Genomic DNA, 57,671 nt, shown 5'->3' with positions numbered 1-57,671 from the left:
TGGGTATCCGCCAATAGCTTTAAATATGGATCTGCATTTTTAAGCTGTCCTTGATCCATAGCCAAAGCCTGAGCAAATGCGGCCACACGATGATTTACTTTTGGCCACGGGGTATCGAGCATGGCATTGGACAAACCATAAACTCCTGGCTCTAACGTCTGCTGTGGAAAAACTTTGCGTGGACGAATACTTTGCCCCATCATCATACGATTGCTGACCCAATGCATTTCGGCATTGGCAGGGTCACTTAAATCCGCCATTAAAAGATTGAAGCCGTTGTATTGCTGAAAACGTTTTGCATTACCCTGAATAAATTCGGAGGGGCGCTCATTGCCGGTGAGGTACATCAAAGATAGTTCACCACGCGTTCTAGAATCGGGATTTTTCTCGCTAGGCGCCCTAACATTCGTTAAGGCTGCAAATTTGCCGGTCTTGGTAAATCCAAGCCAGGTGCCAGGACTCCCCAATACATCGGCGCGATCTCTGCCTGCTAAAACATGAGGATGTTCAGACCACCAAGAAACGCCATCGGTATTGCGTTCATAAAACTCATCACGGTTCGCTGCTACCACCAGCGAATATTCTGGGTGAGAATTCCAAGCGAAGAGAATAAGGCACATAAGGACTATTAAATTTCGAGCAAAGGGTAGGGCAATAAATCTATTTTTAACACAGGTCCTTCAGGGCTACCAAGATGAATTTCCCCATTTTCAAGCGCCTCTAACTTGCACTCGATCTGAAGGTCAATACGCTGCTTATCCTCTGGAGAATGTGCAGATAAAACTACCATTCCTGATGGCTGGGAGGGATCATTGGAGTGGAAAAGTTCAACGCCCGGCATTGCCAAGTTTTCATCTGAACTACTTTTATCTATATGGGCAATTTGTAGTCTACGTTTGATGGCGCCGCGATATTGACTACGAGCAACGATTTCTTGGCCTGGATAACACCCTTTTTTAAAATCTACCCCAGCTACAGATTCAAAATTAATCATTTGTGGTACAAATTGCTCCTGTGTTGCTTGAACAATTCTAGGGATGGCACTTAAGACCTCAAGCTCATTCCATGTTTGAAGCATTTCACTAGAATCGCGTGCACTTGCTTGCCTATCAACAGGTATTGCAAATAAAAGACGGGCAACCGATTGATTGTTTGCCAAAACATCTGGCATGCGTAAAGCTATAGCGCTGGGATCAAGCTTAAATTCGACAATCTGCTCCTCAGAACCATGTAGTCCAGAGATAATCCAATCCTCGGATACATCGATAATCTTAACCTTTGAGCGCAAAACAAACATGGATAAACGTTTTGCCGTACTTGCGGCAATATCTTTTGAAATAAATAAAGCAAAGCGATCATCAGTGTTCTCGCCAGATGGAAACAATCCAAGCCATGCGCTTGCTAGCAGTCTTCCTTTGGGGCTGCAATAACCTACTAGGCGGACACCCGAAAAATTTTGGGCTATTTGACTGGGTGGAGTCCGGTTAAGCCCCAATACTGAATTTGTTAATTGATTTTGTAAAAAACTTGCAGCGTCTGAGCCCTCAACCAGGACCAATCCCCACTGCGGCAAATTGCAGGGTAGGGAAGTGGGGTTATTTAGCCAGTTTTGCTCAATTTTGGGGTTATTTATCATGACCCTTTTATCATAGCCTGATGAGCAGAAAAATTCAGAGCAGATCCCTATTTATTAAGAAAAAGTCAAAAGATCGAGGTCTAAAGTATTGGTTGACCCTTCTGGTAATCTTTCTAGGTCTAATTTACGGTGTAATTTTTTTATTGCCAGTGGTGCCCAGTACCCCCAATGTCGATAGTGCACTTGTTTATAAAGTAAAGATTAATCCTAATTCCAGCCTTTCAAGCATTGCCGATCAGTTGGGTGAACAAGGCTTATCGATCAATAAATTCACTATGCAGGTAGGGGCTAGAAGTCTTTTCGTAGGATCAAAACTAAAGCCAGGCACGTATATGCTCCCAGCGGGAGGAAGTCTCGGCAAAGTGTTGCTACAAATTGCACGCGGCGATCGAGTGAGGGAGAATATTGCGATTATTCCAGGCATGACAATTTGGCAACTGCGGGGCATCATCGATATGCACCCAGCTCTTATCCATCAAACCAAGGGTATGAGCAATAAGGACTTGCTGCAATCCCTCAATTTTAGCTACCCCAGTGACGAAGGACTTTTTCTTCCTGATACCTACGTATTTGATCCAGATGAGCCGGATTTAAATATTTATCGCAAAGCGGCACAAGCCATGCAAAAGCAACTAAATCTGGCTTGGGACCAAAAAGAAGCTGGGCTTCCCCTCAAAACACCCTATGAGCTTCTGATTCTCTCTTCCATTATCGAAAAGGAAACTGGCCGCGCAAGCGATCGGGATATGATTTCTGCGGTATTTATAAATAGACTCAATAAAGGAATGCCTCTTCAAACCGATCCCACGGTTATCTACGGAATAGGCCCTAAATTTGATGGAAATTTACGGAAAGCGGATTTACGTAAAGACACTGCCTACAATACCTATATGCACAAAGGTTTACCTCCCAGCCCCATCGCAATGGCCAGTAAAGAGTCTATTTTGGCAGCTGCGCATCCCGCTAAAAGCGACGCCTTATTTTTTGTGGCAAAGGGCGATGGTAGTAGCCACTTTTCACAAAACCTAAAAGAGCATGAGTCAGCAGTAAATCGATATCAACGCAAAATTGCGCCCGGAAATAGCACCAACTAAATTTATTTGACTATGACATCAGCACAAAACGGATATTTCATTAGTTTCGAAGGCATTGACGGCGCAGGAAAGAGTACGCACGTCGATGCGTTTAGAAATTTAATGCAAGAGCGCTACCCAAAGAAAGAGGTGGTGATGACACGTGAACCCGGTGGAACTGGTTTGGGCGAGCAATTGCGCAATCTACTTTTAGATGCCCCCATGAATTTGGAGACCGAGGCCTTATTAATGTTTGCTGCACGTCGCGAGCATATTGCACAGGTCATTGAGCCAGCGCTGTCGGCAGGAAAGATTGTGATTTCAGACCGCTTTACAGATGCTAGCTTCGCCTACCAAGGTGGTGGTCGCGGCTTGAGCTTGGCAAAGTTAAATGATTTGGAGCGCTGGGTTCAGGGTCGCCCCGACGGCTCTCTTTTGCAACCCAACTTAACAATCCTATTTGACTTACCTGGTGAGGTTGCAGAGGCCCGTCGCTCCAAGGTTCGTGCTCCAGATAAATTTGAAAAGATGGATCTAGATTTTTTTGAAAGAGTTCGTCAGGAATACCTGCGAAGAGCCAAGGATGATTCATCACGCTTTCATCTAGTCGATGCTACGAAAACCCCTGAAGCTATTTGGGATGGTCTGAAACTTATTCAGATTGCAATTTAAGTGGAACAAGATAATCTGATGGCGCCTTGGCTTAAACCATTGTGGGAAAGCTTGGATTTTGCCAACTTTCCCAATGCGATTTTGCTGCATGGCCAGTCTGGTATCGGCAAGTTTGCGTTCTCTGTTGAGCTTGCTAAGGCACTTCTTTGCGAGAATTCAAATGCAGCAATAAAACCCTGCAATCAATGCGAGGCCTGCCACTGGTTTGATACGGGTAACCATCCGGACTTTATTGCTTTAGTTCCTGAAACGCATCGAAGGCTCCTACCTCACGCTGATTATGAGGGTGACGAAACACCTAAAAGAGGTAAAACGGCACGTGACGATGACAGTGATTCAAGCGAAAAAAAGGAAAAGAAAAATATCTCCATTGAAGAAACCCGTCATGCCATAGAAAACCTTTCAATTGGCTCGCATCGTGGCGGTAATCGAGTGATATTGATTTATCCATTAGAAATGTTACGCACGGACTCCGCTAACACTTTATTAAAATCTCTAGAAGAGCCTCCAGCCAACACCATCTTTATATTGTTAGCTGATCGTGTTGATCGCGTCTTACCTACGATTAGATCGCGCTGCCGACTTCTGACTGCACCACGCCCTGATCGCGAGCAAGGATTGGCTTGGCTAAAAACCCAATTGATTAATATTGATGGCCTAAAAGTAAATGATGGGGATGTCGAAACCATTTACGATGAGCAGGGCGGGGCGCCATTTTCAGTGTTGAGCTCTTTGATCGCAAGACACAATAAAGATGAGAAGGATGAGCTCACAATATCAATTCAGGCATCACGCTACTTATTGCAATCGATGGCTCAGGGTGCGGGAATGAATTGGCTAGATGCAGCTGAGAAGACATACAAGGCTCAATATGGCTTTCTTTTGGCAAGCATGCAACGCTGGGTTTCAGATTTGCAGTCAGTTGCCCAAGGTGGTGCACCACGCTATTACCCAAAGCACATATCAACGCTTCAGGGCCTTTCAAAAGCAGCGAACGTTCAAAGAATGCTCCAGCTATGGAAGTCTCTGGTACAGGCTCGTCGCCATGAAAATCATCCTCTAGCCAACCGCATCCAGTTAGAAGCATTGCTTTCCCAATACCAACAGATTTTTGGCTCATAGAATCAACCCAGGCAGTCTAAAATAACGAGTCATGTTCATAGACTCCCATTGCCACCTCGATTTCCCGGAATTTCAATCCCGTTTAACGGAAGTATTGAGCAATATGCAGTCGGCCAAAGTAAGTCACGCTTTGTGTGTATCGGTTGATTTGCCGGACTTTCCTAATGTACTTAAATTAGCACAAGATCATGCCAACCTCTTCGCTTCGGTTGGTGTTCACCCTGATTACGAAGACACTCCTGAACCTACCTTTGATTTTCTGGTTGAGACGGCTTTAAAGCACCCTAAAATCGTTGCAATTGGCGAAACAGGGCTCGATTACTTCCGCATGGGTGATCGCAGTTATGAGTCCATGGAATGGCAAAGAGCACGATTTAGAACCCATATCAGAGCTTCTATCGCATCTAAGAAGCCTCTTATCATCCATACAAGGGCCGCCTCCGAGGACACTATCAAAATCCTCAAAGAGGAGGGCGCCCAACAAATTGGTGGGGTAATGCATTGCTTTACCGAGTCCTACGAGGTTGCAAAGGCAGCCATGGAAATGGGGTTTTTCATCTCTTTTTCAGGCATTGTGACATTCAAAAGCGCTAAAGAACTACAAGAAACCTGTAAGCAGGTGCCCTTAAACAGAATGCTCATTGAGACAGATTCGCCTTATTTGGCTCCCATTCCATATCGTGGCAAAACAAATGAGCCTGCGTGGGTATCTAAGGTAGGTGAATTTATTGCCGATCTTAAGGGCATATCCGTTGAAGACATAGCAAAGCAAACTACAAATAATTTTTATGAATGCTTTCAAATAGATAGAAAGTTTTCATGAGAAATAAAATTAAGATAATGGCCTATATTTTAAGCTTTTTATTCGGCTTAAATAACTTCGCTTTAGCCCAATCAGACGGCGACATTGCAGATTTTGCAAAAGCCGCCAAATTTAATGATGTCTCGACCGTAAGATCACTGGTATCTAAAGGCGTTAACCCAAATTCACTCGATGCCAAGGGAGAATTAATGCTGAATCTAGCAATTAAGGACAAGTCCGAGGATGTCATCACGTTTCTGCTGACTAATAAGACTACTGATGTGGATATTTCCAATAAGTTTGGTGAAACTCCACTCATGATTGCATCCATTGAAGGCAATTTACCCCTTGTAAAGAGGCTTATACAGATACAAAAGGCTCAAATTAATCACATAGGCTGGACTCCTTTGCATTACGCATGCGCGAGAGGCCATCTAGAGGTCGCTCAATATTTACTCGCCAATGGAGCTATTGTTGACGCACTTAGCCCAAGCAATACAACGCCATTAATGATGGCGGTTCAGTCCGGTAATGAAGCATTGGTTAAGTTATTGCTTGATAAAGGAGCTGATCTGCAGGTGCGTAACTCGCAAGGATTTACTGCTATCGATATAGCACTGATTTATGAAAAACCATGGATTGCTGAGGGCTTGAGTTCACGTTGGCAGAAGCTTTATAAACAGCCTTATGTAGCGCCAAAAGTTCTTGGGCAACCTAAATCCTGATATGACTATCTGCGTATAATCATTATTATGTCAAATAAGATATATCTGTAATCCAATCCTCTAAAAAATACCATGCTTAGCCTTTTTCAAAATACTGACCTTCCTAGCTTTGGAACCCTATTTAATGAGATCAATACAGATATGGGCAATGGTCAGATCTGGGTGATTGTTGTAAGCGCATGCCTGATGCTGGCCGTTCATGCGGTTGCCGTTCTAGGTATTGCTGGTGCATTTCATGCAATCGATGAAGTCATGACCAGACGGCGCATTGTTGGGGCAAGCTTTCTGTCGTATTTCGTGGCCATACTCTTAGTTATTGCTATCCATTTAGCTGAAATCGTAGTCTGGGCCTATATTTGCGTAGCCTTAAAGGTGTTCCCGACCAACCCACAAACCTTTTACTTTGCCGGTGAAATGTATACCACTGTTGGATATGGTGATTACAAGCTATCAGAGCAGTGGCGCATTCTGCCCATCATCATCTCTTTTTCAGGGATTTTTGCAGTATCAATGTCAGGCGCTGCCTTGTACACAATGATGGGTGCACTGCTAGGTCACAATAATCAAAACCCAAGATCTGGATCTGGCTTTTAAAATTAAGGCGTAACTACAGTTGCAATAGGGTTCTTTTGCTTGAAAACCAGCTCAAGCACCCTTCCGTTCGACTCTTGAGAGCGAATACGCCCTGGTAGCCACTCAAGGTCTTTTGCAAGCCAGATGTCTACCTGGCGCTTGTAAGGGTCGTTTTCTCGTTGCATTAAGGCGTAATGACGGTTTACAGCCTTGCCTAGACTGGGAATATCCTCCGAAGTCGTTTCACCATAGCTTTTAAAGTTCCACATCTCCAGTGTGTTGTAGTCAACCACCGGTATTTGCCGAATTGACCCTGCCTCATCCAATTTGCTATCTCCATTTAATAGTGAGGCTAACTGGAACATTAAACTGAAGCGATCTTGGGTTCCAGGCAATATTTCAGGGGTGAACTCAGGTTTCTCAGAGAAGAACATCCGCCCTCGCCCACTTTCATTTCGATCGAAGCGCGAATAACGAGGGGGTTTTGAACCCCGTTGTGACCAATAGAGAATTGGGGCTATTCCATAGGAATCAACCGAGCCACGAGATTCAAAAACAAATGGGCCAACAAATGCATACGGGATATTGATATAGAGGCGATAGTTATTGCCATCGACCATCCAATCGATCTCACCGGTTTGGTACTTTTGACCATCCACATATGAGTCGTAATAAATGATGCCTGACTCGGGTAATTTAAAAGCTACGCCCGCCAGATTGGAGTCGCCACCCTGCTGACCGGTTGTAGTTAACTTTAAGCCTTCAGCCACGTTGGTCGATTCAGATTTCTTTGGAATCTTCTTTGGGGCTTTTGTAATTTGAATCTTCTTTGGAGGATCTACTTTTAGATCGGTCCTAATAATTAAGTCATCTGCGATTGGCGCAGGTTCAGAAAAAGAGATAAATGGAAGTCCAAAAAAAAGAATGAGATGCCCTAATACCGATAGCAGCAAAGCTGCAAGGATGATTCTGATGGAATGTATCTTGGGAAGATGAAAAAAATTACACCGCCCTATTCTTGGGCTCAGAGCAGACTCTCTAAAAGTCGGCTATTTTTAGGGAGATTAGCTGCAAGGAAGTCCATTTGATCGGCCAAAATGTTGCGCCCTTTTAGAATCATGTCTTCATAAAGACTGGGTAAATATGGCGTATACAACAAGGACATGCCCGCTTGCTCTGGTATGCGATTACCCTTGCGTTGATTACAAGGCCTGCACGAGATGACTAAGTTCATCCAGCTATATTTACCACCACGACTATTGGGTATGATGTGCTCGGCTTCAGCTTGGTTTTCGTGTATGGGGTCACCACAATAAGCACATAGTCCGCGATCACGCTTGAACAGTTTATGTTTTGTAATGACGGGAACCACATCAAAGAGATTAATCTTGGCACTGCCCTTTACCGCAATGATGGAGTGCAATTCGATAATGGACTGCTTGCCAGTAGATCTCGAAATGCCACCGCGCATTTGAAAAATGGGGTCACCTAAAGTCCACAAAACGCTTCTATCAGCATATTGTTTGGTGGCTTCTTCTGCATTAACCCAGCCCTGGGGAATTCCACCTGCGTCTAATTTCAAGATGCTCAGCACAAACTCTCCTTTCTAGGTAGCGCAAATGAGCTGCTGCCGTTTAGATCATCTTACAGAAGAAGCGAGCAGCAATCAATCCACTATCTAGAAATGAAATTCAGAACTTTGGGCAAATGAACTGGGTAATCTGAAATACCATGGTCACCCCCATCAAGCACCAAATGCTCTGAACCCTTGTAGAAATCAACCATTTCCTGCCAATCCAGGAGCTCGTCACCTTTTGCGGCGATCAGAAAGTAGCGCGACGGGTTGCTAATAGATTCAACCTGTAGCGCCTTTAGTTCATCAATATATTCTGGACGAAAATCGTAAGGCTCGTTGGTATCGTATGAGGTTAGCATTCCAACATGCGGCGCCAACTCTTTTGGCGCTCTGACTGCCGGGTTAAGAATGACAGCTTTACAGCCAAATTTTTCGGCCAAGTAGTTGGTGTAGTAGCCACCCAAAGAGGATCCGATAACCACTAAGTGATCATGAGTTGATGCTTCAATATGCTGTATCACCATATCCATGCTGGCCTTTGGTGAAGCTAACAACTGAGGGCAATACCACTCAATTTGATTCTCTAATGTGGATAATGCTTTTATTGCATCCCCCGTCAAGATCGCTTTACTCGATCTTGGGGAGGAGCGAAAACCATGCAAATAGACTACTAAAGTTGAAGGCATGTGAGTGCTTATGCCTTTTGCCCAATTTCAAAATTTGCAAGCTTCTCTAAAGCGCGCACCATTGCTGAGTGATCCCAGGATTTACCACCATGAGCTGCGCATGAATTAAATAATTCCTGTGCTGTTGCCGTATTTGGCAATGAGACACCCAGAGCTCTCGCACTATTGAGAGCGAGGTTCAAATCTTTTTGATGCAATTCAATTCTGAAACCAGGATCAAATGTGCGCTTAACCATTCTTTCGCCATGCACCTCTAGGATCTTGGAGCTAGCAAAACCGCCCATTAAAGCCTGACGCACCTTTGCAGGATCTGCGCCAGCCTTAGAAGCAAACAAGAGTGCTTCTGCTACAGCCTCAATATTCAAGGCAACAATGATTTGGTTGGCCACCTTAGCGGTTTGACCATCTCCATTTCCACCCACGAGATTAATATTTTTGCCCATCAACTCAAATACAGGCTTCACTTTCTCAAAGACATCCTCATCTCCGCCAACCATGATTGAGAGGGTCGCATTTTTTGCACCAAGCTCACCGCCAGAAACTGGGGCATCCAAGTAATCGCAACCTAATGCGTTAATTTTCTTAGCAAACTCTTTAGTAGAAATTGGTGATATGGAGCTCATATCAACAACAACCTTCCCTTTGGTAAGACCAGAAGCTATTCCGTTGTCACCAAATAGCACCTTCTCAACATCAGGAGTGTCTGGGACCATAGTAAAAATAATGTCGGCTTTGCTAGCAACTTCTTGAGGTGAGGAGCATTGGACCGCAGATGAAGACGCTAGTCCTTCCGGCACCTTGCTGCGAGTGTTGATAAAAACTTCGTGCCCTGCATTAACTAAATGGCCTGCCATGGGCGCACCCATTATTCCTAGACCAACAAATCCTAGCTTTAATTGCTTACTCATAATGTCTCCGTATTGTTATTTATTTAGACTTTTAATCCAACCTAATCCTGCTTCGGTATTAGATGCTGGCTTATATTCGCAACCAATCCAGCCACGATAACCAATGCTATCAATGAACTGAAATAGATGCGGGTAATTAATTTCTCCAGTACCTGGCTCATTTCTGCCGGGGTTATCCGCCAATTGAATGTGAGCGATTTTAGAAAGATTGGTTCCTATAGTTTTGCACAGCTCACCTTCCATGCGCTGGGCATGGTAGATGTCATACTGAATAAATAAATTATCTGAACCCACCTCATCGAGAATATCTAAGGCCTGCTGCGTTCTGAATAAATAAAATCCAGGAATATCGAATGTATTGATTGGCTCTATCAGAAGTTTGATATTGACATCTTTAAGGGCGCTGGCCGCATAACGTAAGTTTGAAATAAATGTTTTATGCAATAACTCTTTATCAGCACCGGCGGGAATTTTTCCAGCCAAACAATTTAACTGCTTAACATCAAGCGCTTTTGCATACTGAATAGCATTAGCAACGCCCTCCTGAAACTCTGCGACACGATCTGGCAAACAGGCAATGCCGCGTTCGCCTGCATCCCAATCACCAGCAGGTAAATTATGAAGAACTAATTTGAGTCTATTTTGCTCTAGATTTTGCTTGATATCTTCAGCAGAAAAAGCGTAAGGAAACAGAAATTCCACAGCCTGAAATCCAGACTTCGCTGCTTTTTCAAACCGCTCCATAAACGGCACTTCATTAAAAAGCATGGTGAGATTGGCAGCGAATTGTGGCATTTACATTCCTTGTAGACAAAATGAGGCAAAACAATGTGATGGGAGATATTAACAAAAGATAACTATTTAAGCCTCATCAACGAATATCTGACTTTAGGGGCCAATTTAGCTCTCAAAATAGACTAAGATTGAATTTAGTACCTTTTACATACAAGGAAAATAATGAATACTAAATTTGCCCCGGTCGCCTTGATTATTGCAACCCTTTTTATTGGATCCTCTTCGGCTTTTGCTCAATCTACGCCAGCAGCCAAGCCAACAGTGATCGATGCTGCTGTAACTGACAATCGTTACCAGCTATATGAAGGTGAAGTAGTGAAGATCGACAAGAAGACTCGCACCATTATCTTTAAAAACAAGGAGGGCGAATCCAAGTTTGTTGCCGGTCCTGACATCACCAACTTTGCACAGATCAAAAAAGGTGATCGAGTTAGCGTAAGTTATGAACTCGCTGTAGCTATTGAGTTAATTAAGACTAAAAGTGATGGTGTTCGCTCAAAGGTTGAAACCAATACAGTAACCAAATCTAAGGCTGATGAAAAGCCATCTGAGACGATCACCAATAAAACAACCATCATCGCTGATATTGTGGAAGTGAATCGCGAGAAAAAACTGGTTTCCGTTAAGGGCCCCAGCGGCAAGATCACCACTGTTACAGTAAAGAACCCTGCTCTATTGGCGGATATCAATGTGGGCGAGCAAGTGAAAGTAATTTACTTTGATGCGATGGCTGCATCAATTAGTACCCCTACGAAAAAGTAGTTTTATTTACTCCAGACTTGTAATTAACATCAATCTAAAATGATTGAAGTACAAGTTTATTTTTTTGATTGTTTCTCGGGCTTAGCAGTGGGAACCAAAACTGGCGCAGGTGGCTTGTTCGGTTGAGTGTTTGGCGACGGCTGAGTAACGGGGGGCGGCTTCTGAGCGGCTCCGCTTGGAGACGTCGGAGATAATGACTTTTGAAATGGATTAAAGCCTAACCCCGCACTAGATGCGGTGAAAGATAAGCCTAGCCCAAAAAGAGTAATTAATAATTTGATGTACATCCATCTGAGATTGTCACACAATTTAACGGTTTTTGATGCATGCACCGTCCTAGCCAGTTAAAAACAGCTAAATAGAGGTATTTTAGCTAGAATCGCGCTCTTTCTTGAGATAAACGCTAGCCTGACTGAGCATTTGAAAATTACTATTACTTACCCTGGAGATAAGGATGGCCCTATAGCGCTCTCTTTGTAGCCATTCAACAACCCCCACCGCTATAAAGGCGATAAGAATATAGGAAGCAAAAACAAACGAATCCTGGGCAGTCGGCGTTTCAAAAGAATCAAATGGCGGAACAAAGAAAAAGAACGCTAACGGAATGGAGATAGCAATTGTTAAAACGCTAGGTAGGTAACCATAAAATAGTGCAATAACGATAGTGTTTAGTATGAAAACTGTCATAGGCAAATTGCTTTGCAAAAAAGGATGCAGGGTATACCTAATTGCAAACGCAATACAAACTCCGCAAAAAGCTGCAAAATAGCCTTCGAGACCGGGCTTTGCCCAGCGCTTAGCGTTATTAATTTTCATGGTTAATAATATAACAACAAATCATTAAAACAGAATATTGTCGAATGACTGATCCAATACTAAATTCCGACCGCTGCCTTCTATTTCAGCAGGGAAGCAATGGGCATGCTGTTGTTCTGTTACCTGGGTTATGCGGGTCCGAACTAGAAATGGGCGCCATTCCTAGATTACTGAAGCAATCAGGATATAGCTACGCCATTCCCCGGATTAAGGGTTACTCTGCGCATACCGGCATTACATCCTATAAAAACTGGATTGATGATGTGGAGCAATTTGTTATTGATTTGATGCAAATGCATACATCAGTATCGCTAGTGGGGCTCAGTATGGGCGCAACCCTTTCCCTGGCTGTTGCAGAGCGCAATTCAAATATTCAAAGCTTGAGCTTACTTTCACCAGTGCTTATTTTTGATGGATGGTCAGTCCCCTGGTATTACCCTCTTCTTAAGGCTATATATTTTCTGGGTATTCGAAATTGGCATTACAAGGAAACAGCCCCGTACGGAGTAAAAAACCTCGAAATGCGAAAGCGCATCAAGAAAGCTGTGGAAGCCAACAGCGTCAGCGAGCTTGGGGCGGCACATTTACCTGCAAGGCATTTGATTGAGTCTTTAAAATTAATTAAAGAAACCAAAAAAGACCTACCTTCCATTAATTCAGATGTTTTGATTATTCATGCAGTTGACGATGAAACGGCTTCCCCCAAAAATCCTGACTTGATTCTTAATTCCATTTCATCCGAGACTAGACGTACGATTTGGCTGGGAAACTCATATCACATAATTACTGTTGATAATGAGCGCGAGATTGTAGCCAATGAAACCATTAACTTCATAGCGCAATCCATCAAAAAAGAAGAGATCTCAAGAGAAACGAATCTTAATACCTCTAGCTTAATAATTAGAAATCGTAATGAGAGTTAAGCAATGCAAATGCCCTCAAATTTTTTTACCTGTATTTTTTTAGCCTTACTCTATGACACACAAGCCGGGGCTCAATCACTTCCCGTCTTCCACTCAAGCAACACCCAATTCCGACCAATAGCGCTTTCTGCCTACATTGGCGAGGTGAATTTGGATAACCCAACCATCAAGATAAAAAATCTAAATTCTGATTCTGCGGCCTCAGTTGCAAAGCAAGCAGGTCGACCCTATATAAGCCCAATTTTGACCTATGTACGCGGCAGTATGTATACCCAAACGCCATACGTTGGATATACAAATCCCTCCTCAAATACTTACGGTGCCTCTATTACTGTTGAGGGTTGGGGTAAGCGCTCCGCCAGGGAAGCTCAAGCACAAGCTGACCTGAATCGCCAAATGGCCGAAGCCTTAACGGAAAGCAAGTCTGTTGAAACCCAGGCAATTTTTGCTTACATAGATGCCTTACGCACTAAATTACTGTGGCAGTCTTATCAAGCTGCAATTGATCGACTCAAGCCGTTTGCATCTGATGAGGCCTCAAGAAACAAGGCAGAGTTTCAGGTTGCTCAGGGCGTTCTTAGTAATGACCTTAAATATTATTCATACACTTTGGTGAGTTTTGTTGGCAATGCCGAGAAAGAATTGCCATTGCCTGTGGGCACATTAAATATGCCGCCAGAAAATTTTAATGTGAAGACGTTGGTTTCAGAAGGATTGGAAAAAAGAACTGATGTACGCCAAGGAAAGGCTTCAATAGATTCTGCAACTGCTAATTTAGAGACGATTAAAGCCAGTAAAGGGGTCGATCTAATGCCCGGTATTTACTATACTGAAACGCCCTCTTACTCTACAGGCGGACTTGATTATGGCGCTCAAAAATCGTTTAGTTTTTTATTATCCATACCTATAGGTAATGGCTTCATGATCGATTCTGATGTCATCGCGGGATCCAATTCGATTGCAGAACAGGAGGTTAACTTAGTGGCCACTAAAACTAGAGTGATCACAGAACTTAACCAAACTTATTTGCAATATGAAGCGGCTAAAGAGCGCCTAGAGAGAGCTAATTTAGCCTATAGCGTTACTAAAACTTCCAAGAAAGTTGGTATACAGGCCGTTTTACAGCTCAGAGAGGCGGAGTATGAGCTATTTGATGCGCGCACGGTTCACGCTAAAACGCTTATACTTTTGAAACGCCTTAGTGGTAATTTTGATGTCCCCAATCTGAATTGAGGTAACCATGCATTATTGCAAACTTTTCCAATACATAACTGCTGGTTACCTATGCATCCTCTCCCCTATTCTTGCTATAGCAGCAACAAGCTCCACCACCACTGATATTGCCGCTCAAAATGCTGCTGCACAAAAAGCTGCTGCCGCTGCCGCTGCTGCACAAAAAGCTGCTGCCGCTGCCGCTGCTGCACAAAAAACTACTGCAGCACAAAAAGCTGCTGCACAAAAAACTGCCACAGTTGAGACTGCTGCAGCTCAGAAGTCCGCAATAACTTCCTCAACCACTAAAACAACCGCCACCGCAAATACAGCTAATTCGATTAGCTCTACAGCAAAGCCTTCTACCAGTACGACGTCAGGTGCGAAGACCTCAACACAAACTAATCCCAGCAATAGCACTAGCGGCGCCAGCAGTACAGCCAATGCCCCTGCAAACCTAACATCAAAATCAATGCAATTTACCCCCACCTATCCATCGGTTAACGTAAATAGCTCTGTAGGAGCGGGAGCTAATTTTGGGGGTCCAACTGATTTAAATGCAAATTACATAACGCCTGCGCCTACTGCAACCAAATAAACATTCAGTAAAGAGGCGGAAAACGTATAAAGAATTATTTTTTATCAAGAAAAAGCCCCCGATTAAGGGGGCTTTTTATTTGTCTTGGCGGAACGGACGGGACTCGAACCCGCGACCCTCGGCGTGACAGGCCGATATTCTAACCAACTGAACTACCGCTCCAAATACATCGCGTAACACAACATCATACAGCTTTACTTCTGCCAGAAGAATCTGGCGTCCCCAGGGGGATTCGAACCCCCGTACTCACCGTGAAAGGGTGATGTCCTAGGCCTCTAGACGATGGGGACCTGGACTACAACAACAACTATTTTAAATGCTTGGTGGAGATAAGCGGGATCGAACCGCTGACCTCTTGCATGCCATGCAAGCGCTCTCCCAGCTGAGCTATACCCCCGAAATCTCGCGATAAAACTACAAGACACTCAAAACAATCCAAGATTTTATCCTATTTTTGTGCGGGTACGCAAGTTCTCTATTGGACTACCTTGGAAAGCCTTTTGACAGCCTCCTCCTTGCCCAACACAACCAGCACAGAATCAATGGCTGGGGTCTGTGTAGTGGCAAATAATGCGAATCTCACGGGCATTGCTAATGCTGGCATTTTAATTTGATACTTTGCCAATATTTGCTTAAAAACAGCCGCATAAGCTTCTTTAGTCGGCTCAGCTGATGAAATAGCTTCAACCAAATCCTTCAATGCAGGAATAACGGATTCGGCTATATTTTCTTTAATTTGATCTGCGCTTAAATTAGGCGCTGGTGAGTAAAACAGCTTTGCCCCTTCTGCAATTTCAATCAGGGTATTGGCGCGATCTTTTAACAAGCCAACTACTTGAACAAAGTTTGGGCCGGATTCTGTATCAATACCCATCTCATGAGCAAATGGCTTAGTTGCAGCTGCTAGTTTGGCTGGTTCTGAATTCTGAATATATTGATGGTTTAACCAAAGTAATTTTTCTGGATTATGTTGCGCTGGTGAGCGCCCCAAACTTTCCAAATCAAACCAGTCTACAAATTGCTCTTTAGTAAATATCTCAGCATCTCCATGAGACCAGCCTAAACGTGCCAGGTAATTCAGAATTGCATCAGGAAGATAACCTGCTTTTTGGTAATCCCTTACGCTCATCGCACCGTTACGCTTGCTCATTTTTTCACCAGCATCATTGAGGACGGTTGGCAGATGGGCGTAGACAGGCGGAGTTCCACACAGCGCCTTCATGATGTTGATTTGTCTAGGGGTGTTATTGACATGGTCATCACCCCGAATAACGTGGGTGATGTTCATATCCATGTCATCAATCACTACGCAAAAGTTATAGGTAGGCGTTCCGTCTGGTCTAGCAATAACCAAATCATCCAACTCATCATTGCTAATTTCTATTTGACCTTTGACAGCGTCATTCCAAATAACAGATCCGCCAATTGGATTCTTAAAGCGAATTACTGGGCTTACACCCTCGGGAACAGGTGGCAATGTCTTACCAGGTTCAGGTCTCCATAGGCCGTTATAGCGAGGCTTTTCTTTATTTGCCATTTGCTGATCACGGAGTTTATTGAGCTGCTCTTCGCTCATGTAGCAAGGATAGGCCAATCCAGAATCTAGCATTTGCTTTACTACTTCACGATATCGATCAATACGCTGCATCTGGTAGATCGGACCCTCATCCAAATCTAGGCCGAGCCACGCCATTCCTTCGATGATGACGTCTACAGCCTCCTGTGATGAGCGCTCAAGGTCAGTATCCTCAATACGAAGAATGAAGTCGCCTTTATTGTGGCGCGCAAAAGCCCACGGATATAGAGCGCTGCGAAGATTTCCCAGATGAATAAAGCCCGTGGGACTTGGGGCGAAACGTGTACGTATATGCATAAATCACATTATCTCAGGTCAGGCTTGCTGAGACTAAAACCGAAAAAAAGTGGATACTTTGAAATATGAATGAATTACTAGTCTTTATGTGTGATGGGGCCCCGGTTCGCGGGGAAATAGTATCTATTGGAAGCGCCTGGCAGGCCGTTCTAGAGCGTCGTAACGACCCCCCTGCCATCCGTACGATTCTGGGTGACTTTGTTGGCGCTGCCACCCTTTTAAGTGCCAGCCTCAAATTTGATGGAACCCTCATCATTCAAGCGCAAAGCAAGGGCCCCATTCAGCTTCTAGTGGTTGAATGTAAGTCTGATTTATCCATGAGGGCTACAGTCAAGCTTTCTGTTGACCCCTCTGAAATAGGGTCAGATGCAACTCTAGCCGATCTACTGGATGTTAGTGGAAGCGGAAGATTGGTTATTACCTTAGATCCAGCTGACCGTGAACCAGGACAGGCACCCTACCAAGGCATCGTAGCGCTTCAAGATCATCAAGGAGCAGTCATTAAACCGGTCACTAGCGCTGCAGAGGCTATAGCCCTGTATATGCAAAACTCCGAACAATTGGATACACGCATTTGGCTTGCATCAAGTGATACCCATGTTGGCGGCTTATTGTTACAACGATTGCCAAATTCTGGAGGCCATGCCCATCTGGATCCGCAGGTTGCGGCTGAAGGCTGGTCACGCATTCAAACGCTTGGTGAAACAATTACTAATGAAGAATTGTTAACGCTTCCGCCAGAGACTATTTTGAGGCGTTTATTTTTGGAGGAGTCCGCCGAAAATGGTGTACGCAGCTTCCCTACTCGCCCCATTCGTTTTGCTTGTAGATGCTCTCGCACTAAGGTTGCCGATATCTTGCGAATGCTTGGTGAAGAAGAGGTTCAAAGTATTCTTGCCGAGCAAGGTGCTGTAGAGACCGTTTGTGATTTTTGTGCAAAACCATACCGCTTTGATGCGGTTGATTGCCTTCAGGTTTTTAAAACAGATTTATTGAGTGACGCTACGAGGCTGCCATCTAGCGGTCATTAAATACTACTGTTTTGTAGCTTGGGTGTTGGATGCTTTATCGGTCGGTAAGATTTGCACGAAAAACTCACCTTCCTTAATTAACCCATGCTCAACACGGGCCCGTTCTTCGATGGCTCGAGTGCCATCTTTCAGATCTTTAACATCGCCAGATAGCTTGGCATTACGAAGGGCCAAGAGGCTATTTTTAGCGTCTTGGAGTTCGACTTGTCGCTCCATCTCGTAAACCTTTAGCCATCCACCCTTACCCAGCCAAAGCGGGTACTGAATTGCAATCAGCAATACCAGCATGGAGTAGATGACAATCCGCATAAGCTAATAAGTAATCAGACTTAGCGCTTGAGGTTATAGAAAACAGATTTGCCTGGATAAGTGGCCACATCACCCAGATCTTCTTCAATACGCAATAGCTGATTATATTTAGCGATGCGATCAGAGCGAGATAAAGAGCCAGTTTTAATTTGACCTGCGTTGGTACCAACGGCAATATCTGCAATGGTGCTATCTTCAGTCTCGCCTGAGCGATGAGAAATTACTGCAGTGTAGTTTGCGCGCTTAGCCATCTCAATTGCAGCAAATGTTTCTGTCAATGTACCAATTTGATTAATCTTAATCAAAATAGAGTTCGCAATACCTTTATCTATCCCCTCCTGGAGGATGCGGGTGTTCGTAACGAATAAATCATCGCCAACCAATTGGATTTTCTTGCCAAGCTTTTTAGTGATGTCAGCCCAACCATCCCAGTCACCTTCATGCATGCCATCCTCAATCGAAACAATTGGGAACTGATCCGTCAAGTTACCAAGGTAGTCAGAGAACTCGCTTGAGCTTAATTGGAGACCCTCGCCTGACAAGTGGTATTTGCCATCTTTATAGAACTCACTAGCAGCGCAATCTAGAGCCAATAGAACGTCTTCGCCTGCCGTATAGCCTGCACCTTCAATTGCTTTCATGATGGTTTGTAGGCATTCGTGATTACTCTTGAAGTTTGGTGCAAAGCCACCCTCGTCACCAACAGTAGTAGGCATACCTTGGGCACCTAAGATCTTTTTGAGCTCATGGAAAATCTCTGCACCACAACGGAGTGCGTCACGGAAGTTTTCGGCGCCAACTGGCATCACCATGAATTCTTGAATATCAAGGCTGTTATTAGCGTGAGCACCACCATTAACGATATTCATCATGGGTACCGGTAACTGCATGCCGCCAGAGCCGCCAAAATAACGATATAAAGGCAAGCCTGCTTCCTCAGCTGCTGCCCTAGCAACAGCCATAGAAACCGCAAGCGTTGCATTTGCACCTAAGCGTGCTTTGTTATGAGTGCCATCTAATTCAATTAGGGTGCGATCAAGGAAGGCTTGCTCACTTGCATCTAGTCCAAGAATGGATTCAGCAATCTCAATGTTGATATTTTGAACTGCCTTGAGTACGCCTTTGCCTAGGTAACGCGTCTTGTCACCATCGCGTAACTCAATCGCCTCACGGGATCCCGTGGATGCTCCAGAAGGCACAGCCGCACGACCCATAACACCTGACTCAAGCAAAACATCGCACTCAACTGTTGGGTTGCCGCGTGAATCCAAAACTTCTCTACCGATGATGTCAACAATGGCGCTCATGCACCTTCTCCTTAAAACAATATGAAATGGGTTGTAATAACTTACTTGAAGCTGTCTTCTAAAAAACTTCCCGTTGATTTAACAGCGCCGTCGATAGCCAATAGTGATTCAAGCAAATCTTTCATGCGATCCAACGGAACAGCATTTGGGCCATCAGATAGCGCTTTTGCGGGGTCTGGGTGTGTTTCCATAAATAGGCCACTAATGCCGACTGCAACAGCAGCACGAGCTAACACTGGTACGAATTCGCGCTGACCACCACTTGAGTTGCCGTGACCACCAGGCAATTGAACCGAATGAGTAGCATCAAAAACTACTGGCGCATTGGATTCCCGCAAAATTGCCAAGCTACGCATATCTGAAACTAGGTTGTTGTAGCCAAAAGAAGCTCCACGTTCGCACACCATAAATTGGTCTGGAAGATTTTTTTCAGCTGCGGCTACTCGAGCCTTCTCAATAACATTCAACATCTCGTGCGGAGAAAGAAACTGACCCTTCTTAAAATTAACGGGCTTGCCACTTTGAGCGCAGGCGCGAATGAAGTCAGTTTGTCTGCATAAAAAAGCTGGGGTCTGCAATACATCTACAACGCTAGCTACAGAAGCAATTTCGCTGATGTCATGAACATCTGTAAGCACCGGAACATGAACTTGCTTTTTAACCTTAGCCAAAATCTCTAAGCCCTTCTCCATACCTAGACCACGGAAAGACGTTCCTGATGAGCGATTGGCTTTATCAAACGATGACTTGTAAATAAACGGGATCTTTAGAGCGGAGGTAATTTCCTTTAGTTGACCCGCAATATCGATAGCCGATTGCTCTGACTCAATGACACAGGGGCCAGCAATTAAAAAGAAGCGATGATCTAGACCAACATCAAAACCACAAAGCTTGAATGCGCTCATATTCTTCCCTTATGCAGCCTGCTTTTCAGCGGCTGTTTGGTGCTCAAGTGCGGCACTGATAAAGGCTGAGAACAAAGGGTGCCCATCCCGCGGAGTTGAAGTAAATTCAGGGTGAAACTGCACACCAAAGAACCAAGGATGCATTGATGCTGGTAATTCCATCATCTCAGGCAACTCTTCATTGGGGGTTCTAGCTGAAATAATCAAACCAGATTGTTCTAGTTGCGGCACGTAGGTGTTATTTACCTCATAGCGATGACGATGACGCTCATTTACCTCTGGACCGTAAATGCGATGGGCTAAGGTTCCAGCTTTAACTGGACAGCGTTGCGACCCTAGACGCATAGTGCCGCCCAAATCAGAATCGTTAGTGCGTTTCTCTACTCGCCCTTCTCTGTCCAACCATTCGGTTATTAGAGCAACAACAGGCTGCTCTGACAGAGGATCAAATTCAGTGCTGTTCGCCTTCGTAAGGTTCGCTACATGGCGTGCAAATTCAATCACGGCTAATTGCATACCTAAACAAATTCCCAAGTAAGGGACATTGTTTTCGCGTGCATAACGAATGGCAGCAATTTTGCCTTCAGTACCACGCTTACCAAAGCCACCGGGAACCAAAATCGCGTCCAACTTTTGCAAGCAATCAATTCCATCTTTTTCAATGACTTCAGAATCGATGTAATTAATATTGACGCGAGTATGTGTATGAATGCCTGCGTGACGCAAAGCTTCAATAAGTGATTTGTATGACTCTGTTAGCTCCACATACTTGCCAACCATACCAATAGTCACTTCGTGTTGTGGGTTTGCCATTTCATAAACTAGGTTGGCCCATACGGAAAGATCTGCTGGCTTGGCTTTTAAATCTAGTTGACGGCAAATTAAATCATCCATGCCTTGGGCTTGGAGCATCTCAGGAATCTTATAAATCGTATCTACATCCCAAACTGAAATCACCGCTTCTTCACGTACGTTTGAGAATAAAGAAATCTTTGCGCGCTCATCTTCTGGAATCGGGCGATCAGCACGGCAGAGCAATACTGTCGGCATGATGCCAATCTCACGAAGCTTCTGAACAGAGTGTTGCGTTGGTTTAGTTTTTAACTCGCCAGCACTATGGATATAAGGCACGAGAGTCAAATGGACAAAGGCGCAATCATGCAAAGGCAGACGCAAGCTCATCTGTCTTGCAGCCTCTAGGAACGGTAGTGATTCAATATCGCCAACAGTGCCGCCGATTTCGCAGATAGCAACATCTGCTTTGCCGTCATGACTAGCTTTAGCTCCACGCTCTACAAAGGCTTGGATTTCATTTGTAATGTGCGGAATAACTTGGACAGTTTTTCCAAGATACTCACCTCGACGCTCTTTGCTAATGACTGACTCATAAATCTGGCCAGTAGTGAAGTTATTACTTTTGCGCATCTTTGCAGAAACAAAGCGCTCATAGTGACCCAAGTCCAAGTCGGTCTCAGCACCATCCTCGGTTACAAAAACCTCTCCGTGCTGGAGCGGGCTCATGGTACCCGGGTCAACGTTGATATAAGGGTCTAATTTTAGGAGGGTGACTTTCAAGCCGCGGGATTCAAGAATCGCGGCAAGCGAGGCAGCTGCGATTCCTTTCCCTAAAGAAGAAACCACACCACCAGTGACAAAAACGTATTTGGTCATCGCTTAAGCTCTGTTGGAAAAAGTAATTATAACGATAGCCATCAGGGGCGGGGAAATTTCAAAATCGTTAATATAGGATCTCGTCCACCCCAATCTAACGATTTAATACCTATGCGCCTTTTATTTGCGATATTAATCACCGTTCTCTCCCTATTTTATTTCCTCCCTTTTGCCATAGCATTTCACAAAAAAAGGGCAAATACAGGGGCTATTTTTGCCTTAAACCTGTTTTTAGGATGGTCCCTGATTGGCTGGGTAGTGGCACTAGTTTGGGCCCTCAAGGAAGAGCAAGTTGTGTAATTGCTCCATTTTCAAAGTCATGGGTCCAAATAAAGTCCTGATTTTGGCTAATTTGCCGATTTTTTAGGGTTTAAACTCTTATATAAGACTTGATTTAGCAACTATAATTTGGCAAAACGGGAGAGAATTCCCTTTTGGCCTTTCTATTGATCACTTTTACACCATAGGAAACATAATGTTAGAAGCCTATAACGCCCTCGTCGCTGAACGCGCAGCTCTCGGTATTCCAGCCCTGCCTTTAACCAAGGATCAAACCTCTGAATTGGTGAAATTGCTGAAAAACCCACCTGCCGGCAAAGAATCCGAGCTAGTTGAATTAATCACAAACCGCGTTCCTGCTGGTGTAGATGATGCAGCTAAAGTTAAAGCTGAGTTCTTAGATGCTGTTGCCAAAGGTACAGAAAAATCTCCATTAATTTCCCGTGTACGTGCTACTGAACTTTTGGGCACGATGTTAGGTGGTTACAACATCAAACCTTTAGTAGAGCTTTTATCTGACTCCGAGTGCGGTGTTGCTGCTGCAGAAGCGCTCAAGAAAACACTCTTGATGTTTGATTATTTCAACGACGTTCAAGAGCTTGCTGAAAAAGGCAATGCGAATGCTAAAGCGGTAATGCAAAGCTGGGCCAATGCAGACTGGTTTACTAGCCGTCCTGCAGTTCCAGAGAGCATGAAGTTAACTGTTTTCAAGGTAACGGGTGAAACTAATACCGATGACCTTTCTCCCGCGCCTGACGCATGGAGCCGCCCTGATATTCCACTGCATGCAACCATCATGCTCAAGAACCCCCGTCCTGGCATTGAGCCAGATGAGAGTGGAGTTCGCGGTCCGATGAAGCAAATCGCTGCTCTCCAGAAAAAAGGTAATCAAATTGCCTACGTTGGAGACGTAGTAGGTACAGGCTCATCACGTAAATCTGCAACAAACTCTGTTCTCTGGTGGACAGGTCAAGATATTCCATTCGTACCAAACAAGCGTTTTGGTGGTGTGTGCTTAGGTACCAATATTGCCCCGATCTTCTTCAACACAATGGAGGATTCCGGAGCATTACCAATCGAATTAGATGTTTCTCAAATGAATATGGGTGATGAGATTGAACTTCGGCCCTACGAAGGAAAAGTATTTAAAAACGGTCAGGAAATCACCACTTTTGCATTGAAGTCGCCTGTCATTCTGGATGAAGTACGCGCTGGCGGACGTATCCCTTTAATCGTTGGTCGTGGCTTAACTGCTAAAGCACGTGCTGCACTGGGCTTGCCTGCTTCTGCTGAATTCCGTTTGCCGGTTAATCCAGTCGACAACAAGAAGGGCTTTAGCTTGGCTCAAAAAATAGTTGGTCGCGCCTGTGGCTTACCAGAAGGACAAGGCGTACGCCCTGGTACTTATTGCGAGCCGCATATGACTACTGTTGGCTCACAAGACACAACAGGCCCAATGACGCGCGATGAATTGAAAGACTTGGCTTGCCTTGGTTTCTCTTCTGATCTCGTAATGCAGTCGTTCTGCCATACCTCGGCTTATCCAAAGCCTGTAGATATTCGCACCCAACATGAGCTTCCACCATTCATGACTAATCGTGGTGGTGTTGCCTTGCGCCCAGGTGATGGCGTGATCCATAGCTGGTTGAACCGCCTGCTCCTCCCAGATACTTGTGGAACTGGTGGCGATAGCCATACACGCTTCCCAATTGGTATTTCATTCCCCGCTGGTTCAGGCTTAGTTGCTTTCGCAGCAGCTACAGGTGTAATGCCATTGGATATGCCTGAGTCTGTTTTAGTTCGCTTCAAAGGCAAGATGCAACCTGGCATCACTTTGCGCGACTTGGTGAATGCAATTCCTTTATATGCAATCAAAAAGGGTTTGCTCACTGTTGAGAAACAAGGCAAGAAGAATATTTTCTCTGGCCGCATTCTTGAAATAGAAGGTCTACCCGACCTGAAAGTTGAGCAGGCATTTGAATTGTCTGACGCTTCTGCTGAGCGTTCTGCTGGCGGCTGTACTGTTCACTTGAACAAAGAGCCAATCATTGAATACATGACATCAAATATCACCTTGATGAAGTGGATGATTGCTAATGGTTATGAAGATAAGCGTACTCTTGGTCGCCGCATCAAAGCCATGGAAGCTTGGATTGCTAATCCACAACTACTCAAAGCCGATGCGGATGCTGACTACGCAGAGATCATCGAAATCAATATCGATGAAATCAAAGAACCTATCCTTGCCTGCCCTAACGACCCAGATGATGTAAAAGTATTATCTGAAGTAGCTGGCGACAAGATTGATGAAGTGTTTATTGGCTCATGCATGACCAATATTGGCCACTTCCGCGCAGCTGGTCAGGTTTTACAAGGCAAGAAAGATATGCCAACCCGCTTATGGGTAGCGCCTCCAACCAAGATGGATGCTATGGTCTTGATGGAAGAAGGCTACTACGGCATGTTAGGCGCCGCTGGTGCCCGCATGGAAAGCCCAGGCTGCTCACTTTGTATGGGTAACCAAGCGCAGATCCGCAAGGGCTCAACAGCTGTATCAACCTCTACACGTAACTTCCCAAACCGCTTAGGTATCGATACTCGTGTGTATTTGGCATCTGCTGAATTAGCTTCTGTCGCCGCCCTCTTGGGTCGCCTACCTACTCCTGCAGAGTATTTAGAGCAAGTGAAGGCGCTCGATGCTAAAGCTGGTGATGTATACAAATACATGAGTTTTGATAAGCTCAAGTCATTTAGCGATGTTGCAGATACTGTGACTGTGTAATATGTATCACCCTCAACCTGGCAATAGGTTGAGAAGCAAAAAAGGCGATCAAACGATCGCCTTTTTCTTTTTTTATCTCGAATAATTAAATCGAGAGCTTACTTTCTTGTCTGGCGTTCTCTCGACTAATGCCCGAGACCCATTTATTGGTTGGCAGGCCTGTTTTTTCAAGGATCAGTTTTGCCCGCTTTGAAACATCCTTCCACTCCGCTTCAAGCTTAGGGCCCTTAAATGCGATTGCGACGACATTGCAATCATGGGACTCTGGAAATAAGAGCACCCTGTTGTCAAAAGCTTCACAGATATTCTTAAGGTTTATATCAAAGCTTTTGTGTCGTGAGAATAAATTCACCGTCATGACACCAGGCCCCTTAAGAATCTCGTAGCAACCTTTATAGAAATCCAGAGAGCTTACTGAAGGACCATCGCAAATGGCATCATACAAATCCACCTGAACGGCATCAAACTGACCCTGATACTTCTTATTCTTTACAAAAAGCTTTGCATCAGTTTGTAGCGTTTCTAAGCGGCGATCATCGTCAGGCGTAAAAAACATCGATCTCGCAGAAACAATTACAGCGGGATTTAACTCCACAACAGTAGTTTTAACGGCTGGGCAATGTTGATGCTGAAACTTAGCTAAGGCCCCCGTGCCGAGCCCAAGTTGAGCAATTTGCATGCCAGGTTTGGTCTCTAAAAACAAAAGCCATGCCATCATTTGCTGGTTGTATTCGAGGTAAATCTCTTCAGGATCACGCAAGCGCATTGCCCCCTGAATAGATTCTGTTCCAAAATGCAGGTAACGCACGCCACCACTTTCGGAAAAGGTGACCGGCTCCATTAAGCTCTCAGAGGACAATTTAATTCGCCCAACGACGTGCGTTGCGGAATAGACGCAACCACGGGCTAGCGCCATCCGGAGTATCCAACCATTCGGGCGGACACCAACTCATCTGTACAGCCCTAAATACACGCTCTGGATGAGGCATCATGACCATAAAGCGGCCATCAGGTGTTGTAACCCCAGTTAATCCATTAGGTGATCCATTTGGATTCATTGGGTAAATTTCTGTTGGGTTGCCTTGATGATCCACAAAGCGGAATGAGGCTAAGCCCTGCTTTTGAATTTTCTCTAAGCTGCCTTGTTGGCTGAAGTTGGCGAATCCTTCACCGTGAGCGATAGCAATTGGTATCTGACTACCCTCCATGCCCTGGGTGAATATTGAAGGTGAAGTCATGACCTCCGCCATCACTAAGCGTGCTTCATATTGCTCTGATTGATTACGCGTAAATTTAGGCCATGCTTCTGCACCCGGAATGATTCCCGAGAGATTGCTCATCATTTGACAACCGTTGCAAACACCTAATGCAAAGCTGTCTTGACGCTCAAAGAACTTAGAAAACTGATCTCGGAGCTGCTGGTTAAATAGAATTGTTTTTGCCCAACCCTCACCGGCACCCAATACATCTCCGTAACTAAAGCCACCACAAGCGATTAAACCTCTAAAGTCTTCTAGCTTTGCCTTGCCACTAAGTAAATCAGACATGTGGACGTCATAGCTATCAAATCCGGCCCAATTAACGGAGTACGCCATTTCAACATGGGAGTTAACCCCTTGCTCACGCAAAATAGCAACTTTAGGACGTGCATTTTTACCAATAAATGGCGCCGCAATATCTTCAGAAGGATTGAATGTGAGTTTAGGATTCATGCCCGTGTCGGCAACATTGTCCAAGAGCGAGAATTCACTATCAGCACAGGCAGGATTATCGCGTAAACGCGCTATTTGATAGCTAGTGTTAGTCCAAATCTTTTGCAGCACTTCACGCGGCTCAGCAAAAATATTTTTAGCGTCACGCCAAATTTCAATACGACCGTTGGTATTGGGCTTGCCGATCACATGACTATGAGCACTTAAGCCCAACTTTCTCAATACGGCGAATACCGCATCCCGATCTTCTTTGCGAACTTGAATTACTGCGCCTAACTCTTCATTAAATAACGCGCGCATGGTTTGTTCATGGCGACGACCAGAAACCTGCTGCGCCCAATTCTTGGCATCACCATAATCAGGCTCTTGCCCAGCGTCCATGGCGATCATATCTACGTTAAGTGAAATTCCGCAATGGGAGGCAAAAGCCATTTCGGCAATGGTGGCAAACAACCCACCATCAGAACGGTCGTGATAAGCCAAAAGCTTATTCTCTTTACGTAGCTCAATTATGGCGGCAGCAAAAGACTTGAGATCTTCTGGATGATCAATATCAGGCGCTGATTTTCCGGACTGATCGAGCACTTGAGCCAAGATACTTCCCGCCATGCGATTCTTGCCACGCCCTAAATCGATCAAGATCAGCTCAGTCTCTTGTGGAGATCCGTCTTTACTCTTCAATTGAAGCAGAGGTGTCAATGTTTTACGGGCATCTAGTACGGATGCAAAAGCAGAAATAATTAAAGAAACTGGGGCGACTACTTTCTTAGCTTCATCACCATCTTGCCATGCGGTAGACATAGATAATGAATCTTTACCAACGGGAATCGATATTCCAAGCGCAGGGCACAGCTCCATGCCAATTGCTTCAACAGAGTCATAGAGCTTGGCGTCTTCACCAGGAGCACCACATGCCGCCATCCAGTTTGCAGAAAGCTTTACGCCTTCGAGGCTGACAATATCAGCAGCTAAAAGATTGGTAATGGCTTCACCTACTGCCATACGTGCAGCAGCTGGGGCATCTATCACTGCCAATGGAGTTCTTTCACCCATAGACATTGCTTCACCACGATAACCCTTGTAATCCATCAGAGTTACGGCGCAATCGGCTACAGGAACTTGCCATGGTCCAACAAACTGATCTCTAGCATTTAGACCACCAACAGTTCTGTCACCAATCGTAATCAAGAATGATTTACTAGCTACAGTGGGTTGTTGCAAGACCCACGCTATTGATTGCGCAAGATCGGCATCCGTTACGTCTAATTCTTTAAACTCCTGGGCAACTCTTGTAACGTTACGATGCATCTTTGGAGGCTTACCAAGCAAAACTTCCATGGGCATGTCAATTGGAAGAGCTGCATCATCAGATGATGGCTGCTTTGAGTCACTTAATTTCAGTTGACGTTCCGTAGTTGCTTCTCCAACTACTGCAAAGGGGCAGCGCTCACGTTCGCAAAATGATTTAAATAGATCTAAGTCCTGGGCGTCTATGGCTAAAACATAACGTTCCTGAGATTCATTGCACCAAATCTCCGCTGGACTCATACCACTCTCTTCTAGCGGTACGCTCCGAAGATTAAATGCAGCCCCTAATCCAGCCCCATCTGCCAGCTCGGGGAATGCATTTGATATACCACCTGCGCCTACATCATGAATAGAAACAATTGGATTGCGATCACCCAGAGCGCGGCAGGCATTGATTACTTCTTGTGCGCGACGCTCCATTTCTGGATTGCCTCGTTGTACAGAATCAAAATCAAGATCGGCAGTGTTTGTCCCGGTCGCAACAGAGCTGCCCGTAGCGCCGCCCATGCCGATTCGCATACCTGGGCCGCCCAATTGAATGAATAGGTGCCCTGCTTGAATTGCTTTTTTCTCGGTATGGATTGAATCAATGCTTCCGATACCGCCAGCAATCATAATGGGCTTGTGATAGCCGCGACGTATGCCATCTAATGTTTGCTCAAAGACCCTAAAGTAACCACCTAAAATTGGGCGACCAAATTCATTATTGAATGCAGCGCCGCCTAGTGGCCCTTCAATCATGATTTGTAAAGGTGTAGCGATGCGCTCAGGCTTGCCGTATTTCAGATTCTCCCAAGGAAGATCTGTGCCAGGAATATTTAAATTAGATACTGAGAAACCGGTAAGGCCAGCTTTGGGACGTCCGCCAATACCAGTAGCACCCTCGTCACGAATTTCACCGCCCGCACCTGTAGATGCGCCAGGAAAGGGAGCGATCGCAGTCGGGTGATTATGAGTCTCCACCTTCATAAGGGTATGGACCAAGCGCGTATCTTTTTCATAGCGTTGATCTTTGCCCTGGGGAACCCAGGTTTCCGCTTCGCAGCCAACCATGACTGCGGAGTTATCAGAGTACGCAACAATCGTACCTTCGGGTTGTAATTGGTGAGTATTGCGGATCATAGCGAACAAGGATCGCTCTTGATCATCGCCATCAATTGTCCAGCTGGAATTAAATATCTTATGGCGACAGTGTTCGCTATTTGCTTGCGCAAACATGATCAACTCAACGTCTGATGGATTGCGCTGCAGGCGTATAAAGTTTTCAACAAGATATGCCACCTCGTCATCAGATAAAGCAAGGCCTAATTCCTGATTAGCTTTATCAAGGGCAACTCTGCCTTCAGTCATCACTGGTATGCGAGTGAATGGCTTGTCCTCGAGTGATTGGTATAAAGCATTGGCTGCATCCGTAGAATCAATCACCGCTTCAGTCATTCTGTCATGTACAGCAGCTAGCACTAATTGTTGTTGCTCTGGGGTTAACGCCTTTTTGCTTTTCCATGAAAACTGAACGCCACGCTCAATCCGCAACACATCCAATCCACATTGACGAGCTATATCAGTAGCCTTGCTGGCCCAAGGAGATAAAGTCCCAAATCTTGGGATAACGATGGCGCCTAGATTCTCGGCCTTACCGGTTCCGAACCAAGATTTTCCTGGATGTATTTTGGAGTGAAACAGCTGGCCATAAGTCAATAAACTAGCCATGACATCTTGATTTTTGGCATTCAGCTCAGCCTCCGACCAAATGAAATGGAGGTATTGAGCTTCAATAGACTCAAGATCAACCCCTTGGGCAGCCAAAGTAGCCAAAAGTCGCTGTTGGCGGAAGGGGGAAAGCGCATCAGCGCCAGGCAAAAAGTGGAAAAAAGACATCCCTAGATTATAAGGTTTTGCCTACAACAATCGCCCGCCTTGAAGGTGCAACTGTCGCTGGCACCGTTCAGCCAAGGCCTGGTCATGGGTGACCAAAATAAGGGTGGAATGATTGGCTCGATTTAGCTCAAAAAGCAGCTCAATAACCCGATTCCCGCTAACCTCATCTAGGCTGCCCGTGGGCTCGTCAGCAAACAAAATTGCTGGCTTCATGATGAAAGCCCTTGCCAGGGCCACTCGTTGCTGCTCTCCGCCTGATAAGGTTTTGGGGAAATGGTTGGCTCGCTCACTTAAACCTACCTGGTCCAGGCAGGCCAGAGCATTTTCTTTGGGCTTTGCCATATCGTTCAGCTCAGCTGGAAGCATGACATTTTCAAGTGCCGTTAAATGAGGCAGCAATTGAAAGGATTGAAATACAAAGCCAACCTTTTGCCCCCTTAATTGCGCCCGCCCATCTTCATCCAGGTCATTCAGATTTTGAGAGACCAACTCAACATGCCCACTAGAGGGAGTATCCAACCCGGCTAGAAGACCGAGCAATGTACTTTTCCCAGAACCCGACGCACCAGTAATAGCAACACTTTCGCCATCAAAGACGTCAAAGCTAATGTCGTGCAAAATGGTTAACGATCCATCGCTAGATAGAACTTGTTTACCTAAATGTAGTGCGCTAAGGACTTTGACTGGAATACTCATAAATGATTCAAAATATTTGGTTGAGATTCTTGAGTAGAAAAATGAGAGCCATTTTGATGGCAACCGGTCTATTTTGCCTGTTTATTCCTTTTAGTACACAGGCTCAGACCAATCCCGTTATTTTGGTTATGGGGGATAGTCTCTCGGCAGAATATGGATTGGCGCGCGGTGCCGGGTGGGTAAAGCTCCTGGAAGACCAACTTCATAAAGAAGCTAGTCCTTGGACTGTTTTTAACGCCAGCATTAGCGGGGAAACTAGCTCTGGAGGTCTATCGAGATTACCAAAACTATTGGAGCAAAAGAAACCGGGAATTGTCCTTTTAGAGCTTGGGGCAAATGATGCATTACGCGGACTATCAATCCAAGAGTCAGATAAAAATTTACGCAAGATGATTCAATTAAGCAAAATATCAGGAGCAAAAGTTCTATTGTTTGGAATGCAGATTCCACCCAATTATGGGCAAGAGTACACCAAGCAATTTCAGAATCTGTATCCTAGGCTTGCTCGCCAGGAACAAGTTGAACTTGTACCGTTTTTTTTAAAGAACGTTGCCTCTGACATCAATTTATTTCAATCGGATCGGATGCATCCTAATGAAAAGGCGCAAGCCATTCTCTTTAAAAACGTATGGGGCGCTATGGCCCCATATCAAACACTGCTGAAGAGTAATAGGTAGCCTAGATTAGCTACCCGAACTAGATGATGGCGGCTTCAGTGGGTTGATTATCTTAACCCCAGCAACATCACGCCAGTAAGCCATAAAGCCAGCAAACTCAGACTGAGCTGCCAATGCTTGAATTTGTTGCGCTTGTGCCTTGTGGACCTTGGCATCTATACCTGTGGTCTGTCTTACCTGATCAACACGATACAGAATAGTACCGACCCCTGGATTTTGAACAGAAACCAGTGCAGGTAATTTATCAGGGTTAGTGGACATTACCTGATCCAGCGCTCCACCTACTAAGTTTGCAGGTTTATTGCGAGAAACCCAGATTGGGCTAGCAAAACCGGTGGCACCTTTAGGATCTTGTTCGAGTGAAGCATAGCGCACAGCTGCCGCACTTATGGCAAGCTTTTCAGCCATGCGCTGGCTAACTTGACGCTTCACTTCAGCAGCAACATCTTTGTAAGGCAAAGTTTGAGCGGGATGAAAAATAACTACTCTTGCCGAAACAAAAACGCCTGGAGAGGTTTGTACAGCTTCAATATTGCGTTTGTTCTTTACTGCATCATCGCCAAACAGAGATTGAACTACCTTTGGATTGGCCAGCGGATGATCTTTTGCAGCGCCCGTTACGCCAGAACGCGTTACACCCTTCTGTGTTTGAACGCTCAGCTTTAATTTATCTGCAGCTGGCTTAAGACTATCTGACTGGTCATAAGTCATATTGGCGAATTGATCCGCTTTCTCGCCAAACACTTTGGCATCTTCTTTTGGATCGGCCTTGAGAACGATGTACTCGACATCCACATACTCTGGACTCTCAAACAGCTTTGTGTTGGCGTTATAGAAAGCCTGTAGGTCTTCTTGGGATGGATTTACCTTACTTAGATAATCTTTCGCATCAAATGATAGAGCTTGAACTTGACGCTCAGTTTCATACAGCGTTGAAATGATTTCAGATAATTTTGGACTGCCGATTTCAGTGCGCGCTACAGAGTTCACTAGTTGACTAATTTTTAAGTCAAATGCCTGGCTCGCATAAAACTGATCTTCATTTAAGCCATTGCTAGCCAAGAGCTGTTTAAAACGTGCGTCATCGAAACTGCCATCTTGTTTGTATAACGCACGAATCTGCGGAATATTTTGCAAGCTCTTCACAAGAGCTTCTTTACCAACTTGCAAACGCAAATTACTGACTGCAAAGCCAAGGATGCGTTGTTGCAATAACTCATTCAAAATTGCTTGTCTAAATTGGAGGCTTTGAGCAATCTGCGCATTTCCACCAACGCGCTCCGCCTGACGTTTCGCAGCTGAATCTACTTCTTGAGCAGTGATAGGTTTGCCGTTAACTTTGACAATGTCGGTTTCTTTGTCCAGGAAGCTGGAATAACTAGAAATTCCAAAGAAGGCAAAAGATGGAACGATCAAAAGCATTAATACAAGCTGCAAAATTCGCTGGTGCTTACGGACGGTATCAAACATGTAAAAGTTCGCTAGTAAAAAATATCAATACCACGAGTGTACTAGGCGCTGGGCTGGAGGTATTGAAATGCCCGAGTAGGCTAAGAAAGGCTGGCAAGAGTAATAGATTGGTGGGCGCTGAGAGGCTCGAACTCCCGACATTCTGCGTGTAAGGCAGACGCTCTACCAACTGAGCTAAGCGCCCCAAAATATTACAGGTGAGATTGTAACCTAAGCGTGAGCCTTGGGTGGATTTTCCGCTAAACCCGCCTCAATAGATGAGGAGAATTTAACGAAAAATCGCCCTATTTTCAGTGCTTAAGAACGTCTGGCGCAGCACCCTTTTCATTTGCCTTACTAGCTTCAGCGGCCTTTTTGGCCAACTCTTCAGGCGTAGGATCTGGCAAAGCTTCAGGCATGCGCTCTAAAGCCAACTCCAACACTTTATCGATCCAGCGAACTGGAATAATTTCAATTGCATTCTTAACATTATCTGGAATATCAATCAGATCCTTAACGTTCTCTTCAGGAATTAAGGCAAGCTTAATACCACCACGATGGGCGGCCAAAAGCTTCTCTTTTAATCCGCCAATAGGCAAAACTTCACCACGAAGCGTAATTTCACCTGTCATCGCAACATCTGATCGAATCGGAATTCCAGTAAATACAGATACCAGGGCTGTAGTAATCGCAATGCCGGCAGATGGACCATCCTTTGGTGTTGCGCCATCCGGGAAGTGAATATGAATATCTTTCTTCTCAAAGGCCTCGTCCGTAATACCAAGTCTTTTAGACCTGGAGCGAACCACTGTTCTCGCAGCCTCAACGGATTCCTTCATTACATCGCCAATAGAACCAGTTCGGGTAATAACGCCCTTACCTGGCATCACAGCGGCTTCAATGGTGAGCAAATCGCCACCCACCTCAGTCCAAGCCAAACCAGTCACCTGACCCACTTGATTTTCTTTACCAGCCAAACCAAAGTCATACATGCGTACCGACAAAAACTTCTCTAAGTTGTCCGCATTCACAACGACTGGAGCTGCTTCTTTTTTCAAGAGCAACAGCTTTACAACTTTGCGACAAATCTTACTAATTTCACGCTCTAAAGAACGGACACCAGCCTCACGCGTGTAATAACGAATCATATTGCGTACTGCGCTGTCTTCAATCTTAAGCTCGTCCTTCTTTAAGCCATTATTTTTGATTTGTTTAGGAATCAAATAATTAACAGCAATACTGGTTTTCTCATCCTCGGTATAGCCAGCTAAACGAATAATCTCAAGACGATCTAACAATGGACCAGGAATATTTAAGGAGTTCGAGGTAGCCACAAACATAACATCTGACAGATCAAAATCAACTTCTACATAGTGATCTTGGAAGGTGTGATTTTGCTCTGGGTCTAAAACCTCCAACAAAGCACTGGCTGGATCTCCACGGAAATCCATACCCATTTTGTCTACTTCGTCCAAAAGGAATAAGGGATTGCGAACACCAACTTTGGTAAGGCTACTCAAAATCTTGCCAGGCATCGATCCAATGTAGGTGCGACGGTGACCGCGAATTTCAGATTCATCACGTACACCACCTAAGGCCATGCGTACAAACTTTCTGTTGGTAGCGCGCGCGATAGATTGACCTAAAGAGGTTTTACCAACGCCGGGAGGCCCTACCAAACAAAGAATCGGCGCCTTAACACGATCAACACGCTGTTGAACTGCGAGGTACTCCAAGATACGCTCTTTGACTTTATCCAAGCCGTAGTGGTCTTCGTCCAATACTTTCTCAGCATTAGTAAGGTCGTTATTGATCTTGGTTTTTTTCTTCCAAGGCAGATTTACCAGGGTATCGATAAAGTTACGGATGACCGTTGCTTCTGCAGACATAGGCGACATCAACTTGAGCTTCTTCAGCTCTGATTCTGCCTTTTTCAATGCTTCTTTAGGCATGCGCGCAGCCTTGATCCGCTTCTCGAGCTCTTCGAGATCAGCGCCCTCCTCGCCTTCACCTAACTCTTTCTGAATCGCTTTTACCTGTTCATTGAGGTAGTACTCGCGCTGACTCTTTTCCATCTGACGCTTTACACGTCCACGAATACGCTTCTCAACCTGCAGAATATCAATTTCACTCTCTAGATCAGCCAACAAGCTTTCCAGGCGCTGTACAACATCCATCATTTCAAGTAGGCGTTGTTTTTGCTCCAACTTGACCGGGAGATGAGCGGAAATAGTGTCAGCTAATCGGCTTGGGTCATCTATTCCACCCAGAGAAGACAGTATCTCTTGAGGTACTTTTTTATTGAGTTTTACGTATTGATCGAACTGCGCCATGATTGCGCGACGTAAAGCTTCAGTTTCGTGTGCATCAATCGCAGTAATAGCGGTCGGCGTTGCTTCGCAATTGAAGTAACCAAGGCTATCCTCAATTTGACTAACTTCTGCGCGCTGAACACCTTCAACGAGCACTTTCACAGTGCCATCAGGCAGCTTGAGCATCTGCAGAATATTGGCGATACAGCCAACCTCATAGAGATCCTCAATAACAGGCTCATCTTTAGCGGCCGTTTTTTGAGCTACCAAAAGAACATTTTTGCCAGTTTCCATGGCAGCCTCGAGGGCTTTAATCGATTTTGGGCGACCCACAAACAGCGGGATCACCATATGAGGAAATACAACTACGTCCCGCAATGGGAGCAAAGGTAGTTGAATTGGTTCAGAGGGTAACAATAAGTGGCCAGGCATGGGGCAAATCCTCCAAAGTAATCAAACCTCAAAAGTCTTCTTTAGTGGGAATTGAATCAACAACCACTAAATAGAGACATTATTCATGAGTAGCATACTACCTATATGGGTAGGCTTTAGAGAAAAACAAGGGGTAAAAAGACAAAAAGGGGGCAAAAATGCCCCAAAAATAGCAAAAACCCTAGGAATTTAAGCTTTTTTGCTTAAATCTGCTTGATCAGCATCCTGTTTATAGACTAAAAGCGGTTTTCCGCCCTCAGCGATACTGCTCTCGTCGATAACCACTTTTTGGACATTCTTCAGGGATGGCAGGTCATACATGACATCCATCAAAGAACCTTCAAGGATAGATCTCAGGCCACGAGCACCAGTTTTGCGGGCGATTGCCTTCTTGGCAATAGCTGATAGAGCCTCGCGACGTACCTCGAGCTCAGAGCCCTCCATAGTCAAAAGTGCCTGATATTGCTTAACTAAGGCATTTTTAGGTTCGGTCAGAATCTGAATTAAAGCCTCTTCATCCAATTGAGCCAAAGTCGCTACAACTGGCAAGCGTCCAATCAATTCGGGAATCAAACCAAACTTAATGAGATCTTCTGGTTCAACCTCAATCAAGAGATCGCTTACACCACGGTCATCTTTACCAGGAACAGTTGCATTGAATCCAATTCCTGTTTTAGCAGTGCGCTGCTGAATGACTTTCTCAAGACCATCAAATGCACCGCCACAAATAAACAAAATATTCGTTGTATCTACTTGCAAGAAATCTTGATTAGGATGCTTTCGTCCACCTTGAGGCGGTACAGAAGCCATCGTGCCTTCAACCAGCTTTAACAGCGCTTGTTGAACACCCTCACCAGATACATCACGAGTAATAGATGGGTTATCCGACTTACGTGAAATCTTATCGATCTCATCTATATAGACAATGCCGCGCTGCGCTTTTTCTACGTTGTAGTCGCAAGCTTGTAATAATTTTTGGATGATGTTCTCAACGTCCTCACCAACATAACCCGCTTCGGTAAGGGTGGTAGCATCAGCCATCACAAATGGAACATCTAACATGCGCGCCAATGTCTGCGCCAATAATGTTTTACCTGAGCCAGTTGGGCCAATTAACAAAATATTGCTCTTTGCAAGCTCTACGCCATCAACCATTGCTTTAGCAGGTAGCTTAGATTCTTTCTTCTCCGCTCCCTCTACCGGCTTGCCATCCTTATCTAACTTCTCTTTTTTTGGCTTAGGCAAGTACTGTAGGCGCTTGTAGTGGTTGTATACGGCAACTGCTAATGTTTTCTTAGCATGATCTTGACCAATAACGTATTGGTCTAAGTTTTCACGAATTTGATGTGGCGTTGGCAAAGAATCATCACCTGCATCTTTAGGAAGCTTGGCAATTTCTTCTTGAATGATGTCGGTGCAAAGATCAATGCACTCATCGCAAATAAAAACAGACGGGCCAGCAATCAGTTTTTTAACTTCATGCTGACTTTTGCCGCAAAAAGAGCAATACAGAACTTTGTCTGCTGAATTAGTGGTGTTGGTATCGCTCAAATTAGGCTCTGTATGTATAAAGAGTTAAGGACGCTTCTCGATAACCTTGTCGATCAAGCCATAATCACGAGCTTGCTCTGCAGACATAAAGTTGTCGCGATCAGTATCCTTGGCAATTGTTTCGATTGACTGACCAGTACGATCAGCCAAAATTTTGTTCAAACGCTCACGCAAATACAAAATCTCACGTGCCTGAATCTCAATGTCAGAAGCTTGGCCACGTGCTCCGCCTAATGGCTGATGAATCATGACGCGCGAGTTTGGCAAAGCATAGCGCTTACCTTTTTCACCGGCGCACAATAGGAATGCGCCCATACTTGCAGCCATGCCCATGCACAATGTGCTGACATGGGGCTTGATGAATTGCATCGTGTCGTAGATAGCCAATCCTGCAGAAACTGAGCCGCCCGGGGAGTTGATGTACAGAGAAATTTCTTTATCTGGATTTTCACTCTCAAGGAATAACAATTGTGCGATTACCAAATTAGCGGTTTGGTCATTTACTTCGCCGACCAAAAAGACAACGCGTTCACGCAATAGTCTTGAGTAGATATCGTAAGCGCGCTCTCCTCTACCAGAGGTTTCAATCACCATCGGAACCAAGCCCAAGCCTTTTGGTTCTAGATTTTCAGACTGAGAATGGTTGTAGATCATTGCGAAACCTCTTGTGGGTAAATGGATGACTTAGTAGTTAACTTAGTTTAGCTTGCTGAGTTCTTCGAAGGTAACCGCTTTATCAATTACCTTAGCTTGGGATGTGAAATGCTTGATTACGTTGTCTTCAAGCACGAGATTTTCGATATCCTTCAAGCGACTTGGATTACTGTAGAACCAACGCACTACTTCTTTTGGATCTTCGTATGTAGCAGCCTGCTCATCAATTTCAGCTTTAATTTGGTCTGCGGTAGCAGCCAAGTTTTGCTTTTTAACTAACTCGCTAAGGATCAAGCCAAGGCGAACACGCTTGGTAGCTTGCTCTGCAAAAATTTCAGCAGGGATAGGGGCATCTTTAGCATTCGGAACACCGCGTTGCATTAAGTCTTGACGGGCACCTTCAACCAAGCGCTCTTGCTCGGAAGCAACCAAAGACTTAGGAACATCCAGTTCACATAAACTATTGAGCTTGTCCATGACTTCATTCTTGAGCAAAGAAGTAATGCGGCGCTTCACTTCGCGATCTAAATTCTCTTTTACCTCAGCACGCATTTTTGCAACGCCGCCTTCAGTAACACCCAAAGATAATGCGAATGCATCGTCAACAGCGGGTAAATGTGGCCAATTAACTGACTTCACAGTAATAGTGAACTCAGCAGTTTTGCCAGCAACGTCTTTACCATGGTAATCAGCCGGGAAGCTCAATGGGAAAGATTTGCTCTCGCCAGCCTTAAGACCCAATGTTGCAGCTTCGAACTCAGGGAGCATGCGGCCTTCGCCCAGTACGTATTCAAAGTTTTCCGCCTTACCACCGGCAAACTCAACGCCGTCAATCTTGCCAACAAAATCGATCACTACTTGATCACCGCTTTGAGCTGCAACGTTAGAGCCGCCATCGCCATGGGCGCCAGCTTCACCGCGTGGGTGGTAATGAACCTGCTGCTTACGAAGCACATCTAAGGCGCGGTCAATTTCTGCCTCGCCGATATCAGTTGTGTGTTTGGTAACTTCTGCCTTGCTAAAGTCGCCAATTTTTACTTCTGGCAACACTTCAAAGAAAGCATCAAACACAATCTTGTCAGCATCAATTTCGCTTTTTGGCTCAAGGCGTGGTTGGCCAGCCAAAGCAACACCTTCTTTTTGAGCTTGGTCATAAAAGAGTTCAGCAGCCTTATCAAATTGGAGCTCGAAGTCCACTTGCATGCCATGTTGTTTTTCAACGAGGTTCTTTGGCACCTTGCCTGGGCGAAAGCCGGCCATTTTCATGGTCTTACCAACTTTAGCCAAACGGGCTTCACGCGCTTTTGCCAAATCGGCACGAGCGAATTCCAAAGTCATTTTGCGGTCTAGTGAACCTAAATTTTCTATCTGCACAGCCATTCTCGTCTCTTAATTGAAGATCTGGAAATGTGAAGTCCAAGCCAAGTAGCAATCTTGTGGTGCGAGGAGGGGGACTCGAACCCCCACACCATTTCTGGCGTCAGGACCTAAACCTGGTGCGTCTACCAATTTCGCCATCCTCGCGATATCCGCAAACTGCCAAGCTTAGACTTCACTCTAAAGACCGTAATTCTACAATGCCTAGGGTTTTAGAGGATCATTTAGGCCTTGTAGAGCAAAGCGACGGCATGGACGGCAACGCCCTCGCCCCTGCCTAAATGGCCCAGAGATTCATTCGTCTTAGCTTTGAGGTTAACGTGACTAGGGGTCACAGCCAAATCAGCGGCAATATTGCGGACCATTTCTGGCAAAAAATCTGCTAATTTAGGCTTTTGGCAAATGATGGTGGCATCTACGTTGCCAATCTGAAAGCCCGCTGCCTGGATCTTCTGCAAGGCCGCCCTCAGCAAGATTCGACTGTCCATATCCTTAAATTGAGGATCCGTATCCGGAAATAACTGCCCAATATCATTCAAGCCTGCAGCCCCCAATAAAGCGTCTGTCAAGGCGTGCAATAAGGCATCCGCATCCGAGTGGCCCAATAAACCCTTTTCATAGGGCACATGAACCCCACCCAGAATCAACTTTCGGTTCGCTACCAATGCATGTACGTCATAACCCTGGCCAATACGAAATTGCGGAATATGGGGATTGCTCTGAGTCATATTGGATTTCTCATTGTTTGGCGTGTGAACTTAAAAGCAATTGCATTAATTCCCAATCAGCTGGATGTGTGACCTTAAAGTTACGAGCGGCACCTTCAATTAATAAAGGTTTAGCTCCAGTTAACTCGATTGCGCTAGCTTCATCAGTAACGTCAGCCTCAAGGCGGATTGCGTCCTCAAGAGCATCATGCAATTGTTTCAAACCAAACATCTGTGGCGTTTGTGCTTGCCAGAGATGCTCACGTGGAATAGTTCTCTCTGAGTGCGGGATGTTGCCCGCAACCACTGAATCTAAATCGGCCTGCTTTAAGGTGTCAGCTAATGGAACAGCTAGGATGCCCCCACTATTGGATGTTTGTACTGCACTAATGAGCTTCTCAATTAACGCGGGGGTGATGCCTGGTCTGGCTGCATCATGAACCAGTATCCAGTCATCCTCAGGAATACCCGCCTTTAGCATTGCAGCTAGAGTATTTCGCACCGTTTCTTGTCGAGTTGGGCCGCCGGTTGCTACAACATGTATATCGGCTCCAGTGTTGGTAATAGTTCCTAAGATAGGGTTCCCAATAAAGCCAGAGCTAACACCAATCCAGATAGACTGGATCTGAGCAGATCCTTTAAAGGCTTCTAGCGCATAAGAGACCATGGGTTTGCCGGCTAGCTGCTGAAACTGCTTAGGCAACTCACCACCTAGGCGCGAGCCAGTGCCTGCTGTTGGCAGGAGTGCATGGCATTTCTTAATGGAATGATTTCCAGAGTGCATACCTGATTCTATAATGAGCGCAGATGTCTGATGCATTAAATCTAGCACCCCCTATACCTGCTCCGCGGGCTGGGCAGCGCTTTACCTTTTCGGGGCTGGTAGGCTCGGCAGATGCCGCTTTAATCGCTCAAACTGCCCTGCGCTACCGCGATCAGTTTTCGGTGATGGTCATTTTTTGCGCTCAAGCTCAAGAAGCCCAAAGGCTTCTTGAAGAAATCCCCGCTTTTGCGCCGCAGCTAAAGACCAGACTTTTGCCTGATTGGGAAATACTTCCTTACGACCATTTTTCGCCGCACCAAGATTTAGTTTCCGAACGACTCGCCACTCTGTATGAATTACTGAATGGTAGTTGCGACATTGTTTTAGTTCCAGTGACTACTGCTTTGCAAAGATTGGGGCCTCCGAATTTTTTGTCTGGCCATACTTTTTTCTTTCGACAGGGTGACAAACTGAATGAAGCAGCACTAAAGCTGCAACTTCAACAGGCTGGCTATGATCCCGTGAGCGCTGTCATGCGTCCAGGTGAATATAGTATTCGCGGTGGTTTGTTTGATTTATTCCCAATGGGGTCAAGTCTTCCTTACCGCCTAGATTTATTCGGCGATGAAATTGAACAGATTCGGGCGTTTGATCCAGATACGCAGCGCAGCCTCTACCCCGTGAAGGAGGTGCGCCTTCTTCCTGGCCATGAATTTCCATTTGATGATGCTTCACGTACTGCTTTTAGAGGGCGCTGGAGAGAGGTATTTGAAGGGGATCCAAGTCGCTGCTCAATTTACAAGGATGCCAATCTTGGTATACCTAGTGCTGGTATCGAATCCTATCTACCCCTTTTCTTTGAAGAGAAATCCAATCTTTTTGATTACTTTCCGCGCTCAGGTGACCCCGTATGGCTCGTCAGTATTGGCGATGTTGAGGAAACCATCAAAGGCTTTTGGAAAGATACGCTTTCTCGCTATGAGTTCCTTAAGCATGATTTAGATCGACCTATTCTTTCACCAAAAGAACTTTTCCTGGATGTTGATGAATTTTTTACCACGTCCAAATCATATGCACGTCTAACACTGGAGAAGGACAGCACTGAGAAAAGTCAATTTTTAGCCGTACCAGATATTGCCGTCCATCGCCGCGATACTGATCCGATCAACCTTCTTAGAAAAGTTGTGTCATCTGAAACGGTTCGCGTACTTGTTTGTAGTGATAGTGCCGGGCGCAAAGAATCGATTCGTCAACTTTTTGATGAAAGTAATGCGGTTGCCGGATTGGACGGTAAACCGCTCCATCCCCTAAAACCAGAGGGCTTTGACGGCATTGCCGAGTTTATTAAGAGCGATTCATTATTTGGCTTAGTCACCGCCCCACTCTTTAATGGGTTTTCATGGCCTGCGGAAAATTTACTAGTCATTACCGAGGCAGAGTTATTTACGACAACAGCAAGACAGAGACGTAAAGGTAAAAGCAATGAGAATGCTGATCCTGACATGCTCTTTAAGGATCTGTCTGAGCTGAAGATTGGCGATCCCGTAGTTCATGCTGAACATGGCATTGGTCGCTATCAGGGTTTAGTACTTCTGAACTTAGCCCCACCTAAAGAGGCGCCAATCTTTGAAGAGTTTTTGCATTTGCAATATTCAGGTCAGGCGACCTTATATGTTCCCGTTCAGCAATTACAAATGGTCACACGTTATGCGGGCTCTGATCCTGATTCGGCACCACTGCATCAATTGGGTTCGGGCCAATGGGATAAAGCCAAACGTAAGGCCGCCCAACAAATTCGCGATACGGCAGCAGAGTTATTAGGTCTGTATGCAGCCAGAGCAATACGCAAAGGTCATGCTTTTGAATTCTCAGCACATGACTATGCCGCTTTTGCAGAAAGCTTTGGCTTTGAGGAAACCCCAGACCAAGCCAATGCCATTGCAGCCGTTATTGGTGATATGACTAGCGGCACGCCAATGGACCGCTTAGTCTGCGGAGATGTTGGCTTTGGGAAAACTGAAGTCGCTTTGCGCGCGAGTTTTATTGCGGTAATGGGCGGAAAACAGGTCGCTATTTTGGCTCCAACCACCCTGCTGGCTGAGCAGCATGTGGCAACCTGGAAGGATCGCTTTGCCGATTGGCCAGTACGCATTGTTGAGTTGTCACGTTTTAAAACAACAAAAGAAATTAATGCGGCCCTAGAGGCTATTGCCAAAGGTGATGCAGACATCATTATTGGCACACATAAGTTACTTTCCAAAGAGACGCAATTTGCCAATCTTGGCCTAGTGATTGTGGATGAGGAACATCGCTTTGGCGTACGTCAAAAAGATGCTCTTAAGGCATTGCGTGCCGAAGTCGATATTCTGACACTAACTGCTACACCCATCCCAAGAACCTTGGGCATGGCTATGGAAGGTTTACGTGAGTTTTCTATTATTGCCACTGCCCCACAGAAACGTCTGGCGATTAAGACCTTTGTTCGTCGCGAAGGAGATGGCGTTATTCGTGAGGCCGTGCTTCGTGAAATTAAACGCGGCGGCCAGGTCTACTTCTTGCATAACGAAGTTGAAACGATTCAGAATCGCAAACATGCTTTACAAGAACTGATTCCAGAGGCGCGTATTAGTGTTGCGCACGGACAGATGCATGAACGCGAGCTGGAATCGGTCATGCGTGAATTTGTTACCCAGCGTACCAATATTTTGCTGTGCACTACGATTATTGAGACTGGTATTGACGTACCCACAGCTAACACCATCATCATGCACCGCGCCGATAAGTTTGGTTTAGCTCAATTACATCAACTACGTGGCCGTGTAGGCCGCTCACATCACCAGGCTTATGCTTATTTGTTAGTGCCAGACCCTGAGGCACTCAGTAAGCAAGCACAGTTACGCCTCAACGCTATTCAAGCCATGGAAGAACTTGGCTCTGGCTTCTACTTAGCTATGCATGATCTAGAAATTCGGGGTGCTGGTGAGGTCCTAGGCGACAAACAATCCGGTGAAATTCATGAAATTGGCTTCCAGTTGTATACCGAGATGCTCAATCGTGCCGTTAAGTCGCTGCGCAGTGGGAAGGAGCCTGATTTACTTTCACCATTACAAGCAACCACCGATGTAAATCTTGGTGTTCCCGCTCTATTTCCGGAAGACTACTGCCCTGACGTTCACGAGCGTCTATCCTTATATAAGCGGTTTGCAGGTACAAATGATTTCTCAGAACTCATGGGATTGCGTGAAGAATTAGTGGATCGTTTCGGCGACCTTCCCGATCAAGCCAAGTCCTTTTATGAGACACACCGCCTTCGTCTAGAGATGATCGGCTTTGGAATTAAAAAGATTGATGCCACACCCGCTTCGATACAGATTCAATTTATCCCGAATCCACCGATTGACCCGATGAAGATCATTCAGCTTATCCAGTCTTCAAAGCACATTCAGCTAAATGGTCAGGATAAGTTAAAAGTACTTCCCAAAAAAGATCGTGAATTTGAGAAGCTAGAGCAACGCCTTGATGCCATACGCAATATCTTGCGAAGACTCAACGAATCAGCAGTATTGAGCTCCGCAAAAGTAAGTTAATAATCCGATTATTATTGAGCCATGCCCAATTACCAAGTTCTTGTTGTCCTATCTAGAGAGCCTATTGCCGATAAGCTCGTATTTTCATTAAAAGATCAGGCCTTAAATTTTGGCATTTCACTGCACTCTAGCGGCGGCCAAACCAGCAACGGGAGCTACTACTCCGAGCGTTTTGAATCAAGCGTCCATCTCGATACAACTCAACGCGAGCAACTGCGAACTATTACGGCGAGCTTTAATGCCGATCTTTGCTTTCTCAAGTCAGATCTATTGCCGCAAGACATCCGTGTATTAGCAATGGATATGGATTCAACACTAATTAATATTGAATGCATTGATGAGATTGCTGATTTCACAGGCAAGAAGTCTGCTGTAGCTGAAATTACCGAAGCCACTATGCGTGGTGAAATCAAAGACTTTAAAGAAAGCCTGAGAAGGCGTGTTGCACTTTTGGAAGGCGTACATGCCGACGCTCTTGAATCTGTTTATAGAGAACGCTTACGACCTAACCCAGGGGCAGCAGAACTTTTAGCTGGGGCTCATGAACGTGGTTTGTACACCCTGCTTGTCTCAGGCGGTTTTACTTTCTTCACTGAAAAATTACGTCAAGAACTTGGCTTCAAGCAAACGCAGGCGAATACGCTAGAAATCATCGATGGTAAGCTTACCGGTAAGGTTCTTGGCGATATCGTCGATGGTGCGGCAAAGGCCGCCCATTTGGATGAAGCTTGTGCCAGCCTTGGATGTACTAAAGGGAATGCCATCACCATGGGCGATGGCGCCAATGATCTGATGATGATGAATGGCTCAGGCATCAGCGTTGCTTATAAAGCAAAGCCTGTTGTCAAAGAAAAAGCCGATGCGGCTTTTGACCGAGTCGGCTTAGATGCTGCTTTACTACTGATCTCTTAAGCTTTTACCCAAGAGATCAGGGTAATAGTTACGAGCGTTGTTCTTACAGACGCTCGAAAATAGTAGCGATACCTTGTCCACCACCAATACACATTGTTACCAAAGCATATTTACCTTGAACGCGGTGTAGCTCATGGATTGCCTTGGTAGCAATCGCTGCACCAGAACAACCAATTGGGTGACCCAAAGCGATTGCACCACCGTTGACGTTAGTCTTGGCTGGATCTAAGCCCAAACCTTTAGTAACAGCCAACGCTTGAGCAGCAAAAGCCTCGTTAGACTCAATTACGTCCATTTGATCCAATTTCAGACCGGCGCGCTCGAGAGCCAATTTGGTTGCAGGAATTGGGCCTTCACCCATGATGTGGTTTGGAACGCCAGCTACTGCATAAGACACCAAGCGAGCGATAGGCTTATGACCGGCTTTCTTTGCCGTTTCAGCGTCCGCCAATACAAAGAATGCGGCACCATCATTAATACCCGAAGCGTTGCCAGCCGTTACGGAACCACCCTCTTTTTTGAACACTGCCTTCATCTTGGCAAGCGTTTCCATCGTAGTTTCAGGCTTCACATGCTCATCGGTATCAAACACTACATCACCCTTACGAGTTTTAATAGTGATTGGAACGATCTGAGATTTAAAACGACCTTCTTTGATTGCATTGGCTGCACGACGATGAGATTCCATGGCCAGAGCATCTTGCTCATCACGTGTTAACTTCCATTTTTCAACGAGATTCTCTGCTGTAACGCCCATATGACCAACACCAAATGGGTCAGTCAAAATACCAACCATCAAGTCGATCATCTTGGTATCGCCCATGCGTGCACCACTGCGCATTGCTGGAGAACCATACATGCCGCGAGACATTACTTCAACGCCACCGCCAACACCGTAATCACAATCACCCAACATAATTTGCTGTGCGGTTGTAACGATTGCCTGCAAACCTGAGCTGCACAAACGATTTAATGCCATTGCCACTGATTCCATTGGCAGGCCAGCCTGGATAGATGCAACCCGTGCTACATAACCATAGCGGCTATCTGTAGGAATGGTGTTACCCACGGTGATGTAATTAATCAAAGCAGGATCTACGCCTGAACGTGCTACCGCCTCTTTCATTACGATACCGCCGAGCTCTGATGGCTCAAAACTACTCAGAGCGCCATTAAAGGTACCGATTGCGGAACGAACTGCACTTAAGACAACGACATCACGACTCATATCAATCCCCTTTGCTAAGCCCAATTATTGGGCTGACTTTGTACTAAAAAAGTAATCCAACTATTAGTTTTATTGCATTCGTCAAGTTTCGGCTATTAGGTCATGCCCTTGGGAGCTAATCACAGTAGCTTTAATGATTTCACCTGCGCGATAGCGCTTAGAAGGCTTGCTAGGTGGCAAAACCCTCACTAGACCATCAATTTCTGGGGCGTCGCCAATCGTTCTGCCAATCCCGCCAGACTCATCTACGCGATCAATGATGACTTGAATACGCTTGCCTATTTTTTTAGCAAGCCGTTTTATGGAAATATCTTCGGCTTTAGCCATAAACCTAGCGCGACGCTCTTCGCGTAATTCGGCAGGAATGGGATTATCTAATTGGTTTGCAGTAGCGCCATCAACGGGCGAGTAGGCAAAACAACCTGCACGATCAATTTGCGCTTCATCTAAGAAATTGAGGAGATGCTCAAACTCCTCCTCAGTCTCACCAGGAAAACCAGCAATAAAGGTGCTGCGAACAACCAAATCAGGACAAGCTTCGCGCCAAGCTAAGATGCGCTCCAAATTCTTCTCGCCACTCGCAGGACGCTTCATGCGCTTAAGAACGTCAGGGTGCGAATGCTGCAGTGGAATGTCCAAGTACGGTAGAACGCCGTAACCATGCTCCGAGAACTCGGCCATCAATGGCAAAACATCATCCACATGTGGGTATGGATAAACATAATGCAATCTCACCCAAGCCTGATGCTCGCGAGCAATTTGATTTAAGGCATTTACCAAATCAAACATTTTTGTTTTGACTGGTTTGCCATCCCAAAAGCCAGTGCGATATTGAATATCAACACCATAAGCACTTGTATCCTGAGAGACAACTAGCAACTCTTTTACGCCAGACTCAAATAATCTTTTTGCTTCAAGCAACACCTCACCAATAGGTCGTGAGACCAAATCACCACGCATATTAGGAATGATGCAGAAAGTACAGCGATGATTACATCCCTCGCTAATTTTGAGATAGGCGTAATGCTTAGGGGTTAGCTTGACTCCAGCCGGAGGAACTAAATCTGTGAATGGATCATGCGGCTTAGGGAGGTGTAAATGAATGGCTTGCATTACCTCGTCGGTAGCATGAGGCCCTGTAACGGCGAGGACTTTAGGGTGAATGCTGGAGATGAGATCGCTACCGTCGGCATTTTTTCTTGCGCCTAGACAACCAGTCACAATAACTTTGCCATTTTCAGCGAGAGCCTCGCCAATAGCGGAGAGACTCTCTTCCACAGCAGAATCGATAAAGCCACAGGTGTTCACAACCACAAGATCAGCGCCAGAATAATCCTTGGCGGTCTCATATCCCTCAGCGCTCAATTGCGTCAGGATAAGCTCAGAGTCTACAAGCGCCTTAGGGCATCCTAAGGATACAAATCCAATTTTTCCAACCACAACTATTCTTTTTCAGTTTTATTGGGCTGAGGGGTAAATGGAAAGTTTCCAAAAATATTTTGGGAACCCTGCACTTGCTCTTGCATTTTAATAAAGAGATCTTTACTTTGCTCCATGTAGTTACCCATCAAACCTTGCATTAGTGGGTTTTGGAGATTCATCATTTGCGACCAAGCCTCAGGTGTACTGCCAGCTCCAAGACCCTTCGTTTGATCGCCAAGCTTATTGTGGATATCCACGAATGATTGCATGGTCTTTTCAAGATAGTTACCCATCAAACCTTGCATGGAGTTTCCATAAAAGCGAATGATTTGAGAGAGCATCTGTGATGAAAACACTGGTGCGCCACCAGCCTCTTCCTCAAGAATAATTTGCAGCAATATATTGCGCGTTAAATCTTCTTCAGTTTTAGCGTCAACCACTTTGAAAACTTCATTGGCCATCACTAAGTTTTTGATGTCAGATAGCGTGACATATGTACTTGTCTGAGTATCGTAGAGACGACGATTCGGATACTTCTTGATGAGCCGATCTTCGCCAGCTCGTTTAGCGCGGGTAACCATGTATTTTCCTTACTATTTACTGCATCGCAACATCAACGTAGTTTAGCCTTAAGTTGACCAAAAGGTAAATACGCTGTGTTGCGTACTGCACATACTACAAATACTGAATTAATTGTTGCAGTGCAATATTAACCAGTGTGGATACCGCCGTTTAACGAGAAGTCTGCGCCAGTAGCATAGCCACCATCTTCGGATGCAATCCAGCAACAAATTGAGGCAATCTCTTCAGGGGTGCCCAAACGCTTCACTGGAATGCCAGAAACGATCTTTTCAAGAACGTCTTCGCGGATAGCTTTAACCATATCAGTGCCAATATAACCTGGGGATACGGTATTTACAGTAACGCCCTTAGTGGCAACCTCTTGAGCTAGGGCCATAGTGAAGCCGTGAAGACCTGCCTTTGCCGTGGAATAGTTCGCCTGACCAAACTGGCCCTTTTGACCATTTACAGAAGAAATATTAATGATCCGGCCCCAGTTGTTTTCAACCATGCCATCAATCACCTGCTTAGTAACGTTAAACAAGGAATTGAGGTTGGTATCAATAACGGCCTTCCATGCGTCTGGGGTCATTTTGCGGAAAACACTGTCACGGGTAATGCCGGCGTTATTCACCAATACGTCCACACGACCTACCTCAGCTTTTACCTTTTCAAAGGCTGCAACTGTGCTGTCCCAATCAGAAACATTACCCTCGGAGGCAATAAAGTCATAGCCCAAGGCTTTTTGTTCACCAATCCAGCGATCTTTACGCGGAGAATTTGGACCGCAGCCTGCGATGACCTTGAAGCCATCTTTAGCCAGACGTTGGCAGATAGCAGTGCCAATACCACCCATACCACCAGTTACATATGCGACTTTTTTAGACATTACTTTCCCCTTTTTAAAACCTTCGTTAATTATTATTTGAGTTCTGGCGTTGCTTTTTCTTTTACATACACACCAGGTGCCGCTTCCATTTTTTTGTACTTTGAATTTCCAAAAATAGTACTCGCCAGTTTCTTTGCGCCACCAAATTCCTCAAGCCATTTGGTGTAATCGGGCCACCAACTTCCTGGAATTTGCTTAGCGCCCTCTAGCCACTCCTGAGCTGTTGGAGCAATCTTGCTATTTTCAAAGTAATAGCGCTTATTTTTTGCCGGAGGATTGATCACACCCGCAATATGTCCAGAAGCGCCCAATACGAAACGATTTTTTCCCTTGAGAAGATGAGTCGATTCGTAAGCAGACTTCCAAGGAACAATGTGATCTTCTTGGGATGCATATAAATACGCGGGGCAATTGATTTTTCCGAGATCCACCTTTTCACCGCAAATTTTTACTTTGCCCGGTTTGACTAAATCATTTTGCAGATAGGTGTGACGCAAATACCAGCAGTACATTGCGCCAGGAAGATTGGTAGAGTCGCCATTCCAATACAACAAATCAAATGGTGGGGGTGAATTACCTTTGAGGTAGTTCTCTACTACGTAGTTCCATACCAAATCATTTGGACGTAAGAATGAAAAGGTATTGCCTAAATCAAGGCCAGACATCATGCCGTACTTGCCCCCTTTACCGCCAATAGATTTCTCGCGCATATCCACCATGCCTTCGTCTATAAAGACATCAAGAATTCCGGTATCCGTGAAATCCAATAGGGTAGTTAAGAGTGTCAAACTGGCTGCCGGGTGCTCGTCTCGCGCTGCGAGCACAGCTAATGCGGAGCTGGTTAAGGTTCCGCCAACGCAAAATCCTAAAATATTAATTTGCTTGGTATCGCCGATTTCTTTTACGACTTCAATTGCTTTGATTACGCCCTTACTTACGTAATCATCCCAGCTCACCTGCGCCATGGAAGCGTCTGGATTCTTCCAGGAAACCAAGAACACTGTATGCCCTTGGCTAACCATGTGGCGCACTACAGAGTTGTCAGGCTGCAAATCTAGAATGTAGTATTTATTGATGCATGGTGGCACCATTAAATATGGGCGTTCAAATACTTGTTCCGTTAATGGTGTGTATTGAATTAACTCGAATAACTCATTACGAAACACCACATGACCTTCAGTGGTGGCAATATTTTTTCCCACCTCAAAAGCGGATTCATCCGTTTGAGAGACCTTACCTTTTTTCATATCCCCCAATAAATTGACAATGCCTTTTTGAATAGATTGTCCTTGGGAGCTAATAATGCTTTCCAATACTTCTGGATTAGTGGCGATAAAGTTTGATGGCGACAAAGCATCAATCATTTGCTCAGTGGTAAATAGTATTTTCTGCTTGGACTTTTCGTCAGTCTCAACTGCTTTTGCTAACTCCATGAGATGCTTGGAATTCAGTAAATAAGTAGCAGCAATAACTTTGCTCCAGGATGAGTGCCAGGCCTTACCTGCAAAACGACGATCTTTAACCTCAATCGCTTCAGGATTGGTTGCAATGTGCGCTAATTCAGTGAAATATTCTTTCTGGATTTCAGATAAACGCTCTGGCGGAATGAGCGCCATATGATGCGGTGCCAAAGATGGTGATGCACCGGTATTCATGCCTGCAAACATAGTAGTCTCTTCAATTAATTAGAGACATTCTCCGCCCTTAAGGACTATAGAGTTATACGCAATAACCCTAGCTTGGTGCATGGGCTAGTACTAACCCGCATGCTTTTGTGCACAAGCTATTTTTCAATCCAGATAGCCGAGGCAAATCTTCCAGTCTCACCATCGCGACGATAAGAAAAAAACCGCTGCTGATCTCGAACGGTGCAGTATTCACCGCCAAAAATCATTTTTACGCCACAAGCCTCTAAACGGGATCGAGCTAGTATGTAGATATCAGCAAGAAACTTTCCAGGTTTATGAGATATTTCTGTGAATGCCTTCGTTGGCACAGGAAAGCCGGAGTCTTGAAACGACTTCACAACATCCCCCCCAACCTCAAATGATTCGGGTCCAATTGCTGGCCCTAACCAAGCCATAAAGTCTGTTGCAGTGGAACCGCTAGAAATTTTGAGCAACTCAGAAATGGTGTTTTCCAGAATTCCTGCGCAAAGCCCTCTCCAGCCAGCATGCGCAGCACCAATGGCAGTCCCTTTGGAGTTAGTAAATAACACTGGCAGGCAATCTGCCGTCATGATGACTAAGACCTCTTCTGGAGTATTGGTGACAGAGGCATCAGCCTCAATTGCCACCCTCCGGCTTAGGTCTCGACTTTTCGGAGTGCTTACTGTTATTTGGTGAGTCTGCTTTAACCAAATAGGCTCACCTGGCATCTCTTTAGTAAAAATAGCTCTATTGGCTAAAACATCTTCAACACGGTCCCCCACATGATCACCCAGGTTTAAAGAATCATATGGAGCTTGACTTACCCCACCTAATCTTGTGCTTACTGCTGTGCGCACCGACTTTGGGGCGGGCCATTGAGGCGCAACCAAACTCATCCGCGTGACTCATTTTCAATGGAGGCCAACACGACAGATTCTTTAGGGAGAACTTCATCACTCATTCCAACTTGCGGCAATAAGTCCAATAAATCCTGTGGTGGCAAGCGGAACCAAGTCATTAATTCATGCTTCACTGGATGTTGAAGACTTAAAGCAAAGGCATGTAATGCCTGGCGATTAAATGAAAGATTTTTAGCTGCGCCTGGAACCTTTTTACGGTAGACCGGGTCGCCCACCAATGGAAAGCCGAGTGATTCTAGATGGACGCGAATCTGATGCGTGCGCCCTGTTTCCAATCGGCACTCTAGCAATGCGACAGCAGACTCTCCAACTAATCCCTTAGCCAAGCGTCGAAATAAAGTAGCTGCCGGTTTTCCTTGTGGACTGCCTGCGGCCATCTTGAGGCGATCTCGCTGATCACGCCCAACCGAAGCTAGGACTTTGCCTTGACTTGGAGCATCGCCCCACACCCAAGCCAAATAGCGACGCCCTACTGTTCTTTCCTGAAGTTGACGTACCAGGGAGGTTTGGGCCTGAGATGTTCTCGCCACAACCATCAGGCCTGAAGTGTCCTTATCCAGGCGATGAACTATCCCCGCCCTAGGGAGTGACTTGAGCTCAGGATAATGAAACAAGAGACCATTCAAGAGGGTTCCAGACCAATTTCCCGCTGCTGGGTGAACCACTAGGCCCGGTGGCTTATTGACAACAATGATGTCCTCATCCTCGTAAACCACATCTAGGGGAATATTTTCAGGGCTGAAGGCAAACTGCTCCGGCATTTCCTGGGGGAAGACCTTAACGCTCTCGCCGCCATGGAGTAAATAACGGGCTTTAGTAACCTTTCCGTCCACCATAACCGCCCCAGCCTCAACCCAAGCTTTCAGGCGATTACGTGAATAATCAGGCAAAGACCCTGCTAGCACCTTGTCCAAGCGCTCACCAGCCATCTCCAAAGGGATATCTAGGGAGATGAAATCCTCATCATCGATATAATCAATGGGATTCGAATCAGGAGTTTGCGGCAATGCCACGCTTAGAGAGCCTTTCAGTTATGTCCGACGTAATATCAGACGCCAGTTTAAGGCTTGCTGGGATTTCTTCCTCACAAAAAAAGAGTTTCCATGTAGGTGGCACCTCTTACGCCCTGCTTTTAGCCCTTATGTTCGCATTAATGCTTTTAGGTGGATGCGCAGGTAGCGACGGCAGTAAAGATGACACAGATATCTGGTCAGAGGCAAAACTCTACTCTGAAGCCACTGACAAACTCAATGATGCCGACTATGCTAAGTGCGGCAAGTACTTTGAAAAATTAGAGGCACGCTTTCCTTTCGGACCCTATTCACAACAAGCGCAAATTAACTCTGCTTATTGTTATTGGAAAGCGCAAGAGCAAACTCAAGCACTGGTTGCGATTGATCGCTTTATTAAATTACATCAAGGTAGTTCGAGTCTAGATTACGCCTACTACTTAAAAGGCCTTATTACTTTTAATGATGACTTGGGATGGCTTGGCAAGTTTACCGGCCAGGATCTCAGTGAGCGCGACCCTAAAGCTGCCAAAGAAGCTTTTGAGTCGTTCAAAGTAGTGGTCGAACGTTTCCCAGACAGTAAGTACGCTCCAGATGCATTAGACCGTATGCGCTATATCGTGAACTCTCTTGCTGAGGCGGATGTTATTGTTGCGCGCTTTTACTATCAGCGTGGCGCCTATCTTGCTGCAGCCAATCGCGCACAACTAGTCATTCGTGATTATGATCGCGCACCTGCTGTTGAAGAAGCGCTCTACATTCTCACCAAGTCTTATGAGAAGCTTGGCATGATTGATCTCAGCAACGATTCGGCTCGTGTCTTCAAATTAAACTTTCCTGATAGTCAAATGATGCTCACTGGTCAACGTGTTCAAAAAGAACGCAGATGGTGGCAGATCTGGAATAAGTAATTTTGATCTCATAAAAAATCCTCCGCTCTGGAGGATTTTTTTATTTACCAGCTTGCCAATGTCTTTAGCTACTGGATCTCAACAGGAACCCTAGGCGCTACAGCACAAAGCAATTCATAACCAATAGTTCCACTCATTTGTGCCACATCGTCTACTGGAACTTTGTCACCCCACAGCTGAACAACACTTCCGATGCCTGCTTTTGGCGCATTGCTTAAATCAATGGCTAACATATCCATGGAGACTCTTCCAGCTAGTGGGCAGGTCACGCCATGATCACCGTTGCTAACCCAAACTGGAGTGCCATCTTTTGCGTGCCGTGGATAACCATCGGCATAGCCGCAAGCCACAATACCAACACGCATTGCATGAGGCGCCTCATAACGACCGCCATAACCAATGCGATCCCCTTTTTGAAGATCTTGAATATCGATAATTTCACTATGAAGAAGCATGACCGCTCTAAGATTTGCATGCGCGATGTCAGAATGCAATCCGGTAGGTGATGCCCCATAGAGCATGATGCCAGGGCGCACCCAATCGCCCAAGGCGTTCCGGTGCCACAGAATAGCTGCCGAATTTGCCAAGGATGTCGCGCCTTCTAAACCAGCAATGGTTTCATTAAATAACTCTTGCTGACCCCCTACTGAGGGCAATTGATCCACTTGATCGGCATTGGCGAAATGAGTCATGTGGTGCATGTGATAACCAGCTGCATGCAAACGATGAAATACAGTTCGATAAACTTCGGGCTTAAATCCTAGGCGATTCATGCCAGTATTCATCTTTAGAAAGACACTTACAGGCTTATGGTTTTTGCCTTTAAATCGTTCTAGCCACTCCACCTGTGCATCGCAATGGACTACCAGGTCGCACGCTAAATCCTCTGCTCGACTAAGTTCATTTTCATGAAATAAACCTTCTAAAAGGAGGATGCGCCCCTGCCAGCCATGCTCCCTTAGCCAGGCTGCGTCTTGTATGTCTAACAAGGCAAAGCCATCCGTAGAGGACAGCCCCTTTAGCGCTGCTTCAAAACAATGGCCATAGGCTCGGGCTTTAATGACAGACCAAATTTTGGATTCTGGCGCCAATTCCCGAACTCGGTTTAAATTATGCTGAAAGGCGGCAATATCAATAGATGCCAAAATTGGTCTATTAATCAGGCCGTTAGCTGAATCACTCATTTTCACCCCTCCTTTCATGCTTTAATTGCAGTAATGACTAGATTGTACGAATGAACCGTAGCTTTTACATCATTATGGCGGCGCAATTTTTTTCGTCGCTTGCTGATAATGCTCTCCTAATTGCCGCTATTGCGCTCTTGGCCCAGCTTCAAGCTCCGGCCTGGATGACGCCGCTGCTCAAATTGTTCTTTGTATTGTCCTATGTTCTTCTGGCAGCCTTTGTCGGAGCCTTTGCAGACTCCCGCCCCAAGGGAAATGTCATGTTCATTACCAATACCATTAAGTTTGTTGGATGCGTGGCCATGCTGTTCGGTAGCCACCCTTTGATGGCCTATGCCATCGTTGGCCTGGGTGCCGCCGCTTACTCACCGGCTAAATATGGAATTTTGACCGAACTTCTGCCTCCTGAAAAATTAGTCGCTGCCAATGGTTGGATCGAGGGGTTAACGGTTGGCTCAATCATTTTGGGCACGGTTTTAGGTGGCGTACTGATTAGTAGTACGGTATCTCAAAGTCTTTTAGCCCTAGACATGCCTACATTTGACACTGGTATTGATACGCCAGCAGAGTCAGCAATTCTGATCATCATGATGATTTATGTTGTTGCCGCACTCATTAACCTAAAGATTCCCGATACTGGCGCTCGATACGTTTCCCAAAAAACCAATCCAATCGAATTGGTCAAAGACTTTGCCATTTGCTTCAAGACACTCTGGAATGATCGCCTAGGTCAAATCTCTCTCGCAGTAACAACCTTGTTTTGGGGGGCTGGAGCAACCCTGCAATTTATTGTCATCAAATGGGCGCAAGTTGCTTTGCATATGAACCTATCCCAGGGCGCCATTTTACAAGCCATCTCAGCCGTAGGTGTTGCTGGTGGCGCCGTTTATGCGGCTTGGCGCATTCCGCTTCGTAAATCCTTAAACGTATTGCCCTATGGCATTGCTATGGGCCTAGTTGTCTGCGTCATGGCGGTCTACAACTCAGACTTACTTCCCAACACGAGCATTTTTACCGTAGGTAAGTTTCAAATATCACTGAACTTATTGCCTGCTTATTTTTTATTAATTTTAGTAGGTTGGTTAGCGGGTTACTTTGTGGTGCCAATGAACGCCTTGTTGCAGCATCGTGGTCACGTCCTGATGTCTGCTGGCCACTCCATTGCAGTACAGAACTTTAACGAGAACATTTCTGTTTTGGTGATGCTGTTGATTTATTCTCTGCTGATCTGGCTGGATATACCGGTTCAATTTGTGATTATCGGATTTGGTTTGATTGTTAGCCTAATTATGTGGCTAGTGATTAAACGCCACGCCAGGAATCAAGCGGAGTATGACTCCATGCATCTGATCGGCGAACACAAGCAATAGGCTTGAATACTCTTAGATCAACTGTTTTGCAGAACGGATCTCGCTAACAACATATCCTGCCAGAGCAACGCTTTATCACTTGGTTTTGCTAGCACTTGATTAAGTTCAAAAGAAGCAATCACTGGAATCTCTTCTTCATTACCAGTATTTAAAGCCAAAACCGTTTCGCGCAACTGCGGCAATGGATCTCTTTCACCGGTAATTTTTTGAGCAGTAGGTCCACCGAAGGCCATTGCTACAACAGGCATTTCAGGGGCGCTCAACTGACCAAGACTCTGACTTGGATTTTTCCAAGCCCACTCATTTTTAGCTAGCCCCAAAACACGAATCATATTTTGGAACAAGATTTGAGCATCGCCCTGTGGTTCGTTACCAAAAAACCACCACATCCCATGACTGGTTCTTGGAGCTGACTGCACTACCTCAGGAGAGGCTTGAGGGTTGGTCTGCTCGGTTACTAAAGCTGTCGCCTGCACAACATCCCGGGAAGTCCATTCGGTGATGCCCATTTCTTTTAAGAAGGCTGAATGTGTATTGGTCATAGCTCTAGCTTAATCGATTTAGCCATTACAAGCGCATCCTCACGAGATCCAGTCTCCAGATTCGCTGGATAGTAATTCTTACGCACGCCGATTTGCTCGTACCCCAATTTTTGATAGAGCGTTATCGCAGCGGTATTGCTTGGTCTTACCTCTAAGATAATTCGGGGCATTTTTTGTTGGGCTGCCACACCCTCAATCGCAGCCATCATCCTTTGGCCCAGACCAAGCTTACGCAAATGGGGGGACACCGTAATATTGAGAAGGTGCAATTCATCTACCGCAGGAAATAGGATGCAGTAAGCCCAAAGCACTGCTGGATCCAAATAACTACCCTTCACCATTTGGTCTACTTGCGGCCGAATGCAATAAGCCCAATGTCCAGCAGCCAAAGAATCAGAAAAATTACCCTTTGTCCAAGGGTGAATATGCGAGACGGTTTCTATCTTGAGAACTTCATCCAAGTCTGCGGCTTGCATTGGCATGAACGAGAGCTCCGCAACTTCTCCCGCTTGGGAAATGTCGGACATTACCTCATTCCCAATTCACGCTCTGCGGTAGTGAAAGCTACTTTATTGCGGACATACATTGGCTCAAGCAGTCGAACATCTACCTGCAAACCTTCTTTAAATGACTGTTTGGCGCACTCTAAGACACCCAATGCAGAAATTGAGATCTCGCCATCCCTTGAGCCAGCAAATATCGGCAAGCGACTGCTATAGGCATTTAAAGCACTACCCGCTATGAGTTGCAGGCCATCAAAGTGAAGATCTTCAGGCTTTGTAAGGTGAATATCACTCACGCGTTTTGGTAATTGAGTAGCTTGAGACTCATAGTTCGCCCAATAAATCTCTTCCATGCGTGCATCAACGGCAATCATGAATCGTTGAGGCTTACTCATTTTGTAAGAGTTGGTACTTATGATTTGCGCAGCTAT

At 45.4% G+C, this 57,671-nt stretch carries 53 protein-coding genes and 5 tRNA genes (2 of these 58 running past the window's edge); 19 read left to right on the top strand and 39 right to left on the bottom strand.

Annotation, left to right across the window (positions count from 1 at the left end; translation table 11 throughout):
- Positions 1 to 620, bottom strand: partial view of an NRDE family protein gene (locus FD963_RS05655; RefSeq protein ID WP_215356799.1) — the 5' portion only. Its footprint begins 238 nt before the window's first position; the window shows 620 of its 858 coding nt (coding positions 1-620); the start codon lies at positions 618 to 620; the stop codon falls past the left edge of the window.
- An 8-nt stretch (positions 621 to 628) separates the two neighbouring features.
- Positions 629 to 1,297 carry a folate-binding protein YgfZ gene (locus FD963_RS05650; RefSeq protein WP_251367196.1) on the bottom strand — a complete coding sequence of 223 codons (669 nt, stop codon included), beginning with the start codon at positions 1,295 to 1,297 and terminating at the stop codon, positions 629 to 631.
- Here FD963_RS05650 and FD963_RS10385 point away from each other — a divergent pair.
- The 7 genes from FD963_RS10385 (at position 1,296) to FD963_RS05620 (ending at position 6,624) form a co-directional block, all read left to right on the top strand.
- Positions 1,296 to 1,430 (top strand): hypothetical protein, encoded by a 135-nt coding sequence (locus FD963_RS10385; protein ID WP_256442823.1) that lies wholly within the window; start codon positions 1,296 to 1,298, stop codon positions 1,428 to 1,430. The genes FD963_RS05650 and FD963_RS10385 overlap by 2 nt on opposite strands.
- A gap of 358 nt (positions 1,431 to 1,788) precedes the next feature.
- The gene (gene mltG, locus FD963_RS05645; protein ID WP_251367195.1) at positions 1,789 to 2,730 is read left to right on the top strand and encodes an endolytic transglycosylase MltG; all 942 of its coding nucleotides are present in this window, start codon (positions 1,789 to 1,791) and stop codon (positions 2,728 to 2,730) included.
- Between the two features lie 12 nt (positions 2,731 to 2,742).
- Entirely contained in the window at positions 2,743 to 3,381 is a 639-nt protein-coding gene (gene tmk / locus FD963_RS05640) for a dTMP kinase (protein WP_215360957.1), read from the top strand.
- Positions 3,382 to 4,503 carry a DNA polymerase III subunit delta' gene (locus FD963_RS05635; protein WP_215360954.1) on the top strand — a complete coding sequence of 374 codons (1,122 nt, stop codon included), beginning with the start codon at positions 3,382 to 3,384 and terminating at the stop codon, positions 4,501 to 4,503. It abuts the gene before it with no gap.
- A 31-nt stretch (positions 4,504 to 4,534) separates the two neighbouring features.
- Positions 4,535 to 5,326, top strand: a complete 792-nt coding sequence (locus tag FD963_RS05630) for a TatD family hydrolase (protein ID WP_215360951.1) — start codon at positions 4,535 to 4,537, stop codon at positions 5,324 to 5,326.
- A 17-nt stretch (positions 5,327 to 5,343) separates the two neighbouring features.
- Positions 5,344 to 6,030 (top strand): ankyrin repeat domain-containing protein, encoded by a 687-nt coding sequence (locus FD963_RS05625; RefSeq protein ID WP_251367194.1) that lies wholly within the window; start codon positions 5,344 to 5,346, stop codon positions 6,028 to 6,030.
- 72 nt (positions 6,031 to 6,102) lie between these two features.
- Complete coding sequence (locus tag FD963_RS05620; RefSeq protein ID WP_215360945.1) at positions 6,103 to 6,624, top strand: ion channel; 522 nt, start codon at positions 6,103 to 6,105, stop codon at positions 6,622 to 6,624.
- A gap of 2 nt (positions 6,625 to 6,626) precedes the next feature.
- On the opposite strand, the gene FD963_RS05615 is transcribed toward FD963_RS05620, so the two are convergent.
- The 5 genes from FD963_RS05615 to hyi form a co-directional block, all read right to left on the bottom strand.
- Positions 6,627 to 7,556, bottom strand: a complete 930-nt coding sequence (locus FD963_RS05615; protein WP_251367193.1) for a DUF3108 domain-containing protein — start codon at positions 7,554 to 7,556, stop codon at positions 6,627 to 6,629.
- Positions 7,557 to 7,627: 71 nt separating this feature from the next.
- Positions 7,628 to 8,197, bottom strand: coding sequence for an HNH endonuclease (locus FD963_RS05610; protein ID WP_371818465.1), 570 nt, complete (start codon positions 8,195 to 8,197; stop codon positions 7,628 to 7,630).
- Between the two features lie 80 nt (positions 8,198 to 8,277).
- A complete protein-coding gene (locus FD963_RS05605) occupies positions 8,278 to 8,865 on the bottom strand; it encodes a YqiA/YcfP family alpha/beta fold hydrolase (protein ID WP_215360943.1) in 588 nt (195 codons plus the stop codon).
- 8 nt (positions 8,866 to 8,873) lie between these two features.
- Positions 8,874 to 9,773: a 2-hydroxy-3-oxopropionate reductase gene (glxR, locus tag FD963_RS05600; RefSeq protein ID WP_371818464.1), complete on the bottom strand. Its 900-nt coding sequence runs from the start codon at positions 9,771 to 9,773 to the stop codon at positions 8,874 to 8,876.
- A 15-nt stretch (positions 9,774 to 9,788) separates the two neighbouring features.
- Complete coding sequence (gene hyi, locus FD963_RS05595) at positions 9,789 to 10,568, bottom strand: hydroxypyruvate isomerase (RefSeq protein WP_215360942.1); 780 nt, start codon at positions 10,566 to 10,568, stop codon at positions 9,789 to 9,791.
- Positions 10,569 to 10,730: 162 nt separating this feature from the next.
- Here hyi and FD963_RS05590 point away from each other — a divergent pair, with 162 nt between their 5' ends.
- A complete protein-coding gene (locus FD963_RS05590; protein ID WP_215360940.1) occupies positions 10,731 to 11,330 on the top strand; it encodes a hypothetical protein in 600 nt (199 codons plus the stop codon).
- 369 nt (positions 11,331 to 11,699) lie between these two features.
- Here FD963_RS05590 and FD963_RS05585 read toward each other — a convergent pair whose 3' ends face one another.
- Positions 11,700 to 12,146, bottom strand: a complete 447-nt coding sequence (locus tag FD963_RS05585; protein WP_215360937.1) for a DUF4118 domain-containing protein — start codon at positions 12,144 to 12,146, stop codon at positions 11,700 to 11,702.
- A 44-nt stretch (positions 12,147 to 12,190) separates the two neighbouring features.
- On the opposite strand from FD963_RS05585, the gene FD963_RS05580 reads away from it, so the two are divergent.
- The 3 genes from FD963_RS05580 to FD963_RS05570 are packed head-to-tail and all read left to right on the top strand — an operon-like array spanning position 12,191 to position 14,879.
- On the top strand, positions 12,191 to 13,069 hold the full coding sequence (locus tag FD963_RS05580) for a carboxylesterase (RefSeq protein ID WP_215360935.1): 879 nt from the start codon (positions 12,191 to 12,193) through the stop codon (positions 13,067 to 13,069).
- A 9-nt stretch (positions 13,070 to 13,078) separates the two neighbouring features.
- Positions 13,079 to 14,302 (top strand): TolC family protein, encoded by a 1,224-nt coding sequence (locus FD963_RS05575; protein WP_215360932.1) that lies wholly within the window; start codon positions 13,079 to 13,081, stop codon positions 14,300 to 14,302.
- Positions 14,303 to 14,309: 7 nt separating this feature from the next.
- Positions 14,310 to 14,879: a hypothetical protein gene (locus tag FD963_RS05570; protein WP_215360929.1), complete on the top strand. Its 570-nt coding sequence runs from the start codon at positions 14,310 to 14,312 to the stop codon at positions 14,877 to 14,879.
- Between the two features lie 85 nt (positions 14,880 to 14,964).
- Here the strand turns inward: FD963_RS05570 and FD963_RS05565 are convergent.
- The 4 genes from FD963_RS05565 to gltX all read right to left on the bottom strand — a co-directional run bounded on the left by FD963_RS05565 (position 14,965) and on the right by gltX (position 16,752).
- A tRNA-Asp gene (locus FD963_RS05565) sits at positions 14,965 to 15,041 on the bottom strand.
- A 52-nt stretch (positions 15,042 to 15,093) separates the two neighbouring features.
- Positions 15,094 to 15,169, bottom strand: a tRNA-Glu gene (locus FD963_RS05560).
- Between the two features lie 31 nt (positions 15,170 to 15,200).
- Positions 15,201 to 15,276 (bottom strand) — tRNA-Ala (locus FD963_RS05555).
- A 78-nt stretch (positions 15,277 to 15,354) separates the two neighbouring features.
- A complete protein-coding gene (gene gltX, locus FD963_RS05550) occupies positions 15,355 to 16,752 on the bottom strand; it encodes a glutamate--tRNA ligase (RefSeq protein WP_215360927.1) in 1,398 nt (465 codons plus the stop codon).
- A 65-nt stretch (positions 16,753 to 16,817) separates the two neighbouring features.
- On the opposite strand from gltX, the gene FD963_RS05545 reads away from it, so the two are divergent.
- Entirely contained in the window at positions 16,818 to 17,783 is a 966-nt protein-coding gene (locus FD963_RS05545; protein WP_215360924.1) for an Hsp33 family molecular chaperone HslO, read from the top strand.
- 3 nt (positions 17,784 to 17,786) lie between these two features.
- On the opposite strand, the gene ftsB is transcribed toward FD963_RS05545, so the two are convergent.
- The 4 genes from ftsB to FD963_RS05525 are packed head-to-tail and all read right to left on the bottom strand — an operon-like array spanning position 17,787 to position 21,975.
- On the bottom strand, positions 17,787 to 18,092 hold the full coding sequence (ftsB, locus tag FD963_RS05540) for a cell division protein FtsB (protein ID WP_215360916.1): 306 nt from the start codon (positions 18,090 to 18,092) through the stop codon (positions 17,787 to 17,789).
- Positions 18,093 to 18,112: 20 nt separating this feature from the next.
- Positions 18,113 to 19,399 carry a phosphopyruvate hydratase gene (gene eno / locus FD963_RS05535; RefSeq protein WP_215322172.1) on the bottom strand — a complete coding sequence of 429 codons (1,287 nt, stop codon included), beginning with the start codon at positions 19,397 to 19,399 and terminating at the stop codon, positions 18,113 to 18,115.
- Between the two features lie 41 nt (positions 19,400 to 19,440).
- Entirely contained in the window at positions 19,441 to 20,304 is an 864-nt protein-coding gene (gene kdsA / locus FD963_RS05530) for a 3-deoxy-8-phosphooctulonate synthase (RefSeq protein ID WP_215360915.1), read from the bottom strand.
- Positions 20,305 to 20,313: 9 nt separating this feature from the next.
- Entirely contained in the window at positions 20,314 to 21,975 is a 1,662-nt protein-coding gene (locus FD963_RS05525) for a CTP synthase (protein WP_215360913.1), read from the bottom strand.
- Positions 21,976 to 22,086: 111 nt separating this feature from the next.
- Between FD963_RS05525 and FD963_RS05520 the strand changes: the two genes are divergently transcribed.
- Together FD963_RS05520 and FD963_RS05515 are read left to right on the top strand one after the other, a co-directional pair.
- Positions 22,087 to 22,275 (top strand): superinfection immunity protein, encoded by a 189-nt coding sequence (locus tag FD963_RS05520; protein ID WP_215360912.1) that lies wholly within the window; start codon positions 22,087 to 22,089, stop codon positions 22,273 to 22,275.
- Between the two features lie 175 nt (positions 22,276 to 22,450).
- Entirely contained in the window at positions 22,451 to 25,036 is a 2,586-nt protein-coding gene (locus tag FD963_RS05515) for a bifunctional aconitate hydratase 2/2-methylisocitrate dehydratase (RefSeq protein WP_215360910.1), read from the top strand.
- Positions 25,037 to 25,121: 85 nt separating this feature from the next.
- Here the strand turns inward: FD963_RS05515 and FD963_RS05510 are convergent, their stop codons facing one another.
- From FD963_RS05510 to FD963_RS05500, 3 genes are read right to left on the bottom strand one after another with little or no spacing between them, the layout of a single operon-like run.
- Positions 25,122 to 25,877: a spermidine synthase gene (locus FD963_RS05510; protein ID WP_215360908.1), complete on the bottom strand. Its 756-nt coding sequence runs from the start codon at positions 25,875 to 25,877 to the stop codon at positions 25,122 to 25,124.
- A gap of 19 nt (positions 25,878 to 25,896) precedes the next feature.
- Entirely contained in the window at positions 25,897 to 29,934 is a 4,038-nt protein-coding gene (gene purL / locus FD963_RS05505; RefSeq protein ID WP_215360906.1) for a phosphoribosylformylglycinamidine synthase, read from the bottom strand.
- A gap of 21 nt (positions 29,935 to 29,955) precedes the next feature.
- Entirely contained in the window at positions 29,956 to 30,630 is a 675-nt protein-coding gene (locus FD963_RS05500) for an ABC transporter ATP-binding protein (protein WP_215360905.1), read from the bottom strand.
- A gap of 2 nt (positions 30,631 to 30,632) precedes the next feature.
- On the opposite strand from FD963_RS05500, the gene FD963_RS05495 reads away from it, so the two are divergent.
- A complete protein-coding gene (locus FD963_RS05495) occupies positions 30,633 to 31,307 on the top strand; it encodes an arylesterase (protein WP_215360895.1) in 675 nt (224 codons plus the stop codon).
- Positions 31,308 to 31,313: 6 nt separating this feature from the next.
- Here the strand turns inward: FD963_RS05495 and FD963_RS05490 are convergent, their stop codons facing one another.
- The 9 genes from FD963_RS05490 to ispD form a co-directional block, all read right to left on the bottom strand.
- A complete protein-coding gene (locus FD963_RS05490; protein WP_215360892.1) occupies positions 31,314 to 32,777 on the bottom strand; it encodes a peptidylprolyl isomerase in 1,464 nt (487 codons plus the stop codon).
- A gap of 108 nt (positions 32,778 to 32,885) precedes the next feature.
- A tRNA-Val gene (locus FD963_RS05485) sits at positions 32,886 to 32,961 on the bottom strand.
- A 106-nt stretch (positions 32,962 to 33,067) separates the two neighbouring features.
- Positions 33,068 to 35,500 carry an endopeptidase La gene (gene lon / locus FD963_RS05480; protein WP_215360887.1) on the bottom strand — a complete coding sequence of 811 codons (2,433 nt, stop codon included), beginning with the start codon at positions 35,498 to 35,500 and terminating at the stop codon, positions 33,068 to 33,070.
- 189 nt (positions 35,501 to 35,689) lie between these two features.
- Positions 35,690 to 37,051, bottom strand: a complete 1,362-nt coding sequence (gene clpX, locus FD963_RS05475; RefSeq protein ID WP_215360885.1) for an ATP-dependent Clp protease ATP-binding subunit ClpX — start codon at positions 37,049 to 37,051, stop codon at positions 35,690 to 35,692.
- Positions 37,052 to 37,075: 24 nt separating this feature from the next.
- Positions 37,076 to 37,705: an ATP-dependent Clp endopeptidase proteolytic subunit ClpP gene (clpP, locus tag FD963_RS05470; protein ID WP_072582405.1), complete on the bottom strand. Its 630-nt coding sequence runs from the start codon at positions 37,703 to 37,705 to the stop codon at positions 37,076 to 37,078.
- A gap of 42 nt (positions 37,706 to 37,747) precedes the next feature.
- Positions 37,748 to 39,085 (bottom strand): trigger factor, encoded by a 1,338-nt coding sequence (gene tig / locus FD963_RS05465; RefSeq protein ID WP_215360883.1) that lies wholly within the window; start codon positions 39,083 to 39,085, stop codon positions 37,748 to 37,750.
- A 57-nt stretch (positions 39,086 to 39,142) separates the two neighbouring features.
- Positions 39,143 to 39,229, bottom strand: a tRNA-Leu gene (locus FD963_RS05460).
- A 77-nt stretch (positions 39,230 to 39,306) separates the two neighbouring features.
- Positions 39,307 to 39,810, bottom strand: a complete 504-nt coding sequence (gene ispF / locus FD963_RS05455) for a 2-C-methyl-D-erythritol 2,4-cyclodiphosphate synthase (protein WP_215360876.1) — start codon at positions 39,808 to 39,810, stop codon at positions 39,307 to 39,309.
- Between the two features lie 10 nt (positions 39,811 to 39,820).
- Positions 39,821 to 40,573, bottom strand: a complete 753-nt coding sequence (gene ispD, locus FD963_RS05450; protein ID WP_215360872.1) for a 2-C-methyl-D-erythritol 4-phosphate cytidylyltransferase — start codon at positions 40,571 to 40,573, stop codon at positions 39,821 to 39,823.
- A gap of 23 nt (positions 40,574 to 40,596) precedes the next feature.
- Here ispD and mfd point away from each other — a divergent pair, with 23 nt between their 5' ends.
- Both mfd and serB read left to right on the top strand, forming a co-directional pair.
- Positions 40,597 to 44,139 (top strand): transcription-repair coupling factor, encoded by a 3,543-nt coding sequence (gene mfd / locus FD963_RS05445; protein ID WP_215360869.1) that lies wholly within the window; start codon positions 40,597 to 40,599, stop codon positions 44,137 to 44,139.
- A gap of 21 nt (positions 44,140 to 44,160) precedes the next feature.
- Positions 44,161 to 45,051, top strand: a complete 891-nt coding sequence (gene serB / locus FD963_RS05440) for a phosphoserine phosphatase SerB (protein WP_215360867.1) — start codon at positions 44,161 to 44,163, stop codon at positions 45,049 to 45,051.
- Between the two features lie 43 nt (positions 45,052 to 45,094).
- On the opposite strand, the gene FD963_RS05435 is transcribed toward serB, so the two are convergent.
- The 7 genes from FD963_RS05435 to FD963_RS05405 form a co-directional block, all read right to left on the bottom strand.
- A complete protein-coding gene (locus tag FD963_RS05435) occupies positions 45,095 to 46,279 on the bottom strand; it encodes an acetyl-CoA C-acyltransferase family protein (protein ID WP_215322138.1) in 1,185 nt (394 codons plus the stop codon).
- Between the two features lie 81 nt (positions 46,280 to 46,360).
- Positions 46,361 to 47,719 carry a 30S ribosomal protein S12 methylthiotransferase RimO gene (gene rimO / locus FD963_RS05430; RefSeq protein WP_215360865.1) on the bottom strand — a complete coding sequence of 453 codons (1,359 nt, stop codon included), beginning with the start codon at positions 47,717 to 47,719 and terminating at the stop codon, positions 46,361 to 46,363.
- 2 nt (positions 47,720 to 47,721) lie between these two features.
- Positions 47,722 to 48,282 (bottom strand): polyhydroxyalkanoate synthesis repressor PhaR, encoded by a 561-nt coding sequence (gene phaR, locus FD963_RS05425; RefSeq protein WP_215322134.1) that lies wholly within the window; start codon positions 48,280 to 48,282, stop codon positions 47,722 to 47,724.
- Between the two features lie 128 nt (positions 48,283 to 48,410).
- Positions 48,411 to 49,151 (bottom strand): 3-ketoacyl-ACP reductase, encoded by a 741-nt coding sequence (locus tag FD963_RS05420; protein ID WP_215360863.1) that lies wholly within the window; start codon positions 49,149 to 49,151, stop codon positions 48,411 to 48,413.
- A gap of 32 nt (positions 49,152 to 49,183) precedes the next feature.
- A complete protein-coding gene (gene phaC, locus FD963_RS05415; protein WP_215363702.1) occupies positions 49,184 to 50,818 on the bottom strand; it encodes a class I poly(R)-hydroxyalkanoic acid synthase in 1,635 nt (544 codons plus the stop codon).
- A 116-nt stretch (positions 50,819 to 50,934) separates the two neighbouring features.
- Positions 50,935 to 51,696: a peptidoglycan editing factor PgeF gene (pgeF, locus tag FD963_RS05410; RefSeq protein ID WP_215363699.1), complete on the bottom strand. Its 762-nt coding sequence runs from the start codon at positions 51,694 to 51,696 to the stop codon at positions 50,935 to 50,937.
- On the bottom strand, positions 51,693 to 52,733 hold the full coding sequence (locus FD963_RS05405; RefSeq protein ID WP_251367338.1) for an RluA family pseudouridine synthase: 1,041 nt from the start codon (positions 52,731 to 52,733) through the stop codon (positions 51,693 to 51,695). Before FD963_RS05405 ends, pgeF begins: the two co-directional genes overlap by 4 nt.
- 20 nt (positions 52,734 to 52,753) lie before the next feature.
- On the opposite strand from FD963_RS05405, the gene FD963_RS05400 reads away from it, so the two are divergent.
- Positions 52,754 to 53,641, top strand: coding sequence for an outer membrane protein assembly factor BamD (locus tag FD963_RS05400; RefSeq protein ID WP_215363698.1), 888 nt, complete (start codon positions 52,754 to 52,756; stop codon positions 53,639 to 53,641).
- A gap of 68 nt (positions 53,642 to 53,709) precedes the next feature.
- On the opposite strand, the gene alr is transcribed toward FD963_RS05400, so the two are convergent.
- Positions 53,710 to 54,801, bottom strand: a complete 1,092-nt coding sequence (gene alr, locus FD963_RS05395; RefSeq protein ID WP_215363892.1) for an alanine racemase — start codon at positions 54,799 to 54,801, stop codon at positions 53,710 to 53,712.
- A 74-nt stretch (positions 54,802 to 54,875) separates the two neighbouring features.
- Here alr and lplT point away from each other — a divergent pair, with 74 nt between their 5' ends.
- Entirely contained in the window at positions 54,876 to 56,195 is a 1,320-nt protein-coding gene (lplT, locus tag FD963_RS05390) for a lysophospholipid transporter LplT (protein ID WP_215363696.1), read from the top strand.
- A gap of 17 nt (positions 56,196 to 56,212) precedes the next feature.
- Here lplT and FD963_RS05385 read toward each other — a convergent pair whose 3' ends face one another.
- The 3 genes in view from FD963_RS05385 to tsaB are tightly spaced (each overlapping or abutting the next) and all read right to left on the bottom strand, a layout consistent with a single transcriptional unit that may run on beyond the window.
- Positions 56,213 to 56,737, bottom strand: a complete 525-nt coding sequence (locus FD963_RS05385) for a hypothetical protein (protein WP_215363694.1) — start codon at positions 56,735 to 56,737, stop codon at positions 56,213 to 56,215.
- A complete protein-coding gene (gene rimI / locus FD963_RS05380) occupies positions 56,734 to 57,264 on the bottom strand; it encodes a ribosomal protein S18-alanine N-acetyltransferase (RefSeq protein ID WP_215363692.1) in 531 nt (176 codons plus the stop codon). The genes FD963_RS05385 and rimI overlap by 4 nt, the downstream gene beginning before the upstream one ends.
- Positions 57,264 to 57,671 carry the 3' portion of a tRNA (adenosine(37)-N6)-threonylcarbamoyltransferase complex dimerization subunit type 1 TsaB gene (gene tsaB, locus FD963_RS05375; RefSeq protein ID WP_251367337.1) on the bottom strand. 297 nt of this gene lie beyond the right edge of the window, so the window shows 408 of its 705 coding nt (coding positions 298-705); the start codon falls outside the window, past its right edge; it ends in the stop codon at positions 57,264 to 57,266. Before tsaB ends, rimI begins: the two co-directional genes overlap by 1 nt.

The organism is Polynucleobacter sp. JS-JIR-II-50 (assembly GCF_018687895.1).
In the GTDB taxonomy this organism is placed as follows: Bacteria; Pseudomonadota; Gammaproteobacteria; order Burkholderiales; family Burkholderiaceae; genus Polynucleobacter.
Note: the sequence above shows the minus strand (reverse complement) of the source record. Positions and strands in the feature narration are given on the sequence as shown.

Excerpts from the sequence above, each read along its gene's own strand:
- FD963_RS05590 (WP_215360940.1), top strand. The coding sequence starts at position 10,731 with ATGAATACTAAATTTGCCCCGGTCGCCTTGATTATTGCAACCCTTTTT.
- FD963_RS05525 (WP_215360913.1), bottom strand. The coding sequence starts at position 21,975 with ATGACCAAATACGTTTTTGTCACTGGTGGTGTGGTTTCTTCTTTAGGG.
- clpP (WP_072582405.1), bottom strand. The coding sequence starts at position 37,705 with ATGATCTACAACCATTCTCAGTCTGAAAATCTAGAACCAAAAGGCTTG.
- hyi (WP_215360942.1), bottom strand. The coding sequence starts at position 10,568 with ATGCCACAATTCGCTGCCAATCTCACCATGCTTTTTAATGAAGTGCCG.
- FD963_RS05630 (WP_215360951.1), top strand. The coding sequence starts at position 4,535 with ATGTTCATAGACTCCCATTGCCACCTCGATTTCCCGGAATTTCAATCC.
- FD963_RS05435 (WP_215322138.1), bottom strand. The coding sequence starts at position 46,279 with ATGAGTCGTGATGTCGTTGTCTTAAGTGCAGTTCGTTCCGCAATCGGT.
- ftsB (WP_215360916.1), bottom strand. The coding sequence starts at position 18,092 with ATGCGGATTGTCATCTACTCCATGCTGGTATTGCTGATTGCAATTCAG.
- eno (WP_215322172.1), bottom strand. The coding sequence starts at position 19,399 with ATGAGCGCCATTGTTGACATCATCGGTAGAGAAGTTTTGGATTCACGC.
- ispD (WP_215360872.1), bottom strand. The coding sequence starts at position 40,573 with ATGCACTCTGGAAATCATTCCATTAAGAAATGCCATGCACTCCTGCCA.
- tmk (WP_215360957.1), top strand. The coding sequence starts at position 2,743 with ATGACATCAGCACAAAACGGATATTTCATTAGTTTCGAAGGCATTGAC.
- phaR (WP_215322134.1), bottom strand. The coding sequence starts at position 48,282 with ATGGTTACCCGCGCTAAACGAGCTGGCGAAGATCGGCTCATCAAGAAG.
- FD963_RS05495 (WP_215360895.1), top strand. The coding sequence starts at position 30,633 with ATGATTCAAAATATTTGGTTGAGATTCTTGAGTAGAAAAATGAGAGCC.
- FD963_RS05605 (WP_215360943.1), bottom strand. The coding sequence starts at position 8,865 with ATGCCTTCAACTTTAGTAGTCTATTTGCATGGTTTTCGCTCCTCCCCA.
- lon (WP_215360887.1), bottom strand. The coding sequence starts at position 35,500 with ATGCCTGGCCACTTATTGTTACCCTCTGAACCAATTCAACTACCTTTG.
- ispF (WP_215360876.1), bottom strand. The coding sequence starts at position 39,810 with ATGACTCAGAGCAATCCCCATATTCCGCAATTTCGTATTGGCCAGGGT.
- FD963_RS05400 (WP_215363698.1), top strand. The coding sequence starts at position 52,754 with ATGTCCGACGTAATATCAGACGCCAGTTTAAGGCTTGCTGGGATTTCT.
- phaC (WP_215363702.1), bottom strand. The coding sequence starts at position 50,818 with ATGTTTGCAGGCATGAATACCGGTGCATCACCATCTTTGGCACCGCAT.
- FD963_RS05575 (WP_215360932.1), top strand. The coding sequence starts at position 13,079 with ATGCCCTCAAATTTTTTTACCTGTATTTTTTTAGCCTTACTCTATGAC.
- FD963_RS05650 (WP_251367196.1), bottom strand. The coding sequence starts at position 1,297 with ATGTTTGTTTTGCGCTCAAAGGTTAAGATTATCGATGTATCCGAGGAT.
- FD963_RS05500 (WP_215360905.1), bottom strand. The coding sequence starts at position 30,630 with ATGAGTATTCCAGTCAAAGTCCTTAGCGCACTACATTTAGGTAAACAA.
- FD963_RS05620 (WP_215360945.1), top strand. The coding sequence starts at position 6,103 with ATGCTTAGCCTTTTTCAAAATACTGACCTTCCTAGCTTTGGAACCCTA.
- FD963_RS05580 (WP_215360935.1), top strand. The coding sequence starts at position 12,191 with ATGACTGATCCAATACTAAATTCCGACCGCTGCCTTCTATTTCAGCAG.
- FD963_RS05385 (WP_215363694.1), bottom strand. The coding sequence starts at position 56,737 with ATGACCAATACACATTCAGCCTTCTTAAAAGAAATGGGCATCACCGAA.
- FD963_RS10385 (WP_256442823.1), top strand. The coding sequence starts at position 1,296 with ATGGATAAACGTTTTGCCGTACTTGCGGCAATATCTTTTGAAATAAAT.
- gltX (WP_215360927.1), bottom strand. The coding sequence starts at position 16,752 with ATGCATATACGTACACGTTTCGCCCCAAGTCCCACGGGCTTTATTCAT.
- FD963_RS05420 (WP_215360863.1), bottom strand. The coding sequence starts at position 49,151 with ATGTCTAAAAAAGTCGCATATGTAACTGGTGGTATGGGTGGTATTGGC.
- glxR (WP_371818464.1), bottom strand. The coding sequence starts at position 9,773 with ATGAGTAAGCAATTAAAGCTAGGATTTGTTGGTCTAGGAATAATGGGT.
- FD963_RS05625 (WP_251367194.1), top strand. The coding sequence starts at position 5,344 with ATGGCCTATATTTTAAGCTTTTTATTCGGCTTAAATAACTTCGCTTTA.
- FD963_RS05520 (WP_215360912.1), top strand. The coding sequence starts at position 22,087 with ATGCGCCTTTTATTTGCGATATTAATCACCGTTCTCTCCCTATTTTAT.
- FD963_RS05515 (WP_215360910.1), top strand. The coding sequence starts at position 22,451 with ATGTTAGAAGCCTATAACGCCCTCGTCGCTGAACGCGCAGCTCTCGGT.
- FD963_RS05585 (WP_215360937.1), bottom strand. The coding sequence starts at position 12,146 with ATGAAAATTAATAACGCTAAGCGCTGGGCAAAGCCCGGTCTCGAAGGC.
- FD963_RS05510 (WP_215360908.1), bottom strand. The coding sequence starts at position 25,877 with ATGGAGCCGGTCACCTTTTCCGAAAGTGGTGGCGTGCGTTACCTGCAT.
- FD963_RS05545 (WP_215360924.1), top strand. The coding sequence starts at position 16,818 with ATGAATGAATTACTAGTCTTTATGTGTGATGGGGCCCCGGTTCGCGGG.
- purL (WP_215360906.1), bottom strand. The coding sequence starts at position 29,934 with ATGTCTTTTTTCCACTTTTTGCCTGGCGCTGATGCGCTTTCCCCCTTC.
- rimI (WP_215363692.1), bottom strand. The coding sequence starts at position 57,264 with ATGTCCGACATTTCCCAAGCGGGAGAAGTTGCGGAGCTCTCGTTCATG.
- FD963_RS05490 (WP_215360892.1), bottom strand. The coding sequence starts at position 32,777 with ATGTTTGATACCGTCCGTAAGCACCAGCGAATTTTGCAGCTTGTATTA.
- mfd (WP_215360869.1), top strand. The coding sequence starts at position 40,597 with ATGTCTGATGCATTAAATCTAGCACCCCCTATACCTGCTCCGCGGGCT.
- FD963_RS05570 (WP_215360929.1), top strand. The coding sequence starts at position 14,310 with ATGCATTATTGCAAACTTTTCCAATACATAACTGCTGGTTACCTATGC.
- kdsA (WP_215360915.1), bottom strand. The coding sequence starts at position 20,304 with ATGAGCGCATTCAAGCTTTGTGGTTTTGATGTTGGTCTAGATCATCGC.
- pgeF (WP_215363699.1), bottom strand. The coding sequence starts at position 51,696 with ATGAGTTTGGTTGCGCCTCAATGGCCCGCCCCAAAGTCGGTGCGCACA.
- serB (WP_215360867.1), top strand. The coding sequence starts at position 44,161 with ATGCCCAATTACCAAGTTCTTGTTGTCCTATCTAGAGAGCCTATTGCC.
- lplT (WP_215363696.1), top strand. The coding sequence starts at position 54,876 with ATGAACCGTAGCTTTTACATCATTATGGCGGCGCAATTTTTTTCGTCG.
- tig (WP_215360883.1), bottom strand. The coding sequence starts at position 39,085 with ATGGCTGTGCAGATAGAAAATTTAGGTTCACTAGACCGCAAAATGACT.